This is a genomic window from Lacibacter luteus (assembly GCF_004118265.1).
GTDB lineage: Bacteria > Bacteroidota > Bacteroidia > Chitinophagales > Chitinophagaceae > Lacibacter > Lacibacter luteus.
In genome coordinates this window covers 288,358-346,028 of the sequence record NZ_SDHW01000001.1, presented here as the reverse complement: position 1 = coordinate 346,028, position 57,671 = coordinate 288,358, and the positions used below count along the sequence as shown (strand labels likewise).

General features: G+C 40.5%; 29 protein-coding genes (2 of these 29 only partly in view). 24 read left to right on the top strand and 5 right to left on the bottom strand.

Annotated elements, in window-relative coordinates; all coding sequences use genetic code 11:
• The 8 genes from ESA94_RS01280 to ESA94_RS01245 form a co-directional block, all read left to right on the top strand.
• On the top strand, positions 1-1,024 hold the 3' portion of the coding sequence (locus ESA94_RS01280; protein WP_129130221.1) for a glycoside hydrolase family 28 protein. The gene continues 545 nt to the left of window position 1, outside the view; only the last 1,024 of its 1,569 coding nucleotides appear in the window; its start codon lies beyond the left edge, outside the window; its stop codon occupies positions 1,022-1,024.
• Positions 1,025-1,037: 13 nt separating this feature from the next.
• On the top strand, positions 1,038-2,612 hold the full coding sequence (locus tag ESA94_RS01275; RefSeq protein ID WP_129129049.1) for a hypothetical protein: 1,575 nt from the start codon (positions 1,038-1,040) through the stop codon (positions 2,610-2,612).
• A gap of 34 nt (positions 2,613-2,646) precedes the next feature.
• Entirely contained in the window at positions 2,647-3,798 is a 1,152-nt protein-coding gene (locus ESA94_RS01270) for a glycoside hydrolase family 88/105 protein (protein ID WP_240670951.1), read from the top strand.
• A 123-nt stretch (positions 3,799-3,921) separates the two neighbouring features.
• Entirely contained in the window at positions 3,922-5,277 is a 1,356-nt protein-coding gene (locus ESA94_RS01265) for a Gfo/Idh/MocA family protein (protein WP_129129048.1), read from the top strand.
• An 8-nt stretch (positions 5,278-5,285) separates the two neighbouring features.
• Positions 5,286-6,326, top strand: a complete 1,041-nt coding sequence (locus ESA94_RS01260; protein WP_129129047.1) for a DUF6807 domain-containing protein — start codon at positions 5,286-5,288, stop codon at positions 6,324-6,326.
• A 25-nt stretch (positions 6,327-6,351) separates the two neighbouring features.
• The gene (locus tag ESA94_RS01255; protein ID WP_129129046.1) at positions 6,352-7,020 is read left to right on the top strand and encodes a 3-keto-disaccharide hydrolase; all 669 of its coding nucleotides are present in this window, start codon (positions 6,352-6,354) and stop codon (positions 7,018-7,020) included.
• 397 nt (positions 7,021-7,417) lie between these two features.
• A complete protein-coding gene (locus ESA94_RS01250) occupies positions 7,418-10,591 on the top strand; it encodes a SusC/RagA family TonB-linked outer membrane protein (protein ID WP_129129045.1) in 3,174 nt (1,057 codons plus the stop codon).
• An 18-nt stretch (positions 10,592-10,609) separates the two neighbouring features.
• Complete coding sequence (locus tag ESA94_RS01245; RefSeq protein ID WP_129129044.1) at positions 10,610-12,328, top strand: RagB/SusD family nutrient uptake outer membrane protein; 1,719 nt, start codon at positions 10,610-10,612, stop codon at positions 12,326-12,328.
• A 193-nt stretch (positions 12,329-12,521) separates the two neighbouring features.
• On the opposite strand, the gene ESA94_RS01240 is transcribed toward ESA94_RS01245, so the two are convergent.
• From ESA94_RS01240 to ESA94_RS01225, 4 genes are all read right to left on the bottom strand, one after another.
• On the bottom strand, positions 12,522-13,055 hold the full coding sequence (locus ESA94_RS01240) for a hypothetical protein (protein ID WP_129129043.1): 534 nt from the start codon (positions 13,053-13,055) through the stop codon (positions 12,522-12,524).
• 18 nt (positions 13,056-13,073) lie between these two features.
• The gene (locus ESA94_RS01235; RefSeq protein ID WP_129129042.1) at positions 13,074-13,580 is read right to left on the bottom strand and encodes a copper resistance protein NlpE N-terminal domain-containing protein; all 507 of its coding nucleotides are present in this window, start codon (positions 13,578-13,580) and stop codon (positions 13,074-13,076) included.
• A gap of 98 nt (positions 13,581-13,678) precedes the next feature.
• Complete coding sequence (locus ESA94_RS01230) at positions 13,679-15,361, bottom strand: glycoside hydrolase family 28 protein (protein WP_129129041.1); 1,683 nt, start codon at positions 15,359-15,361, stop codon at positions 13,679-13,681.
• Between the two features lie 58 nt (positions 15,362-15,419).
• On the bottom strand, positions 15,420-16,934 hold the full coding sequence (locus ESA94_RS01225; protein WP_129129040.1) for a hypothetical protein: 1,515 nt from the start codon (positions 16,932-16,934) through the stop codon (positions 15,420-15,422).
• Positions 16,935-17,106: 172 nt separating this feature from the next.
• Here ESA94_RS01225 and ESA94_RS01220 point away from each other — a divergent pair, with 172 nt between their 5' ends.
• Positions 17,107-19,152: a glucosidase family protein gene (locus tag ESA94_RS01220; RefSeq protein WP_129129039.1), complete on the top strand. Its 2,046-nt coding sequence runs from the start codon at positions 17,107-17,109 to the stop codon at positions 19,150-19,152.
• Positions 19,153-19,184: 32 nt separating this feature from the next.
• Here the strand turns inward: ESA94_RS01220 and ESA94_RS01215 are convergent, their stop codons facing one another.
• Positions 19,185-23,258, bottom strand: coding sequence for a hybrid sensor histidine kinase/response regulator transcription factor (locus ESA94_RS01215; protein WP_129129038.1), 4,074 nt, complete (start codon positions 23,256-23,258; stop codon positions 19,185-19,187).
• Positions 23,259-23,572: 314 nt separating this feature from the next.
• Between ESA94_RS01215 and ESA94_RS01210 the strand changes: the two genes are divergently transcribed.
• From ESA94_RS01210 to ESA94_RS01140, 15 genes are all read left to right on the top strand, one after another.
• Complete coding sequence (locus ESA94_RS01210) at positions 23,573-26,374, top strand: SusC/RagA family TonB-linked outer membrane protein (protein ID WP_129129037.1); 2,802 nt, start codon at positions 23,573-23,575, stop codon at positions 26,372-26,374.
• Positions 26,375-26,393: 19 nt separating this feature from the next.
• On the top strand, positions 26,394-28,052 hold the full coding sequence (locus ESA94_RS01205; RefSeq protein WP_129129036.1) for a RagB/SusD family nutrient uptake outer membrane protein: 1,659 nt from the start codon (positions 26,394-26,396) through the stop codon (positions 28,050-28,052).
• A 27-nt stretch (positions 28,053-28,079) separates the two neighbouring features.
• The gene (locus ESA94_RS01200) at positions 28,080-31,157 is read left to right on the top strand and encodes a SusC/RagA family TonB-linked outer membrane protein (RefSeq protein ID WP_129129035.1); all 3,078 of its coding nucleotides are present in this window, start codon (positions 28,080-28,082) and stop codon (positions 31,155-31,157) included.
• 10 nt (positions 31,158-31,167) lie between these two features.
• Entirely contained in the window at positions 31,168-32,970 is a 1,803-nt protein-coding gene (locus tag ESA94_RS01195; RefSeq protein WP_129129034.1) for a RagB/SusD family nutrient uptake outer membrane protein, read from the top strand.
• Between the two features lie 104 nt (positions 32,971-33,074).
• Entirely contained in the window at positions 33,075-37,721 is a 4,647-nt protein-coding gene (locus ESA94_RS01190; protein ID WP_129129033.1) for a CBM96 family carbohydrate-binding protein, read from the top strand.
• Between the two features lie 72 nt (positions 37,722-37,793).
• Entirely contained in the window at positions 37,794-39,248 is a 1,455-nt protein-coding gene (locus tag ESA94_RS01185; protein ID WP_129129032.1) for an alpha-L-fucosidase, read from the top strand.
• 21 nt (positions 39,249-39,269) lie between these two features.
• Positions 39,270-40,832 (top strand): beta-N-acetylhexosaminidase, encoded by a 1,563-nt coding sequence (locus ESA94_RS01180; RefSeq protein WP_129129031.1) that lies wholly within the window; start codon positions 39,270-39,272, stop codon positions 40,830-40,832.
• Positions 40,833-42,302 carry a sulfatase family protein gene (locus ESA94_RS01175; RefSeq protein ID WP_129129030.1) on the top strand — a complete coding sequence of 490 codons (1,470 nt, stop codon included), beginning with the start codon at positions 40,833-40,835 and terminating at the stop codon, positions 42,300-42,302.
• A 24-nt stretch (positions 42,303-42,326) separates the two neighbouring features.
• Positions 42,327-43,595 (top strand): DUF2264 domain-containing protein, encoded by a 1,269-nt coding sequence (locus tag ESA94_RS01170; RefSeq protein WP_129129029.1) that lies wholly within the window; start codon positions 42,327-42,329, stop codon positions 43,593-43,595.
• 142 nt (positions 43,596-43,737) lie between these two features.
• Entirely contained in the window at positions 43,738-44,772 is a 1,035-nt protein-coding gene (locus tag ESA94_RS01165) for a glycoside hydrolase family 88/105 protein (protein WP_240670950.1), read from the top strand.
• Positions 44,773-45,002: 230 nt separating this feature from the next.
• Positions 45,003-49,190 carry a two-component regulator propeller domain-containing protein gene (locus ESA94_RS01160; RefSeq protein ID WP_129129027.1) on the top strand — a complete coding sequence of 1,396 codons (4,188 nt, stop codon included), beginning with the start codon at positions 45,003-45,005 and terminating at the stop codon, positions 49,188-49,190.
• A 214-nt stretch (positions 49,191-49,404) separates the two neighbouring features.
• Entirely contained in the window at positions 49,405-50,472 is a 1,068-nt protein-coding gene (locus ESA94_RS01155; RefSeq protein WP_129129026.1) for a LacI family DNA-binding transcriptional regulator, read from the top strand.
• Positions 50,473-50,502: 30 nt separating this feature from the next.
• Positions 50,503-53,808 carry a SusC/RagA family TonB-linked outer membrane protein gene (locus ESA94_RS01150; protein WP_129129025.1) on the top strand — a complete coding sequence of 1,102 codons (3,306 nt, stop codon included), beginning with the start codon at positions 50,503-50,505 and terminating at the stop codon, positions 53,806-53,808.
• A 19-nt stretch (positions 53,809-53,827) separates the two neighbouring features.
• Positions 53,828-55,561: a RagB/SusD family nutrient uptake outer membrane protein gene (locus tag ESA94_RS01145; RefSeq protein ID WP_129129024.1), complete on the top strand. Its 1,734-nt coding sequence runs from the start codon at positions 53,828-53,830 to the stop codon at positions 55,559-55,561.
• A gap of 258 nt (positions 55,562-55,819) precedes the next feature.
• Positions 55,820-57,671, top strand: the 5' end (the start) of a protein-coding gene (locus ESA94_RS01140) for a DUF4979 domain-containing protein (protein WP_164972591.1). 2,261 nt of this gene lie beyond the right edge of the window; only the first 1,852 of its 4,113 coding nucleotides appear in the window; its start codon is at positions 55,820-55,822; the stop codon falls past the right edge of the window.

The window sequence follows — 57,671 nt, the reverse complement described above, 5'->3', positions numbered from 1 at the left end:
GCATTATTTTCAATCAAAGAACATCAGCATTGAAAATATAAAGATCGTAAGTGTGGGTGTTGCACATAATGACGGCATCGGTATTGATGGCTGCCAGGATGTAATCATTAAAAATTGTGATGTGATCAGTGGTGATGATGCATTGGTATTTAAAACTACTTCCAGCAAAATGGCTTGTAAGAATATTACAGCAACTGGCTTGCGTTTAAAAAGTTCGCAGGCAGGTATCAAGATGGGAACAGAATCAATGGCAGCATTTGAAAATATTAAGATCAGCAATTGTCATATTTACGAAACAAGGAATGGTGGTATTAAATTACTCACAGTTGATGGCGCTCATTTACGCAACGTTGAGATCTCAGATATTACTATGGATGATGTAAGAACACCGATGCTGTTCCGGTTGGGATCAAGATTAAATGTTTTCCGAAAAGGGCAGGATACAAAACAACCCACAGGAACTTTCGAAAACGTAGTGATCAGGAATGTAAAAGCAAAAGCATCGGACAGTGCACAATTAAAACCGGCTTCGGGAATTTTAATAACTGGTGTACCCGGTCATTACATCACAAATCTTAAACTGGAGAATATTGAAATAGAATTGTTGGGCACAGGTACTGCTGAAAATTCAAGACATGTTGTTCCCGAAGCAATCGATCAATACCCTGAAGTAAAAACATTCGGACCAACTATTCCGGCTTATGGTGTATGGGCAAGACATGTAAAAGGTTTGAAGCTCATTAATGTATCATTCAAACTAAAGAATAATGATCTGCGTCCGGCATTTGTTTGTGAAGATGGAAAAGAGATTGAAGTAAGCGGCTGGAAAATTCCAGCAACTGAAGGAGGTGAAGCCATCATCCGCTTAGAGAATGTAGTTGGCGCATTAATACAGAACAACGAAGTGAAAGGTACTGCCGGTTTGTTTGTAAAAGTGGAAGGAGCAGAAAGTAAGTCAGTTGTTGTAACAAAGAATCAAACAAAAGAAATCAAAAAAACAATCAGCTTACCGGGAACCAAATAACAAACCGTTTTACATGAAACAAGCATATCGATTCTTTTTTCTTTTTGTAGTGTTTGCAGCGGCAATCATGGAGCATGGTATGGCTCAGTCGGCTGCAAAAAGCGAATGGGTGTATCCTGATGCAAAAGGGAAACTGGTTTATAAAACGCTTAAGACCGGCGATAAGATCATGGATTTTTCTTTTGTAGGATATATGGGCGGTGGTGTAAAAATTCCTGATGTAGATCTAAAGATCACATTGAGCCCGGTTACAGGCGATAATTCAGCAGCTATTCAACAAGCCATTGATGAAGTATCGAAAATGAAACTGCAGAATGGATTCAGAGGCGCTGTTTTATTGAAGCCAGGTGTATATGATTGTGAAAAGCCTTTAGTGATCAATGCAAGCGGTGTGGTATTGCGTGGAAGCGGCTCAACTGAAAAGGGTACTGTGCTTAATTTAATTGGGAAGCCGCATGCTGCTGTTACTGTAAGAGGAGAAGTAAAATCAACAACAATTGGAGAAGCAACAACAATCACTGATCGTTATGTTCCTTCAGGTGCAACTTCATTTACAGTTGCCAATGCTTCAGCATTAAAAGCAGGTGATACCATTCGCATTACACGACCCATTACTGATAAATGGATTGAGTTTATGGGTATGCATCAACTGGTGCGTAGTGGTAAGAAGCAAATATGGATCAGTGGAGATATTACAACAGAAAGAACCATTGCAAAGATTGAGCAAAATAAGATCACTGTTGATGTGCCGTTGAATGATTCATACGATGCAACTTATATTTCTCCTGCGGTGGCTGTTCAGAAGATCACAACAACAGGTCTTCTCACTCAAATCGGCATTGAAAATTTCCGCATTCTTGCAGCAGCACAATCAGTCACCATTAACGAAGGCCATCACCGGGCATTTACCATGAGTGGTATTAGTGATGGTTGGGCAAGAAACATTGATGTGTTGAATACTGTTAACAGCGTAAGTGTTACAGGAAGGAGGATCACTGTTGAAAATGTCAGCATCATGCATGATGTACCTACGATTGGTGCAGCAAAGCCAGCTGATCTCAATGGAAGCGGTCAGCAGATCTTATTCAACCGTTGTTCAATCACCGGCGACAATCTTTTCTTCTTTGGCACAGGTGCAAAAGTAACTGGCCCTGTTGTTGTGTTGAATTGCACATTCCGTGGTAATGGATGGATACAACCTCATCAACGATGGGCCACAGGATTATTGATTGACGGATGTACTGTTCCTGACGGTGGAATTGATTTTATGAACCGTGGTGTAATGGGTTCGGGTCATGGTTGGACAATCGGCTGGGCTGTAGCATGGAACTGTAAAGCAAAATCATATCTCAACCAAATGCCTCCGGGTTCTGCTAACTGGGTAATTGGAAGTATTGGTGAGCAACAGAAAAGAGCCATCCCCGGTTCAAACGAATTAGGTTCTATCAGCTATACTGAAAAAATAATGCTGCCCGAAGGTATTTATGATTCTCATGGTATTCCTGTTGCACCGGCAAGTCTTTACTTATCACAGTTAAAAGAACGTTTGGGTAAACAGGCATTGATCAATATTGGATATAACAATTAGTAATCAACTACTCCATCATACACTAAATAAATCAATGATGAAAAAAGAGATAAAGAAAGCAATGTTTTTCGTTGCAACATGTTTATTGTTACTTCCCTGCATCTTACAAGCACAAACAAAAACAGAAATTGCTGAATTTAAAAACTGGCCAAAGGGAACTTCTCCAAAAGAAATAGGAGTAAGAGTTGCCAATCGTTTTATAGCAACGCCACATACCAATTTTAATCGTCCAACTCCGCCAAGAACAATTACATACCCGGAGACATGTACATGGTATGGTGCATTAACTTTTGCAAAAGCGACAAACGATAAACAATTGGTAAAACAACTTGCCCAGCGGTTTGAACCATTGTTTGGAAGCAGGGACACATTGATACCAAAACCAGATCATGTTGACTTAACAGTGTTTGGTTCTGTACCATTAGAGTTATACATGCAAACAAAAGAGCAACGTTATCTCACGTTGGGAAAACATATTGCCGATAAACAATGGGGGCCACCCGAAGGACCAAGAGTAAAAGCAGAATCGCATTACTATTATAATAAAGGGATGACTTGGCAAACACGTATGTGGATTGATGATATGTTCATGATCACAGCAGTACAATCACAGGCATACAGGGCAACAGGTGATACAGCGTATATCAACAGGGCTGCAAGAGAAATGGTTTTATATCTTGACACATTGCAAAAAGAAAACGGGCTTTTTTATCATGCACCCGATGTACCATTCTTCTGGGGTCGTGGCGATGGCTGGATGGCAGTAGGCATGAGTGAGTTGTTGCGTTCACTTCCAAAAACAAATCCAAATTATAATCGCATCATGAAAGGCTATAAACTCATGATGAGTTCTTTATTGAAATACCAGGGGAGTGATGGCATGTGGCATCAACTCATTGATGATCCAACTTCATGGGCAGAAACCTCCTGTACAGGTATGTTCACCTTTGCATTTATCACCGGTGTGAAAGAAGGCTGGCTCGATAAAAAAACTTATGCACCTGCTGCACGCAAAGCATGGTTAAAACTGATCACATACATTAATGCCGATAACGACATCACGGAAGTATGCGAGGGTACCAACAAAAAGAACGATCGTCAATATTATATCGATCGCAAACGAAATATTGGTGATCTGCATGGGCAGGCTCCTTTATTGTGGTGTGCAACAGCTTTGTTACGGTAATAACATTCGTGTTATGTTGAATTAAAATTGAACCATTCTTTTCTTTAAGCGAAGAATGGTTCAGTTATTCAAGTGGTAGTACGAAGATGCGATTGAAATCTTACATTTATAAAAACAAACATCATGTCAACAACCCGTCGCCATTTTATCAAGCAATCAGCAAAAGCCTCTGCGGCAGTATATGCAGCTGCATTTGGTTTCAGTGCTAAAAGTTATGCCAATATCATTGGAGCCAATGATCGTGTGCGTGTGGGTGTAGTTGGTTTTTCTGATCGTCATCGAAGTTCACATCTTCCTTGCTTTCTGAATCATTATAAAGAATTGAATTTTGATTTAGTAGCTGTTTCAGATATATGGAAGAAAAGAAGAGAAGAAGGCGCCGCTATCTGGAAGGAAAAAATGGGACATGATATTGTTGCCTGCCGCAACAATGAGGAGATGTATGATAAAAAACTGGTGGATGCTGTGTTTATTGGTACTGCCGATTTTCAACATGCATTGCATGCAATAGAAGCGGTAAAAGCAGGATGCGATGCATACGTTGAAAAACCTTTTGCTGAAACGATGGAAGATAACCGTGCTGCATTAAAAGTGATCAAAGCGAGTAACAGAATAATACAGATCGGTTCACAACGGAGAAGTGGTTCTAATTATCATGCGGCCAATGATTTTATCCGCTCAGGAAAATTTGGTCCTATAACAATGGTTGAGTTAACATGGAATGTAAATCAACCGGGACGTTGGCGCCGGCCTGCATTGCTTGCACAATTAAAACAGGAAGATACTGACTGGAATCGTTTTTTAATGAACAGACCAAAGGATGATTTTGATGTAAGAAAATATTTAGAGTATCGTTTGTTCTGGCCCTATTCATCAGGACTGCCCGGTCAATGGATGAGTCACCAGATTGATACGGTGCATTGGTTCAGCGGCCTTGCTCATCCACGTTCTGTTGTTGCCAATGGTGGCATTTATATGTGGAAAGATGGACGGAAAAACTGGGATACCATAACAGCAGTGTTTGACTATGGCCCTGCAAATGATCTTTCATCGGGCTTCCAGGTTACATTTGGTTCCCGCATGCACAATGGCGATGAAAAACCGGCAGAGATCTATTACTCAAACGGCGGTGAATTAAATCTGAACACCAATATGGTTTCATCGAGAGGGGGATTAACAAAACGATTTGCAGATGAAATGAAGATGCAACCGAATTTGTTACCGGATCAAACATTGTCCGTTGTTGAACCGGTGATAGCATCTGCAAATACAGGTGGTGATAAACTTACTTCCAATCATGTGCGTAATTGGATGGAATCCATCCGTAGCCGGAAACAACCAAATGCGCCGGTAGAAGCAGGCTATAATCATTCCATTGCTACCATTATGACCAATGCAGCAGCACGCACCGGAGCCAAAGTAACCTTTGATGAAAAGACACAGGAAGTAATGGCCAACGGAAAAATATTTAAATACTAAGTAGCCGCATGCTCAACTATTTTTTAGCAATAGCATTTGTAATCGTAGCTGTATCTGCGGATGCACAACGATCAACTGGTTTCAGCATCAAAGAAAATCCTGCACAAAAACAGGTGGATGTTTTATACAACAATCAATTGCTCACTGCTTATTGCTACTACGATTCAAGCAAAAAGCCGATCCTGTTTCCTGTGAATACGGTTGATGGTATCACCGTTACACGTAGTTATCCATTTAAAACTGTAGCAGGTGAGCGTACTGATCATCCGCATCATACAGGCATTTGGTTGAATTATGAATCGGTGAATGGTCTTGATTTCTGGAATAACTCAACAGCCATTGCTCCTGCTAAAAGAGATCATTACGGAACGATCCTGCATCAAAAAGTTGTTAGCAAAAATGTCAATGATAAAAATGCTTCGCTTAGTGTAACAGCAACTTGGGTGAGGCCCGATGCGAAAGTTTTACTGAATGAAAAAACGATATTCAACTTTAGTGTAAACGGAAATGATTTTATCATTGACCGTATCACAACATTAACAGCAACAGATTCGGTTGTGCTGTTTAAAGATGTGAAAGATGGAATGTTTGCTATACGTGTAGCAAGAGAATTAGAACTGCCTTCAAAAGAGAAAAGCAACTTTGTTGATGATAAAGGAAATATTACAACAGTACCACCATCAAGCTCAGCCGATGTGAGTGGTATGTATTACAGCAGCAATGGAAAAACAGGCGATTCGGTATGGAGCAGCAGGGGTAACTGGGTTATGATGACTGGGAGAAAAGAAAGAAAAGATATTACCATCGCTATCATTGATCATCCGCTGAATATTGGTTACCCGGCTTACTGGCATGCAAGAGGTTATGGTTTGTTTGCAGTTAATCCGCTTGGAGCAAAAGTCTTCAGCAATGGAAAAGAAGAATTGAATTTTTCCCTTCAACCCAAACAATCAGTAACATTCAGGTACAGGATCATTATTCATTCAGGCGAGATCATAACAACGGATGCAATGAATAAGCTGGCTGCTGATTTTGCGAAAATAAAATGAACCGCAACAACGTAACAAAATGTTTATGAAAAGAACGCCCTACTTTATTTTGCTGGTTCTCTTTTCAGGACTTTCGATAACTCAGTCGGCTGCGCAGAAATTCAAACCCTTATTTAACGGCAAAAATCTCAACGGCTGGTATTCTTTTTTGAAGAACAAAGGAAAGGACAATGATTCTAACCAGGTGTTTACCGTGAATGATGGTTTGCTGAAGATCACTGGCCAGGACTTTGGCTATATTGTTACAGAAAAATCATTTACAGATTTTCATCTGGTCGTTGAATTTAAATGGGGCGAGAAAAAATATCCACCAAGAGAAAATGCAGTGAGGGACAACGGTATTTGTTATTATGTTGTTGCAACAGATAAAGTATGGCCACGATCAGTAGAGTGCCAGATACAGGAAGGTGATTGTGGTGATTTCTGGTTAATTGATAGTGTTACTGCAATGATCGATGGCGTGCAGCAAGGCCCTACAAAAAATACAAGAGTTAAAAAGAAAACAGATAATGAAAAACCAACCGGTGAATGGAACCGTGTTGAAGTGATAGCCATCAAAGGAAAGTGTACCCACATCGTAAACGGCGTTGTTGTTAATGAAGCAACTGATGTCAGTCTTCGTGCCGGACGAATACTCATTCAATCAGAAGGAGCAGAAACATACTATCGAAAAATTGAAATAAAGGAGTTGTGAAAACACTATTTACACTTGACTTATTCATGTAAAAATTTCTTCCAGCTATTCAACATACTTATTAAGTTTACTTTTTTGCATATACAGTTTACACAACTATTTTCTTGTCATTTTACAGTTAAAATTGTTGAATGCTTTGCTAACACGCAAAACGAAATCCCGTATAATTTTTATTTACTTGTGTAATCATTTTTTATAACGATTAATTCCGGCGCTTGACAGCGTTACGATTGATGCCAGCTTGATGCCAAACATCATGTGTTATTGTATTGCCTTTTCTTTCCTGTTTTCTTTTATGATGTTATGTACTGCTTTCTCAATCTGAATGTCTATTAAGCATGGATTTAAATCTCAATGAATGATTCTATCTGCTTGTTTAAAACTAAAACTACTAATTATGAGATGCTTTTTGGGAATCTTAGCCACCCAACCAAATCATGATGCTATCTTTTCCAGGAAAAAAAGGATAGCATTACTTACAATCTTTTTTCTTTGTTTTCTTTCCTATCTACCGGCACAGGATGCCAAAACAATAACGGCTAAAGGTGTTATTACCAGCCAGGCCGGCGAACCATTAGGAGGAGTTAACGTTACCGTAAAAGGTTCAACCAAAGGAGTGATTACAGAAACAGATGGCTCTTATCAACTCGAAGCTTCACCCAATGCTGTTCTTGTTATCTCTTATGTAGGTTATTTAACAAGAGAAATAAAATTAGGCAATACAAGTGCTGTGAATGTCAACATTCAATTACTTCCGAATAAGAATGAGATGAACGAAGTGGTGGTAGTTGGTTATGGCACCAGGAAAAAATCAGATGTAACAGGTGCTATTGTTTCAATCAGTGAACAATCGATCAAAGATATTCCTGCTGCAAATCTTACGCAAGCATTGCAAGGGCAGGGAGCTGGTATTGATATTCAGAAGAACGGAGGTAACAGCAAGCCGGGTGCTACGCCATCAATACTTATTCGTGGATCAAGATCTGTTCGTGCAGGTAACGATCCATTGATTGTAGTTGATAATATTCCTTTCAATGGAAACATCAATGATCTCAACCAGGATGATGTTGCATCAGTAGAAATATTAAAAGATGCATCATCAACAGCTATCTATGGTTCAAGAGGTGCAAACGGTGTTATTCTTGTTACAACCAAGCGTGGCAAATCAGGAAGACCTGTAATTACTTATAATTCCTATGTAGGGCAAGTGAGGGTGTTGAAAGAATTTCCGGTGATGAATACACAGGAGTTTGCTGCGTTCAAAAAATGGGCCTTATACAATGGACGTTTCAGTGGTAACAACAGAACCTATAGCAGCCCTGATGATCCATTGTTGATCTCACAAAACTTTTCTGCTGAAGAAATTGAAAGTATGAATACAGGTCGCAGTACCAATTGGCAGAAGCTGATGTACAAACCCGGTATCATCACCAATCATCAACTGGGATATACAGGCGGAAATGAATCAACACAATATGCTTTATCGGGAGGTTACTTTAAAGAAACGGGAATTTATTATGGACAGGGCTTTGAGCGTTATTCATTAAAGGCAAGTGTTGATCAGCAGTTTGGAAAACGGGTAAAGATTGGCATAAGCACACTGAATACATTTACTGTTACAGATGGTGAAGGTGCAAACCCGATGGGACAAGCATTAAGGGCCAGCCCAATGGTTTCTCCTTATAATCCTGATGGAACACTGTTGAATGATTTTGTACCCGGCAGTGCAAGCCAGGTATGGAATCCTTTGGCAAATTTTGAAGTAGAAGGAGCATCTATACAAAAAAGAAAACGCTTCGGCACATTCACAACTGCATTTGCAGATGTTAATATTATAAAGGGATTGAAGTATCGTTTCAATGCCGGTGTTGAATTACGCAATGATATTTATGGCGATTTCTTTGCGAGCAAAACAACCAATAACCTCGGTGGTTTATCTACTTCACAAAACCGAACAAGCTTCCGCACCAACTATACACTGGAGAATATTATCACTTACGATAAAACAATTGCGAAAAAGCATTCTGTTTTATTTACAGGATTGTTCAGTTTACAGGAGCAGGTAACACAGGGAAATGAATTCAGGAACAACACCATTCTTTCGGATGATCTGGAATATTTCAATCCAACTTATGGAGCTAATCTTGTTGGAGAAGGTAGCCATGAGAAGTGGGATATTCTTTCCTATATGGGAAGATTGAATTACAGTTATAATGATCGCTACCTGCTTACATTAACAATGAGGGTTGATGGTTCATCACGCTTGGCTCCGGGTAACCAATTCAAAACATTTCCTTCAGCTGCTGTTGCATGGAATATCTGGAAAGAATCTTTCATGGACAATGTAAGTGCATTTTCAAATCTGAAACTGCGTGCCAGTTATGGAAGAGTAGGTAACACCGCCATCAACGCTTATCAAACACTCGGTTCATTATCACCCGTTGTGTACAATTTTGGTGATATTACAACAACAGGATTATATCTAAGCAATGTATCAAACCCCGATCTTACCTGGGAATATACTTCAACAGTAAATGTTGGATTGGATTTTGGAATGTTGAAGAACCGCTTGTCAGGTTCAATTGAGATCTATAAGCAGTTTACAGATAATTTATTGTTGCCGCAAAATCTTCCTTCCACAACAGGCATACCGAATGCTATCGTTACAAATATTGGTAAAACAGAAAACAAAGGGATTGAGTTGCAATTAAGCTCAGTTAATTTCCAGGGAAAAGGAAGAAAAGATTTTAGCTGGACAACTGACCTGAATGTGTTTATCAATCGTGGTAAAATTACACAGTTGGCAAATGGCGTAACGAAGGATGTTGCAAATAACTGGTTTGTTGGCCATCCCATCGGCGTTTTTTATGATTGGAAAAAGGTTGGTATCTGGCAGGCAACTGCTGCCGATACAGCCGCAGCACTTGCATTGGGGCAAACAGTAAACGGTGTAGGTTCAGTAATTGGAAATATAAGAAGGGCCGACATCAGTGGACCAGAAGGAAAACCTGATGGTAAGTTAACGGATACGTATGATCGTATGATACTGGGATCAAGTCAACCCAAATGGGAGGGTGGTATAACCAATCGTTTTTCTTATCGTGGTTTTGATCTTACCGTTGTTGCTTTTGCACGTTGGGGACATATGATCAGAAGCAATCTGCATGGTGGTGGTTTTGCCAATACTTTCCAGGGAACATATAACAATATTAAAACCCCTTACTGGACACCAACCAACGGTGAAAATGAATATCCAAAACCAAATGCAAATAATACCAACACACCTAACAATTCATTGCTTGGATTTTTTGATGGTTCGTTTGTAAAGATCAGAACATTAAGCCTCGGCTATAACCTTCCACCTTCATACATCAAAAGATTACGGGCAAGAGCGGTTCGCATTTATACAACAGTAGAAGATCCGTTTATTCTCTTTTCACCATTCGTTAATAAATATGGTGGAATCGATCCGGAAGCTGCAGGCAGTTCAACCAGTCCGTCAAATGCAACATTAAATCTCGATACTCCATCAAATTGGTCACTGATACTTGGTATCAATATTTCGTTGTAAAAAAATCAAAGGAATAACATGAAACATACAAATAGCATACTATATACAATCATACTTGCAACATGCTTCTTAATCAGTTGTAAAAAGAAGTTGATTGAAGATCCGAAATCGATACTTACACCTGCATTCTTTTCCACTACACAGGGGTTTCAACAGGGATTGGATGCTGCTTATGCCGGTACACGTTTGATCTGGGGTAACCAGGATTATTTTACCATCACAGTAATAGGTACTGACGAATTCAGAAGAGGTATTGATGGCAACAGCGACATCAATGTTTACAGTAGTGGTTACACGCCATCAACCGGCGTAATCAATGCGAACTGGCGCAATGCATACACATTCATTAACACCTGCAATGGTGTAATTGACAATGCTGCGAATGTTGATGTGCCGGCTGCAAAAAAGAAAACGATGGTTGCTGAAGCAAAATTTCTACGGGCCAATTATTATTTTTTACTCGTTCAGTTTTGGGGTGATGTAACATTGAATAAAAATTTTGTTTCAACTCCAAGCACTGCTGCCACACGACAGCCGATGGCAGAAGTGTATGATTTTATTGTGCAGGATTTGAAAGATGCTATTGCTGATCTGCCTGCGGGATTGATCAAAGATGTGTTGCCCGGTAAAGCTACACGTGCTGCAGCAAAGCATTTGCTGGCGAAAGTTTATCTCACACGTGGCGGATCATCAGCTGCTAAAGCAACCGACTATGCTGATGCACTTGTCACCGCAAAAGATCTGATAGATACAAGAGCAACACATGGATTAAATCTGTTGCAGGATTTTGGAAAAGTATTTGAAGAAGGCAATGAAGCAAACAGCGAAGTGATCTGGTCTGTACAACATACATCCAACCTCGCATTCAACGGGCCAAACAACAGCGGTGTTTCAAACTTTAGTGCAGACAATGTACTCAATCACATGTGGGTGCCGCAATACGAACGTCAACCTGCGATGATACGCAGCACATTATACGGACGTCCGTACATACGTTGTATACCTACACGATGGACAACAGATACTGTGTTTACAAACAAAGCGAATGATACACGTTACGGTAAAACATTTCAAACTGTTTGGCTGGCAAACAATCCTGACCCGGCAAGTTATCCCAAGTGGCCAACGCCTTTACCTGCTGGCGCACCGGCAGGCGCTGTATCAGGTCAACCAAAATTTGCGTTTGGTGATACGGCTATTTTTATGCCTGGTGTTGATCGTACCAATGCACAGATAGCTGCCAGTAAACCATTGGTAATACCACCACGTAATTACAATAGTTCTTTATCGCCTTACATGATGAAGTATAACGATACAAAAAGAGCGAACCTGAATTTCCCTTCTATTCGTCCTGTGATTGCTTATCGTCTTGCAGAAACTTATCTCATCGCAGCAGAAGCAGCATTCAGAACAGGAAATATGGGCGACGCTGTGACTTACATTAATACCATACGTACAAGGGCCGCTTTCCCAACAGGTGATCCATTAACGTTGCAGATAACAGCAGCTGATATCAATATTGATTTTATCCTGGATGAGCGAACAAGAGAGCTATGCGGTGAATTAACAAGATGGTTGGATCTTGTACGAACCGGTAAACTATTAGAAAGAGTAAAGCTGCATAATTCAGAAGCAGCACCAAACATTCTGAGTAAACATATACTCAGACCAATACCGCAAGCGCAGATCGATGCCGTTGTAACAGGGCCAAAATATCCACAGAATCTTGATTGGTAAATGAACACAAGTTTTTCTCATATAGCAACGTCGACAGTTTAGGTTATCAGGTAAACAACAACCGGCAATGTTCTCATTGCTGGTTGTTCTTACAAACAGTTTCAACTGGACAACTAAACAAGTCGGCGAAACGAACTACCATACAGCAGGTAGTTTTCGAGTACAGGTGCATCACGTAAAGTGGTGCACTTTTTTATTCCGAGCTGCCTTTGTTTTCTAAGTAGATCATTTGTTCCCAGGGAATTCTATTTCTTTCCCGATTCAGAGTATAACTATGGCTTTCATTGCCGACCAAAAAATCCTTTTTCTTATCGAGGATAAAAAGAACATTCTCATCACCCTTTAATAAAAATAAAAATGTATTTGCATCAAGTTGAAGCTGAAAAACGATTGCGTTCGGATCGCTTGCTGTTCCTTTTACAATATTCCAGTTGCCTTTTCCGGTCCATTTCCCCATGCCCCATGTTTCGTACACAGTTGGTTGAAGTGTAACAGCGTCCTGGTAAAGTATAACACCCATCTTTCTTTTTGCACATGCTGCGTTTTCACCGAGGTTGTATTCGTTAAGAAATTCCTGGCAAGGAGTTCTGCCAGCAAACACACCTAAAACTGTATTGTTTACTGTTTTAGGTGATTGTATTTTCTTTACAGACCGATCTGATAGCTTTAATGCACTTGTTGCTGATATGCAACTGCAAATCAATAAAGCAAAAGAAATAATTTTCATAAACATTATTTAAGAAAGTTAGTTTGCAACACGGTTTAATGTATAACTAAACGATTCATTACCGATCATCAGTTTCCCGTCGCTGTCTAATAAATGGATCAGATTATCGCTTAGTTTAAGAAAGCGAATGGATCTTTCAGTCTTATCCGATCCCAACTGGTAGGTTACGGCATTGGGATTTGTTTTAGTGCCCTGCACAATTGTCCATTTTCCTTCTGTTTCCATTTTTGTACCCGGCTCGGAATACATATTTGTTCCCTTTACAATAAACCTGTTGACAGATGATAGCTTGTAAGTTGTGGGCTTGCGGGAAACAGGATCTCTGTACAAAATCAATTTCCATTGCACCATTGCGCAATCGGCCTCCGCTGACACTTTGTGTAATGGTCGTATAAACTGACCACAAGGAGTAGTACCTGCAAATATTCCCAGTATGGACGAATCATTTAAGTTTCTTTGCAGTTTTCCAACTGACAAACATGCAACCAATGTCATCAGTGTAAAAGCAGATTGTATCGGTTTCATTAACGATTATTTCTATCAAAAATAAAACACAATAAGCAGCGTGTTTGGAATTTTAGATATGAAGTGAGATTTGCTTGACGAAAAGGTTATTAGCAGTTCTATGAAAACATTGTTGATTCCTTGGATGCTCCGAGGTCAAAGGTTGCCTGCTGTTTCACTTTCTTCAGATCGCCACCATTCACAATTATGTTTTGACTTAATTCTCCTGCTACATGAAGAAATGTAGCAGCAGTTGTCAATACTTTGGTTGCGCTAAGCAAAATGTCTTGTGAGTTTACAAATCGTAGCAACTCATTTCCGGGACTTCCCATTGCTGTTAATCCATTAACAGATGCATCCTGCACATGATCAAAAATAATTGCAGGTCTTTTATCTGGTTGATCATATTCAAACCGTACGTTATTCAGCGTAAGACCTTTTACATTGCGGGCATACATACCATAAGCAGGAGGGCCGCCGGGTAGGGGATCCCACACGCCGAAATACTCCGCCGCAATTTTAGGGATAACCTTCGCCGGCTGTTCTGCAGTTCCGCCACCTGCATACTTCACATGAACATCATTGAAACTGATATCTTCAAGATAATATTCACCCATTGCGTTTAAGGTAATGCATGAATTCTTTTCGCCTTCTCTTACTGTTACACCAAAATGAATATCGGGGTGATCGATTGGTTTTTCAATTACACTTGCACGGATATTGTTAAACGAGATGTTGCGGATAAATGGTTTTGTGATTGATGCATTATTGCTGTTGCCGCCCGTTGATGGGCCACTGAATCCAATACCGATTGGCCCGGTTACATTTCGCATAATGATATTTGAAAAACTAAGATTTTCAATTGATGCTCTGCCTGCACTGATCTTGATGGGGCAACCATAAGTATCATAGATCAAACAATTGCTGACAGTGATGTTCTGCGATTCACCACCACCAAAACGAAAAACAGACCAGCGTGTACTGAAGCTGCAATTACTGATGGTTACAAATTTGTTGCTGCCAAACAAGGCGCATGCATCATCCTGGCACTGCACATCACAATTAATGATGTGTACATACTCGCTGTTATTAAAATGAAAGCCATCGTTATTCCTGTTTACACGATTGTAGATCCTTACGCCATCGATATGCACATGCTTACAACTCAAAATGCGGAAACAATGGTAGGCACTTGCTGTACAAAAAACATCATCCATCCGCAGGTTGCTGCATTGAAAAAAAATAGCAAGATGAGGGCGATCAAAATTTCCGCCTACACCATTCTGCCCCGGCCCTGTATTATCTCCTTTACCATTATAAAAGGCAAGACCATTTCCATCAATGGTTCCTTTCCCTTCAATTGAGAGATGATGTGCATTCACCGCAAAAAGAAAAACAATATTTCCGTTACCGGACGGTACGCCTTTACCTGCTGTATAATCTTCCCGTTTTGGACTACCTAACAATTTACCCGAAGCAGCAATATGAAGTGTAACATTCGACTTTAATTCTAATGTGCCGGAAAGAAAATCACCTGCCGGGATCAACACAGTACCGCCTTTATCGGCATAACATTGATCGATGGCCGCCTGAATGCTTTTTGTGTTTAATGTTTTACCATCGCCCTTAGCACCAAAATCTCTCACGTTGTAAATTTTTGCACCTTGCAGATGATCTTCTTTTTCTTCAGCAACAGGAGATGCGTTTGCATTTGCTGCAAGCAGAGTGGCACCTGCTGCAATTGCAGGAACAGTTACTTTACCTAGCCACTCACGGCGGGAAAGAGAATGATTATCTTCCATAAAATTCATTTTTGCTTTTTTGAACTGTATATGGCTTAAGCGATGCCTAAATGCCTCGTTACTTCTTCCTTGCATTTAATTGCGCCATGTATAACGAGGTTGGTTGCAATCCGTCTTTATTTTGTCCTTCCCACAACGCATCCGGTCTGCCTTTTAAACGACCATCATATTTTTCTCCTTTAAGGCCAATACAATAATTATTACCCGATACCCATGGGTTTTGCACCGCTGCACGTTTTACAGTACAGTTCCAAACAACCTGTGTAACACCAACCCATCCATGACCGCTTCCCCAATTACCACGGTCCTGGATATTGATCTCGCCATCGGTTACAATGTTATCATACAATGTACCTGTTGACCAACGATGATGCGGTCCGATGTCTGCATGTGTTTTGGTGGAAGTGCAATTGTAAAAAACATTGGGCCCATTTGTTCGGGCACCTGTTACATAATCATGTCTTCCATCAGAAGTTTGACAGTTCATGAATAAATTCAACTGACCATTATTGCTGAACGAATACCTGCGGCTGCCTGTTATAACTGATTTATGATCGAAACATTTGCTGTTAAGCACAGAAATGCTTTTTGCAAGCGCTCCAAGATTTACACAACTGAAGCCAAAATGTTTTGCTGTAACATTTCGAACCCAGCTGTTTTCTATTTTATTCATTTTAATGGCGTCCCATGCATGATTTTCAGAAGTGTCGGTTTCAAATGAACTTTCAAACGAAAGATGCTCAATGCCTACATGGTTAATGCGATTTGCAAAACTGTATTTATAAATTTCAGCACCACCATATTTCTGTTCCATCGGCATTACGATCGGGTTATCGATGCTGATCTTATTGCCTTCAATCTTAGTGATCACACGTTCAAATTCAAGATCGTATTCTTTCGGCTGCCATTGGCGTGTGCCACCACGGTCTTCGATCTGATCCATCTTTAAATCCTTTATCCATTGATTGGTTCCGGGTCGTAACACAATGATCTTATCGCCCACAGAAAAACTTTTAGTCGATGAAACGCTGAACGTAAATGAACCCGTGGGCACATACTCGTTTATGATCTTTGTTCTGCTGCCTTTTACTTCCGTTATAGTTCCATCGCCCGACACATCAACTACTGCCACTTGTTTTTTTGATGTGGACAGCAATTTTGTATCATCACCTTCACCTCTTAAAACAATACCACTTGCTTTGATACGGATACTGTTGGGAATGATATAGCTTCCTTTTTTTAATAATATCGCTCCTCTGAATCCATCTTTTTTCAAAGGCAATTTTGCAACTTCGTCAATAGCTTGCTGAATCACGGTTTCATCATTATCAGAACCTGTTGCTGAAATGGTTTTAACAACTGGTATCTCCGGAATGTTTTTATCTCCGCTGTAATAACCAACTCTGCTGAAGTCGGGAATGATATTTCCTTTTTCATCGGGAATATATTCCAGCGAGCCGTTCTTATTTAGTTTGATAAACTTCGATACCCATTTATCGGTATGCGATTGAAATGAAAGAACGACAATGGCAGACAGGATGAAAATTGTTTTTTGAAAACTGATTCTTGACATAGCAATACAATAAGAATGAACAAATAAAATCGAACATAATATTCCGGCTTTTTTTACAGAAACGAACCGTTTGCCAGAATAGTTGAATAGTTGGTTAATTGTATAAAACAGCGGTTGGCTTAACTTTCTCTCCTTTGTTTCACTAAAAGAAACCAAGCTTATAAACCGGGTTATGAAAGTAAAAAAAATCAGTTCCACTTTAATGCTGCTGCTGTTTACAGCAGCTTCTTTTGCACAGGAAACAAAACTCACTGAGCAACAGGACAGATGGGTCATTCAACCAGACGGCAGTATTCAGTGGACAATTGATGGACGTCTTCCACATCATGATCATATAGAAATGAGTGGCGAAAAAATCTCCATGTGGATGCAATATTCTGTTGACAGCACGGCTAAACCAAAACTGTCACGTACATTGGTTTTTCCTTCGTTCCGGTTATTGCCACAACGCACCATTGCACACATGACTTATAATGTGGAAGACAACGATCTCCCCAGAATTTATATCAACGATAGGTTGTTGAAAGCCGGTGTGCACAATGCAGCCATCATGAATGATATGCCTGAAAAAGTAATTAGCATTACACATAATGGCATTATGCAGATAAACAGCGAGATCGGCAAAGATGGTTTAAAGCTGAAGCGTATTTATTTTCCATCTGTTGATAAAGCAATGGCTGTTGAAAAACTGGTGTTTATCAATGCTGGAAAACAAGCTGTGAAAATTGATATGGAGTATCTTAAACGGGATGTAAGTCCATCAGCAGAAAGAACCAGTAACGGTCCACATCATTTTATTATTTCTACAATTGGTGAAGGTTTAAAAACCATTCAACCGGGCGATAGTGCTGTGTTTGCAATAACCTACCAGGCAACAAGAGCGAATGAACCAATGATAAAAGCATCCGTTAATGAAGAAGAAGTTACAAGGCAGTACCGTGTAAAACAGATGACTGAAAATTTAATTCTGGAAACACCCGACAGGATATTGAACACAATGTTTGCGTTTGCAAAGATCCGCAGCACTGAAAGTATCTATAACACCAGGGGCGGTTATATGCATGGGCCGGGGGGCTTACGATATTATGCAGCCATCTGGGCAAATGATCAGGCAGAATATGTAAATCCCTTTTTTGCTTTTCTTGGTGATGATGTCGGAAATAAATCGGCTATGAATTCCTTCCGCATGTTTGCGAAATATATGAACCCGGAATACAAACCAATCCCAAGTTCAATTATTGCAGAAGGTGCAGGTGTTTGGCAGGGCGCAAAGGATAGGGGCGACATGGCGATGATTGCTTATGGTGCCGGTCGTTATGCATTGGCATATGGTAATATTGATTCAGCAAAAGTTTTGTGGCCATTGATCGAATGGTGTCTCGAATATTTGAAACGAAAATTAACAGCAGATGGCGTTGTATATTCTGACAGTGATGAACTGGAAGGACGTTTCCCGGCAGGCAAAGCAAATCTTAATACCAGTTCATTGTATTATGATGCGTTGCTTTCTGCGGCCTATCTTGGAAAACGATTGGGCATTGCAGAACAGCAACTCAAAACGTATAAGCAAGAAGCAATAAAACTTCGTGCAAACATTGAAAAATATTTTGGTGCCACGATAGATGGGTTCCAGACTTACCGTTATTACAAAGGCAATGATACGTTACGTGCATGGATCACCACTCCGTTAACAGTTGATATTTTTGACCGGAAAGAAGGTACAGTGGCTGCTTTATTTTCCCCACGCTTATGGACGGAAGATGGGCTCGCTTCATTGGCAGGTAATAAAACATTCTGGGATCGTTCTACTTTATATGGATTGCGTGGAGCTTTTGCTGCAGGTGAACCAGAAAAGGCATTGACATTTCTGAAATATTTTTCAAGACGAAGATTATTAGGCGAACATGTTCCTTATGCAGTGGAAGCATACCCCGAAGGAAATCAACGGCATCTGTCTGCTGAAAGCGGTTTGTATTGCCGCATTTATACCGAAGGCGTCTTTGGAATACGCCCCGTTGATATAAACAGTTTTAATTGTACACCACGGTTGCCAAAAGAATGGAATAAAATGGCGCTGCGGAATATTCATTCATTCGGGCATGTGTTTGATTTGGAAGTTGAGCGTGTTAATACAAATCTCATTATTGTGGTTAAATCAGGAGATAAAGTGAAGCGATATAAAATTGCAGAAGGAAAATCGCAATTGATAACGTTGTGATTAGGTTTATAAAGATGGGTTAAATAAAAAGTTTATTCTTCCCCCTGCATAAACTCACTCGGCGTTTTACCAAACTGCTTTTTAAATTCTTTGCTGAAGTATTTCCGGTCGCTGAAGCCAACCATATAGCCTACTTCAAAAACACTGTACTGCTGCATGCGTAAAAGTTGTGCTGCACGTTTTAAACGGATGGACTTAATAAAGTCATTCACCGACATATCGGTGAGTGCTTTTAATTTTTTGTACAACACTGATTGACTCATCGCAATTTTCTGCGCCAGCATGTCAACACCAAAATCAGGATGATCGAGATGCTCTTCAATGATCAGAATGAGCTTGGTTAAAAACTGCTCTTCCGTATTGTCGATGGTAACATTCTTCGGCTGCAGGAAGAACTGCTTGCTGTAACGTTTCGATAAAACATCTCTTGCTGCAAGCAAATTACGAACGGTGAGTTCCAATACCTGCGTGCTGAAAGGTTTTGTGAGATAACTGTCGGCTCCTTTGGTTAATCCGCTCACATGATCGGATTGAGCAGTTTTAGCCGTTAATAATACAACAGGAATATGACTGGTACGTTCATCGGTTTTTAAACGACTGCACAATTCAAACCCATCCATTTCCGGCATCATCACATCGCTCACCACAAGATCAGGAATTTCTTCCGTTGAAAACTGCCAGCCTGTTGCACCATTCTCCGCTTCAATGATCTTATAACTGTGCTGCAACGTTTCTTTTATCAGTTCACGCAACTCGGCATTGTCTTCTACAATAAGAACGGTTCTTTGTGTTGCTTCAGGTAATTGTTCTGCTTCGGGAAGTTCTGTTGCTTCTGAAATAGCAGCAGGAGTGTGCATGCTTTCCAATTCGCTTTGGAGCGATAGCTCTTCGTTTGAAAAATGCGCATTGCCTTTCAGCAACGTTACTGTAAAACAGGTGCGGTTGTTGGCTGCTGTTTCGCTTGTTTCACTTTCAACTGTTAGGGTGCCTTTGTGCAGCTCCGTAATATTTTTCGACAATGCTAATCCAATTCCATACCCTGTATTTTGTGTAGTATGATCATTTACCTGGAAAAAATTGGTGAACAGTTTATCAATGTACTCAGGAGCAATACCACGACCATTGTCAGTTACTTTAATCAACACCTGTTTATCCTGCTCTTCAACATGCAGCAATACTTGTCCGCCTTCTGCAGTAAACTTAAAGGCATTGGTGAGCAGGTTAAAGATCACTTTCTCCATTTGTTCTTTATCAAACCAAACAGGTATTGATGGTTTGTTGTGCACAAACGAAAGACGGATATTTTTTGAAAGTGATAATTCTTCAAACGAACTGTAAATAGAATGAAGGAATGCAACCAGATCATGCTTTGCTACATACAATTTTAAATGATTGGTTTCTGCTTTGCGAAAATCCATCAACTCGCTTACAAGTTTAAGCAGGCGATCAGCATTTGTACGCACATTCGACAATTGCTGCGATAAAATGTTGTTGGCTTTGTTTTCCTGCTGCATCTTTTCAACAGGCGTCATAATGAGTGTAAGATGCGTACGTATCTCGTGCGAAATATTGGTAAAGAAATTAAGCTTCACCTGGTGCAACTCCTGATCCCGGCGTAGCAATGCCTGCAGGTAAAAATAACGGACGATAAAAAACAGCACAGTAGCAAGCAGCAACAAGTAAATGAAAAAGGCCCACCACGATTTCCAGAAAGGAGGAAGAATAGTGATCTGCATTTGAACCGGCTTTCCCCAAACACCATCGTTGTTCGATCCTTTTACCCATAACGTATAACTGCCTTCAGCCAGGTTGGTAAATGTTGCAGAAGGTTGATTAATCTCTGTCCATTCTTTTCCTGCACCTTCTAGTTTATAAGCGTATTTGTTTTTTGATGGCTTGATAAAATTCAGCAATGCAAATTCAATGGTGAATGTGTGTTGATTATAACCAAACTCCAGTTTATGTGTGTAACTGATATCTTTTTTCAACAGATCAGTTGCATCATTGATGTCAACTTTAGTATTGAACAACTTCAAGCCGGTAAAAACGAGTGGTGCAGATACTTCATTCGTTTCAATTTCATTCGGATAAAAACCGGTAAATCCATTAATGCCGCCAAAGAACATTTCACCATTACTGTCTTTATAAAATGCATTGTAATTAAATTCATTTCCGGCAAGTCCATCACCCGCAGTGTAGGTATGAAAACTGGTATCGGCTGTTGTAAATTTTACTAATCCATTACCCGTACTCAGCCACAGGTTTTCATTGTTATCTTCCAGTATACCTACTACATTATCGTTCGGCAAACCATCTTTGGTTGTAAAACTGCTGTATGCTTTTGTAGCTGGTTGATATTTTATTAATCCGCCGTAATGAATACCGATCCAGATATTCCCATCACTGTCTTCTTTTATACAGTTGATGTTTACAACAGGGTTGTTTGTTTTCAGTTGAACAGGTTGCAGTGTTTTCTTAAGCAGGTTAAACACATACAAACCATTGAGTGTACCGATCCAGATATTTTTGTTACGGTCTTCAATAAGATAACTGATACTTGCTGATGATAGTGTTTTTAAATACGACTGTTGCGGAGCGTCGGTTAAAACAGTACCCGTTCGTTTAAATACATACAATCCTGAATGTTTGCCTACCCAGAAGTTATGCTCACTGTCTTCCATAATAGCCACAACTTCCGATTGCTTTCTGCTGTTTTCTGTTTCGTTAATATAAAAACTCTGAAACTGTTGTGTTTGTTTGTTGAAGAGTGCAAGACCTGCACCATGTGTACCAACCCACAATTGTTTATCACGATCAATAAAAACTGTTTTTACAAGATTGGAACCAATGCTTCCTGCATGGCCCGGTTGATTCCTGTAAGTGCTCACATTTCCTGTACTGCGGTTCACATAATTTAAACCACCACCTTCAGTACCGATCCATAAATTCTTTTCTTCATCAGCAACAATTGAACTCACTACATTATTACTGATGCCCGATGCAGGGCCTTTATTACGCCAGGTAGTAAAAATTGTTTTGTCTTTATACGTAAGATTTACACCGCCAAAAAAAGTACCCACCCAAACAGAACCATTTGCATCTTCAAAAATGCTGTGTACCGAATTCTGACTTAAACTCTTTTCATCTGCTGCATTGTTTTGATACGAGGTAAAAGTTTTTGTTTGCGGCTCTACAATGCTTACACCTTCCTGAGTGCCTATCCAGAGTTTACCTTCCTTATCGCAAAGCAGTGTGCGGATATTATTATTGATGATACTGTTTGCCTGTGCTGAATAGAAACGGGTGAAGCTTTCCGTAGCTCTGTTGAAAAGGTTTAATCCATTAATTGTTCCAACCCACAAATTGCCAGCTTTATCTTCTGTAACTGATGTAACATAATTATCAGAGAGACTGTTGCTGTTAGCGGCTTCGTTCACAAACTTCTTCTCAGTATAACCACCGCTTGTTTTTTGCAACCTTACCAAGCCAGTTGTTGTGGCTACCCAAATAAATCCTGCATGATCTCTGTACACCCGCTTGATGCTTGTATAATAAAAAGGAGTGCCGCCGGCCGACACAACGATCTTAAACTCATCGCTGCCGGTTGCTGCGCTGAACAGGCGACCAAATGTTCCCACCCAAAGCATTCCATCCTTTGTTTCATCAATACAGGAAATAACCTGGTCTTTTCGTTTATCGGGAAAGGGGAGTGAATAATGGTTGAAAGAGTTTGTTTCAGATTCAAAGCGGTTCAATCCGTTTTCGGTTCCGATCCACAGATTTTTCTTTGAATCGCTGTACACACAATTAATATAGTTGTTGGAGATCGATCGGGGATCGTTTGGATTGTTCTGGTAATTAATAAAGGAGTGCCCATCAAACCTGTTCAGTCCGTAACGGGTACCCATCCACATAAAACCCCTTGCATCCTGCGCAATTGAAAGCACCGTGTTTTGCGAAAGCCCTTGCTCAACAGTTAAATGATGAAAGCTGAGTTTTTGTGCAGAAAGACCTGCACTGATAAAAAGAAGAGCAGCAACAAAACATTCCTTGCACATATTGTACAGGTAACGAAAACCGGTAAAAGACAATTGGTTCGTGGGCATAAGCTGGCGCACAAATTAGTGAAATCGGGTGTTGTGCAGGTTGGCAACATCTTACACAGCAGTTTTCATTCTTAAGCACCGATACCTGCGAAAAAGCAGGGGGTGCAATCCTGTTTACACAGGGTAATAATCTGCTTTATTATGCAAATGTTAGGGAATAATTAATTGATTGTCAATTTTCTTACAGAAAAACAGGATTACACCCCCACATCAACAGAATTTTCATCCCTGTGCTTTTTGCGGCTGAAGGAGATTTATAGCGAAGCAGAAATGCTATGCCATAAACAAACTACTAAACCAAAACTTACGCAGAAATGAAAAAACAACGCCCAACATTTTACGGGCAGCAGCAATTGCTGAAACAGGCAATGCTTTTTGCGGGCATCGTGTTTTTGTGCCGGGTGCTACCTGCACAAACAACAGATTCAACGCAGCAGAAGCAGGCCGGGCAAACAGAAAAATTGCCGGTTGCATTTGGAGAGCAAACACGTAGTGCGTTACTCCAGGCACAGGGCAGAATTCAGGGCAGTCAACTGGAATCTGTTCCGGTAACGCAGATCGAAGGAGCGTTATACGGCAAACTCGCCGGGTTGTATCTTGTTCAGGCATCCGGCAAACCCGGAAGCGATCAACCTTCTATTTCCTTACGTGGTTTTTCCCCTCTGGTGGTGATTGATGGTGTACCCCGCACATTCACCAGCATCGATCCGCAACAGATCGAATCGGTGACCGTATTAAAAGATGGATTGGCAACAGCCATGTACGGTCAGCGTGGTTCGGATGGGGTATTGCTGATAAAAACAAAACGTGGCAGCATTGCACCACGCAAAATTTCATTTACTGCACAATCGGCTATTCAGCAACAATTAAATCGTCCGGAGTTTTTAAATTCTTTCGACTATGCTTCCTTATTCAATGAAGCATTGATGAATGATGGTAAAGCACCGGTGTATTCTGCAGATGATTTGAATAAGTATAAAGATCATTCAAGTCCATATACACATCCTGATGTTGATTGGTACAATTCTATCTTGAACAAACAGGCAACCATGCAGCGCTATAACCTGAACATTTCAGGTGGTGGCAAACTGTCCCGTTACTTTGTTGATCTTGATTATCTCAACCAGCAAGGATTCTTTATTACCGATAACAAGTTAAACACGTATCCTACCAATAATTTCTACAAGCGTTATGTTTTCAGAAGCAATATTGATGTTGATTTAACCAAAAGCACATTGCTTTCGCTGAATATATTCGGTCGCTTACGTAACGGCAACGAGCCGGGTGCAGGTACAGATGCTATTTACGATAACATACTTGCAACGCCCAACAATGCTTACCCTGTGTTTAATCACAACCAATCGCTTGGTGGTAATGTACAATACAGCAATAATATTTACGGACAGGTTCTTCGTTCGGGCTACCGGCCAACCTATAACCGCAATTTGGGTGTAGATGTAGCACTTCGTCAGAATCTCGATTTCATCAAAGGTTTGTATGTACGTGGCTTCACCTCATTCAATTCTTATTATGATGAATCGATCAACCGTAGTAAAACATTTGCGGTGTATGATTTCCAGTTAAATCCATTAACCGGCGACACCACATTGCAGAAGATCGGTACCGATGCATCGCAAAGCAACAGCTCAAGTGTAAACTCACAAAACCGCCAGATCTATAATGAGTTTTCATTAGGTTATGATACAGAAAAAGGAAAGCATGCATTTCAAAGTGCCTTGTTGTTCAACAGCGATAATTATGTAACGGGTTACGATCTGCCATTGAACAATTATGGTTTTGCTGCAAGAGCACAATACAATTACGATGAAACCTATTTTGCAGAAGTTGCAGGTTCTTACATGGCCATGAACCGTTATCCACAAAACAAACAGTGGGGTTTCTTTCCTGCAGTTGGTTTAGGCTGGAACATGAGTAAAGAAAAATGGTTTCATGTGCCTGTGATCAGTAATTTAAAATGGCGTGCAACCTATGGCAAAACAGGTGACAACAGCGGTGCAGGTTATTATGTGTACCAGCAGTTTTATAATTCCGGTTCTACTTATTATTTCCAGAATCCATCAACAGGCAACAGTACACTCAGCGAAGCATCGCTTGCTAACCCGAATATTACCTGGGAGAAAGCACGCAAGTTCAATGCGGGTGCCGATATCAGTTTCTTCAACAACAAACTGGAGCTGAGTGTTGATTATTACGATCACCTGTTTTATGATCTGTTGCAGCAACGTGGCACTAATGCAAGTGCCATCATTGGCAGTACTCTTCCTTCCGAAAATATGGGCGAACGCCGTTACAAAGGTTTTGAAGCGGCGATCAACTACAATGATCATGCAGGCGATTTTTATTGGTATGTAAATGCCAATGCATCCGTCAGCAAAAGCAAGATCATTTGGATGGATGAAGTGATTCGTCCTTATGCCTACCAACGCCGCACAGGTTTACCGGTTGGTCAGCCGTTTGGTTTAACTGCTATTGGTTTTTATCAATCACAAACAGATATTAATAACAGCCCGGTTGTTGAAGGGTACAATCCTGTGCCCGGTGATATTAAATTTAAAGACACAAATGGCGATGGTATTATTAATGTGTTTGATGAAACAGCTATCGGCTCAACAAAGCCATTATTCTTTTACGGTTTAACTGCGGGCTTCAACTGGAAGGGTCTTGATTTTTCTATGTTGCTGAATGGCGTAAGCAATCGCAACATATGGACGAATAACAGCAACACACTTGAGTTTCAGCAAAACAGCAACGGTGGTTATGGGCAGGCATTTGCACATCATCTTGATCGCTGGACGCCTGCAACTGCGGCTACAGCAACTTATCCACGTTTGAGTTTAGATGATAATCCAAACAATCACCGCAACTCTTCATTTTGGTTAAAAGATGGCAGCTACCTGCGTTTACGCAATGTAGAGTTGGGTTATACTTTACCAACCAAGTGGACAGGCATTGTACGCATTACCAAAGCAAGAGCATTTGTAAATGCACTCAACCTGCTTACGTTTTCGAAACTGGAGCGTGTTGATCCCGAAGTACTCAACTGGGATTATCCCAATCAACGTGTGATCAATTTCGGTATCAACATTCAATTCTAAAACGATTAAAGATTATAAAATGAAGATCATTACCAATTATATTTTCCTGCTGTTATGTACAGGTGTGCTTGCATCCTGTAGTAAATCGCTGGAGCGTGAACCACTGGAACGCATCACCGATGAAATGGCATTCGATCAAATGGATAAGAATGCTGATTATGCCAAACAGTTTTTGTATGGTACTTACTTGCAATTGCCTGATGGTTATAACCGTTTATCGAATGCATTTCTTGATGCAGGTACTGATGATGCGGTGCATTCGCAAGACGGCATCAGCATTGAAAGTTTCCGTAACGGACGTATCACTGCATTGAATGTAGTGGATAACCAATGGAGCCGTAACTATACCGGCATACGAAAAGTAAATCTATTCTTATCAAAGATCGATGCAGTTCCTGCGCCACAAAATTTGCGCACACAATGGAAAGCTGAGGCCCGTTTTCTCCGTGCTTATTTTTATTTCGAATTAATAAAACGTTGGGGTGGAGTACCGCTTATTGGCGATAAAGTATTTGGCCTGGAAGATAATATCAATCTCAGCCGTAATTCATTGGATGAATGTCTTGCATACATCCTCAGCGAAATTGATGCAGTAAAAGATCAACTCATCAACCATATTACTCTTACTCCCGCAGCAGAAGCCGATAAATACATTGCTGTTGCAACGAAAGGATCTGCATTGGCTTTAAAATCGAGAGTGTTGTTGTATGCAGCAAGTCCGTTGATGAATACAACAAACAACGCACAAAAATGGACGGATGCGGCCAATGCAGCAAAAGAAGTGATGCAGATGAATGCATACTCGCTCTCAACTGATTTTATTGCGTTGTTCAATGCAGTAAAAAATGCTGAGATCATTTTTATGGTGCAGAAAGCACAAAGCCAGAATGTGGAAACCAACAATGGTCCTGTTGGTTATTTGGTTGGTTCAGGTCGCACCAGTCCTTCTCAAAATTTAGTTGATGCATTTTTAATGAAGAATGGCAAACGTATTACCGATGCAGGTTCGGGTTATAGTGCAACTGCTCCATATACCAACAGGGATAATCGTTTTGATGCAAGCATCATGTACAATGGAAAAAACTGGTTAGGCCGTGCAGTAGAAACATTTGAAGGTGGGTTGGATAAACCCGGCGGCAACCGTGTGCAAACAAAAACAGGTTATTACCTGCGCAAGTTCATGGGCAAGTTTGAAAGCTCTGCCAGCTACAGCAATCAAAATCATCATGTGATTCTGTTCCGTTATGCAGAAATTTTATTGAATTATGCAGAGGCGCTGAATGAAGCAAGTGGTCCTGTTGCTGATGTGTACACAGCTATGAAAGATATACGCAAGCGTGCAGGTGTTACTGCCGGTGCAGATAATCTCTATGGTTTACCTGCTGCTGCAACAAAAGAACAAATGCGTGACTTGATCCGTAACGAACGTCGTATTGAACTCGCATTTGAAGAACATCGTTTCTGGGATATACGCCGCTGGAAAATTGCTGAACAGGTAATGAACCAGCCGGTAAAAGGAATGAACATTGTGAAAAACACAGGCGGAACATTTACATACAATGTTGTTGATGTAGCACCATCTGTTTTTGATGCAACAAAAATGCATTGGTTGCCCATTCCATTCTCCGAAATACAAACCAATCCTAACATGACCCAAAACCCCGGTTGGTCATACTAATTCTAACAAGACTAAACTGACAATACAATGAGAAAATTCATTACTGTCTTCTTACTGCTGTTTACTGCCACGCTTGCGTTTGCTCAGCAACGTACTGTTCGTGGACGTGTAACAGATGCTACCGGCGAACCTCTTGCCGGCGCTACCATACAAGAATACAAAAAAGAAAAAAACACAGTTGCCGCCAATACCGAAGGACGTTTTACAATTACTGTAAACGGCAACAATGTACAACTGGTTGTTACTGCAGTAGGCCATAAACCAAAAACAATTGCTGTAAGCAATGATGCAGAGTTAACTGTGCAGCTGGAAAAAGATGATGCTGATATGGATGAAGTGGTGATCGTTGGTTTTGCCAAGCAAAAAAAGATCACCAATGTGGGATCGGTGAGTTCTGTATCAGGTAAAGAGTTGCGTCAAAGTCCTGCAGCAAGTATTCAAAACTCATTAGCAGGTCGTTTACCCGGTTTGTTTCAGCAACAGGGTAGTGGACAACCCGGAAGAGATGCGGCGAATATTTTTATTCGTGGTGTAAGTTCTTATACCGGCAGTAATACGCCCCTGGTAATTGTTGATGATGTGGAAGCAAGTATTTCGCAGCTTACACAAATGGATCCAAACGAAGTGGAGAATATCTCTATTTTAAAAGATGCATCGTCTACTTCTATTTATGGTGTGAAGGGTGCCAACGGTGTAATCATTGTTACAACACGTCGTGGTAAAACAGGTCCTGCACGCATTACTTTCCGTACAGAAGCAGGCTTGCAAATGCCAACTGTAAAACGTAAACCATTGGGTGCTTACGATGCATTGACATTGCTGAAAGAACAACTCATCAACTCTGGTACACCTAATCCTGAAATTGATTTCCCCAATTTATATTCTGCCGATGCACTTGAACATTTCCGCAAAGGCGATCTTCCTTATCAATACCCCAATGTAAACTGGTATGATGAAGTGATGCGTAAAGCAACGTTACAGCAACGTAACAATTTAGACATCTCCGGTGGTACAAGTAATGTGCGTTACTTTGTTTCGCTTGGTTATATTTTTCAGAACGGTATTTTAAAAGATATTTCGAAAGAAGAAGACTTCAACAGTAACTATTATCTGAAACGTTACAACATCCGTTCAAACCTTGATGTGGAAGTGTACAAAGGCTTGTCTTTAAAGCTTGATCTGTCTGCACGTTTCAGCGATGTAAATTCTCCCAACTTACCCGATGTTACACCAGGTGGTGCATGGCCTTTCTGGCGTCGCATTACCAGTGGTTTATTAACACCGTGGAAATATCCTGTAAAAAATGCAGATGGTTCTTACGCAGGAAAGAAAGGCGAAACATTAAATCCTGTTGGCATTTTGCAATATGCAGGTTACAGCCGTAGTTACAGTAACGATCTCAATGCAAACTTATCAGCTATTCACAAACTCGATTTTATTACAAAAGGTCTTTCGCTGAGAGGTACATTGGCGTATACAAATAATTTCGGTTTTACCCGCACATTAACACGTGGACGTTTTCCTGTATTTGATTACAATGCAACAGCCGGTATTTACGATCCTGTGTTTCCTGAATTATCACGCATTGAACCGCTGGTGCGTAGTGGCAATATAAACACATCTTTACCTTTCCGCAGATTGAATACGCAAGTTATTCTTGACTATAACAGAAACATCAAAGGACATAATGTATATGGTCTTGCATTGTTCAATCGTTCAACTGATATAACCACTTCAGCAGCGCCTGCTAACTTCCAGGGTTTTGCGGGTAGACTCGGCTATATCTTCAAATCGAAGTACATGGTTGAACTGAATGCAGGTTACAATGGTTCCGATCGTTTTAAAGCAAAAAAGCGTTATGGATTTTTCCCGGCAGTATCTGCAGGCTGGAACATCAGCGAAGAAAAATTCTTTAAAGACAATATCAGCTTTATCAATTTCTTTAAACTGAAAGGTTCGTACGGTATTGTTGGTAGTGATGATGTAGGTGGCAACCGTTATATCTATGAAGAGGTTTATACACGAAATAATCCCAACCGCCCTTATTACTTTGGTGAAAATCCAACAGCTCAATCAACTATTTTGCCAGGCACACTGGCCAATGCAGATGTGCGTTGGGAAATTGAACGCAAAGCAAATGTTGCAGCAGAGATCAAACTGTTCAAAAACAAATTAGAGATCAATGCCGAATATTTTGATAACTATCGTTACGATATCCTTACAACCCGTGAAAGTGTTCCGTTGTACACAGGTCTTAATCTTCCTGTTGTAAATATTGGTGAAGTAAGTAATAAAGGCTGGGAGTTTGAATTGGTTCACCGCAATACCATTGGGAAAGATTTTCAGTATTTCGTAAAAGGAAATTTCTCTTACGCAAAAAACAAGATCCTGTTTCGTGATGAACCTGCAAATGCAGCGAACCCGATGTTGAGAAGAACAGGTCGGCCGATCGGACAATTGTATGGTTATATAGCTGAAGGTTTTTATTACGATGATGCTGATGTAGCAAAAAGCCCTGTAACAGTTGGAAGAACAGTAAAACCCGGCGATATTAAATTCAAAGATGTAAATGGAGATGGCAAGATCGATCAGAGCGATATCGGTCCAATTGGTCATCCCAATCTTCCACAGATCACTTATGGCTTCTCAACAGGTTTCAGCTACAAAGGATTTGATCTGTCTGCTTTATTTCAAGGTGCAGCACGTGGTAGTTTAATGGCTTCAACATTATTGCAGATCGGTAATGCAAATGGTTTGCCTTCTGCCATTCACATGAAACGCTGGACGCCTGAAACACGTGATGTTGCAGAGTATCCACGTTTAGGTGGAGTAAACTTCGATGCATCTACTTTCTGGTTACGCCCAACCGATTACCTGCGTTTGAAAAACGTTGAGTTGGGTTATCGTTTACCCAACCGTTTCATTAAATCACTTAAACTAACCGATTTCAGGGTTTATGCAAATGCATTAAATCTTGTTACATGGTTTAAGCTGAAGATCTATGATGTGGATCCTGAATCGATTAATGGCGACGGTACAACTTCTGCTTACTCCGATTATCCGCAACAGAAGATCGTAAACTTCGGTGTACAAATCACTTTCTAAAAAAAGAAAAATGAAACAACTCACACATATACTTATTGGTACTTCTCTTGCGGTTGCAACTTTATGCACAAGCAGCTGTAAAAAAGTAAGCGATAAAAACTTTTTGGATAAGACCGATGTTGGTCAGTTAAATGAAACAACAGTATTTGCAGACAGTGCTTTAACGCATGAATTCCTGAACAGTGTGTACAGAGATCTTTCGTATAACTATTATATGGATAATGGTATCTATGGCGGTGGTGTATGGTCTTATAGTGATGGTAGTGATGATAGTGAGTGTCGATGGACAAATCCGGCTACCCAGGCATCTCCGGGATTTAACACTGCACAATTTCCGGGTAATGCAGATTATACACGATTCAGAAATGTATGGTCAACCTGTTATGGTGCTATTCGCAGGGTGAATGTATTTATCGGAAATGTTGAAAGGGCACCGCTTTCTGCAACGAGAAAAACAAGGCTGGTTGCAGAAGCAAAATTTTTAAGAGCCTACTTTTATTATCATCTGTTACGTAATTACAGCGGTGTTCCTTTGCTTGGTGATAAATTGTTTACACTGGACGAAGATTTTAATATGCCACGCAACAGTTTTGCCGAAACAGTTGATTACATCAAAAGTGAAATGGATGCAGTGGCGGGTATTTTGCCAACCGAGCATTTGCCTGAAGATTTCGGTCGCCCTACAAAAGGAGCAGCATTGGGTATGAAGGCGAAACTATTATTACTGGCTGCAAGCCCTTTATTCAATGGCGAAAACCCGGCAGCAACAAATGATCTGAAAAAACTCACAGGCTATGAAGCTTACGATGCCAATCGCTGGAAGCTGGCTGCTGATGCTGCAAAAGCAGTGATGGATATGAATCTTTATTCACTGATTGAAGATAACACAACTGCACCCGGATATGGTTTTTACAAAATGCAGATCGATCGTAAGAATACCGAACAGGTATTCCAGATTATGATGAATACAGGAAGGTGGCATGAAAATCTGCTGCTTCCGCTTTCAAGAGGTGGCCAGGCATATTCTTATCCAACACAACAATTGGTTGATGCATTTACGATGGCAAATGGTAAATCCATTACAGAATCGGGTTCGGGTTATAGCGAAACGACTCCTTATCAAAACCGTGACCCACGTTTTTATTATACCATTGTTTACAACCAGGCGTTGTGGCTCGACCGTACAAGCAACACGAAGAAAGTGGTTGATCTTTACTGGCAGGCCCCGGGTGATGGATTAGGTACAAGTAATAATACACGTACGGGTTATCTCTTTCGGAAATTCTGTAACGAAAACGCAGGCGGAAATTTTGGCGTAACCACACAGGTTGGTTTAGTTGTAGTGCGTTATGCTGAAATATTACTCAACTATGCAGAAGCATTAAATGAATTTCAAGGCGCAACACCTGAGGTGTACCAGGCTGTAGAAGCTATTCGCAGAAGAGCAGGATTGAATCCTTACCAGTTAGCTGCCGGTCTTACAAAAGAACAGATGCGTACCATCATCCGTAACGAACGTCGTGTTGAATTTGCGTTTGAAGAAGCACATCGTTTTTATGATATCAAACGCTGGAAAATTGCTGAAAGAGTGATTAGCGGTGATATGATTGGGATGCGTTGGAACAGGATCGGAACAACCGGAGCCGTATTTTCCAATGTAACTATTCCAGCCACGCCCAGCACTTCCGAGATCCCAGGTGGCCGCTTTACGTTTGAGAAACGCACATTCATCGGCCCGCAAATGTATTATTATCCTATTCCACAATCTGAAATTAACAGAGCCGGTTTGCTGGTGCAAAACCCAGGCTGGTGATAAGATGCTTTCAAAAGCAGTTAGTTAGGTTTATGACCTAAATCCGCCCTGCCGCTTCTGCGGCCGGGGCCTTTTTTGAAATTTCTACAGCATAAATTTTATAAATGAAAAAGAATAAATTCTACACATACTTTTTTGTTGTGCTGATTGCGATTTGTTTGTCAAATAGTTTAAAAGCACAATCAAACAACGATACTGTTTATACGCCCGATTACCGGTATAACCTGAATGTTTATCTCTTTGTTGCAAGTGATCAAACACTTGATTCTGCTTATCATCAACGGGTGAGTAAATATTTGCTTGATGGGCAGGCCTTCTATCGCCAGTGGATGAATCATTGGGGTTATGGCGACAGAACATACGGGTTGATCAAAGACAGTGCCCATCAACTTGTAAAACTCATTGTTATCAGAGGTGCAAAAACATTGGCAGAATATCCTTACAGTACAACTTCTGCAGATGCAATGAAAGCAGAGATCAACAGTTACCTGAATGCAAACCCATCCGATCGTACAGACAGCAGGATGAATCTTGTGATCACTTACTGTAAAGATCATGCAAGTGCAGATGTTCCGTTTTATGGTTACGGTTTAGGTTGGTGCTTTGCAGTGGATTATCCCGGTATGGATCTGCAAGCAGCAGCGAAACAAACAACCTATGTTGGTGGTATGATGCATGAACTTGGACATGGATTAAGTTTGCCACATAATGGCGGAATAAAATCAGTGAACACATTATTCGGCACTTCCTTGATGGGAAGTGGCAATTCAACCTATCAAAGAACGCCAACCTATCTTACCAAAGCAGATTGTGCAATCCTTAACAACAACCAGGTGTTTGCACAATCTGTCCGCAACGATTGGTATGCTTCGGTGCAGGATACCATCAAAGGACTTCGGGCTTACTACAGCAATGGCAACATCATTGTGTCGGGCCGTTATACAAGCAACTCTTCTGCGCCTGTGAACTATGTAAGTTTTTATCATCAGAAAAATGAAACAGGCGGCGATTATCGGTCTACAGTCTGGACAACGCCCATCATCGGTACAGATAGTTTTTATTTAAGTATGGCTTATAGTGAGTTTACAAATCCGGGTGATAATGCCTATGTGATGACAATACGTTTACTGCATGAAAACGGTTCGATCTTTTCACGGAGCTATGCATACAATGTTGTGGATGGCATTCCGCAAATAGATATTTTCCCGGCGCCAAAAGTAAAATTAACAGAACTGACAAACGGTGCTGCGTTTGCAAAACGTGATGAGTTGTTGATCTCAGCAACTGCTTCGGATGAAATTGCGGTGACCGATGTGCAGTTTATTATCAACGGACAACAAAAAGCAGTGTTGGTTGATTCCCCATACCAATGGACATGGAACAATGTAACGCCGGGTCGCTATACCGTTATTGCAAAGGCAACGAACACACAGGGATTTGTTGCGTTAGATTCTGCTGTTATTACTGTAGTAGAAGATAGCACAACATTGTTAGCGCCATCAGCAGATGCTTTTGTGCGTGATGGTTCGTTTGCATCGTCGAATTATGGTACACTCGGTCAGCTTACTGTAAAGAAAGATGCCAATACAGGATTCAGTCGCATCAGTTATTTAAAATTTGATCTGAGTAATTATACAGGCAGCCTGCACAATGTTAAACTGCAGTTGAGTTTATTGGGTGGTGTTAATGGCACACAATGGCAATTATGGAAATGCGATAACGATAACTGGACTGAAACAGGTGTTAACTGGAATAATAAACCAGCCGCAATTACTTTAGCAGGTTCGCAAACCAGTAAATTGAGTGGAGTAGTGGAATGGGATATTACAAACCTTGTGAACACAGAGATCAACGGCGATAAAATTCTCACCGTCGCTGTAATGTCTGCTGTTGCAGGACAAACGTTAGGTGCTGATTTTTATTCAAAAGAAGCAACAGCAACATTGGTTCGTCCGAAATTACTGATCAATGTTTATCCGGGAATAGCAATTGCTCAGCCTGTAAATGCAGATGTGTTTGAGATCGGCTCTTCCACAACCGTTAAAGCAAATGTTGGTTCAGTAAATGATGTACCTGTTGTAACATTTATGTTGAATGGACAAAGTATGTCAACAAATACGCAAGCGCCTTACGAATGGAACTGGAATAACCTGCAACCCGGCACTTATGGTATCAGGGCGAAAGCAACCAATAGTTTAGGATTAACAACGTTGTCTGATTCAATTACGGTACGTGTAAAAGATACATCGGGTATGATCGAGCCCATTGCTGATTCGTACGTACGTGATGGAAGCGCCAACGTTAACACAAACTTTGGTACACAAACAGGTTTGGTAGTAAAGAAAGACGGAAGCGGTTTCAATCGTATCACTTACCTGAAGTTTGACGTAAGTGATTACACAAAGGTTGATACAGCGAAGCTGCGGTTAACCATTCAAAGCGGCAATACCAATGCAACCGTTACTCAATGGCAATTGTGGAAATGTGATAATGATAACTGGACAGAAACAGGGCTTAACTGGAATAACAAACCCGCAACCACAACTTTGTTGGGAACAATTCCCGGCAAACGTAGTGGGGTTGCAGAGTGGAATATCAGCAACATTGTACAAGCAGAAGCAAACGGAGATAAAATATTAACGCTTTGCATTGTTGGAACAGTGGTGAATGGTACTTCTGATGTAACATTTTATTCAAAAGAAACAGCAAATGCGGCTGTTCGTCCAAAACTCATCATTGAAGCGCCACCGGTTATTAGCTTGTTGCAACCGCTTAATAACGATTCGCTGATCGAAAAGAGTACCGTTCTTATCAAAGCAAAAGCAACTGATGATAAAAAAATAGCAAACGTTTCATTCTTCATCAATGGAGAACAGAAAGCAATCGTTACACAAGCGCCATACGAATGGAACTGGACAAACACTGCTCCGGGCAGCTATGGTATCCGTGTAAAAGCAACCGATAATTCAGGCATTAGTGCATGGAGCGATTCTGTTACAGTGATTGTAAAAGATACCACGGCACCAGTTGTTACCTGTGCTGCTGATATAGTTGCAGTATATGATCCTACAGTTTGCGGTGCAACCATCAATTACAGTGTAACTGCAACCGATAATTTCAGCACGCCTGTTGTAAATATTACGAATGGCCTGGCAAGTGGATCAGTATTCCCGTTAGGTACAACAACTGTTACAGCTGTTGCAACCGATGCAGCAGGCAATACATCTACCTGTTCGTTTACTGTTACAGTGAATGCAATTACAACCTATTCATCACTCAACATTAGTACAAGCAAAGTGCAGTATAGTGATAAGCCTGTGTTTGCAGCACGCATTACAAACGGTGGAAGTAATTGTGGCAGCAGTGCAGCTGCAACTGCAACCTTTAAACTGGGTACAGAAGTGTTGGCAACTGTTCCTATGCAGGTAAATGGTAACGATCTGGTAGCAGTCTATAACGATAGAACATTTACAGATGCTCCGGGCACAAACAAAACGGTATCGGTTGAATTTACCAGCATCAATGAAGCGTATGTTGTAACAAATCCTGCGGCAGTAAACTTCAGTATTGTAAAAGAAGATGCGGCTGCACATTACAGCGGTGCATTATTTGTTTCAACCGCAGCTGCCAATAACGGATCGGCAACCATTCATCTGAAAGCAACCATTCGTGATATAACTGCTGAAACAGGTAGTGCATTGTACGATGCATTTGAAGGCGACATTCGTAATGCAACAGCCACCTTCATCAACAGGGAAAATAATACAGTGATTGCAGCAAATGTGCCGTTGGTACTTGTTACAAACGGTGACACAAAAACTGCTATTGCTTCGTACAACTGGAATGTAGATATCGGTACTGCCAACTCGCAGAGTTACACCATTGGTATTGTTGTCAATAATTTCTATACACGTAACAGTTCTGCTGATAATGCCATTGTTACGGTATCGAAACCGCTGGATGATTTTATTGCCGGTGGAGGCAACCTGTTACTGACTAATTCATCAGGAACAGTGGCAGGCGATGCAGGTACTTTGAATGATCTTGGCTTTAGTTTGAAATGGAATAAATCGAAGAGTAACCTGCAAGGCTATCTCAATACCATCATCCGAAGAATGGAAAACGGTGTACTGCATGTGTACCAGGTAAAAGCCAACTCGATGACATCGATGGTTGTTGATGGAAACATCAGTGCAACGCATCCTTATCCAACTGCATCTTTTGGTGCAAAAGCCAATATCCAGGATATTACTGATCCGTTGAATCCAATTGCTATCGATGGTAATGCTACCTTGCAGGTGAGTATGACGGATGGCAGTAATTATAACGCAACAGATAAGATCGCCATTACTGTTTGGAACAAGAACGGAAGCATGTGGTATTCGAGCAACTGGACAGGCGTTACTGCAGAACAAACAATTAATGCAGGTGATATTGTTATCAGCAATGCTGTAAGCAGTAACAGAACCATGATGACTGCTGCTGATGTTTCGGTTACAAATGCAGGAAATAAATTGTCGGTGCAGGCATATCCAAATCCATCGGCACAGGAATTTAAACTGAATGTACAAACAGGCAGCGATGAAAAAGTAAATGTAAAAGTAATGGATCTGCAAGGCCGCATCATTCGTGAAATGCAGGTAGTTGCGGGACAAAACTTCCGGTTTGGTTCGGAATTAAAAGCAGGTATTTATTTTGTAGAAGTAACACAAGGCAAGCAAAGCGAACTCATCAAGTTAATCAAGCTATAATCAATATAAGAAAGCATGCAGCCTGTTTCTTTCAGGCTGCATGCTTTCTCTTTAAAACAAGTATAAAAAAGGATGAACAGGACGAAACAAAGCAAAGTTGCAAAGCTGTTTACAGTTATTGCAGTTTGCAGTCTTTTCTCACTAAATACAACAGCACAATCAACTGTTAAGAAAGAACCTATACCATTACAACACGGTGCACATCGTACAGGTAAACGTATGGATGCTGATATGGCTAAATGGCGTGGTTATGGTTTAGGACAGTTTATTCATTGGGGACTGTATTCCATTTTAGAAGGGAAGTACAAGGGTAAGTATTACAACGGCGCTGCTGAATGGATACGCTCCTGGAAAGAAGTGCCGAATGCAGAGTACGATGTATTGAACAAACAATTCAATCCGGCGACCTTTAATGCTACGGCATGGGCTAAAATGGCAAAGCAGATGGGTGTGAAATATTTAACCTTCACCACCAAACATCATGATGGTTTTTGTTTGTGGCCCAGCAAATACACTGATTATACAATTGAAAGTTCACCGTACAAAAAAGATATTGTAAAAGAAGTGGTGGATGCTTATACCAAAGAAGGGATAGATGTGTATCTCTACTTCTCCATTATGGATTGGCATCATCCCGATTGGCGATATGATCTGAAAACAAAAGAAGACAGCATTGCCTTTGATCGCTTTAAACTGTTTACAAAAAATCAGTTAACGGAATTGTTGCAACGTTATCCGCAAACAAAAGGACTTTGGTTTGATGGCACCTGGGATAATAGTTGGAAGAAGAGTGGAGCATTTACCGATTCACTCGAACAATATTTAAAATCACTTGTGCCCGGTTTGATCATTGGCAGCCGTTTGCGTGCCGATGAAAAAGGCAACAGGCATGTGGATGCCAATGGTGTATTGATGGGCGATTATGAACAGGGTTGGGAACGAAAAATTCCAAAGACCTATGCCGATGTGCATGGTAATGATTGGGATTGCGTAATGACCATTCCGGAAAACGGATGGGGTTATGCAGAAAAATGGATGGGCCATTGGAAAACAACTAATGAACTGATCGAGATGACGGCACAATGCGTTTCACTCGGCGGCAACTTTGTTGTCAACTTTGGGCCTAAGGCCGATGGCAGTTTCCGCAAAGAAGAAATAGCCAATGCAAAAGAGATCGGCGAATGGATGAAGATCAACAGCGATGCGATTTATAATTGTGAATATGCCGGTTGGGAAAAACAGGATTGGGGTTACTACACAAAGAAACGTGGAGAGGATAAAGTGTACATGATTGTATTCAATGTTCCGTTATCGGGCTCATTGAAAATAAAGCCATCTGCAAATTATGTTGTTGAAAAAGCAACCCTCTTAGAAGGTAAACAACAGTTATCGACAGAGAAACTTGATTACGGTGCTTCATTTATTCAATTACCCAAAGGCAAAACATTTGTAAAGCCATTTGTAATTGTGTTGGATATAAAGCCGGTTAAACAACAGGAAGAGGCAGGCCCGAAAGCAAAAACATAAACAGAGAACGAATTATTCAGCATGTCTTTATTCAAACAATTATCAATCGTCTTAATTTTTCTTGCTGTAACGAATCAGTTGGCAGCACAATGCCCTGTTATTCCACAACCACAAACAGCGGCAAAACAAACGGCAATCTTTCAGCTGTCAAATAAAACAGCTTTTGTTGTTACGGATAAAAAGTTTAAAGATGCAGCTTATTACTTGCAGCAAAAACTACTGGAACAATTTCATATTGCTGTAAGTATGCAACAAACTTCACAGCATACGGTTATTCGCTGGCAGGAAGCAAAGCAGAAAGATTTGAAAGCAGAAGGCTACAACATTAATATGTCGGCCAATGAAATCGTTATTACTGCCAATGATGAGCAAGGTGCTTTTTATGCAGCTGTTTCGTTATTGCAATTGTTTAACAGCAGTAAACAACAGCATGAAAACCTGTTGGTAGATTGCTGGAACATAACCGATGCTCCTTTGTATGGCTGGCGTGGATTGATGCTGGATGAATCTAGACATTTCTATGGAAAAGAAAAAGTAAAGTCTATTCTCGACTGGATGGCGTTTTATAAACTCAATCGCTTTCACTGGCATTTAACCGATGAACCCGGCTGGCGATTAGAGATAAAAAAATATCCGTTGCTGACATTGGTAGGAGGCATCGGCAATTATACCAATGCATTTGCAACAGCAACATTTTATACGCAGGAAGATGTACGGGAGATTGTTCGTTATGCAGCTGAACGAAATATTGTGGTGATACCGGAAATTGATATGCCAGGTCATGCAACCGCAGCCAATAAAGCTTATCCGCAATACAGCGGTGGCGGTTCCGATAAACATCCTGACTTCACCTTTCATCCTGCAAAAGAAGAAACCTATAGTTATCTCACAACGATCTTAAGAGAAACAAATGCATTGTTTCCATCCGGCATGTTGCATCTCGGTGGCGATGAAGTTAGTTTTGGTAATGAAAAATGGGCTGCCGATCCATTGGTGCAGGCATTGATGAAAAAACAAAACCTTGCAACTGTAAATAAGGTAGAGCAATATTTTATGCAACGCATAGCCGATTCTGTTTTCAGCATGCATGCAAAAGTGCTGGCTTGGGATGAAGTGGCAGAAAGCGGATTGCCTGTTGATAAAACCATTCTATTCTGGTGGCGCCACGATCAGCCTAAACAATTGCAAACGGCATTGAGCAAAGGATACGATGTTGTGCTTTGCCCACGCCTGCCTTTGTATTTCGATTTTGTGCAGGACAGCACACATACTGTTGGCCGTAAATGGGGAGGAAAATTATTTAACCCGTTAAAGAACGTGTATGATTTCGCTGTTACAAATTTATCGCCTGTAAGTTCTTCAAACAGCAAACAAGTCCTCGGCATACAGGCCAATGTGTGGACAGAAGCAATGCAGGATGAACAACGTCTCGATTATATGTTGTTTCCACGCATTGCAGCATTGGCAGAAGCAGCATGGACAAGCAGGAAAAATTTCGATGTATTCTCACAAAATCTTACAAAGCATTTTGTGTTATACAGGAAAGCCGGTATCAATTATTATCATCCCGTTCAAACAAAATAAATGTTGCCAATAAAAAAATATCTGTTGTGTTTCTGTTTAACTGTTTTTGCTTTTCATGTAAATGCACAGCAGGGAAAACAACAGCAGCCAAATATCATTCTTATAAATATGGATGATATGGGTTATGGTGATACAGAACCCTTTGGCGCAACCGGTTATACCACTCCAAACTTTAACAGGCTGGCGAAGGAAGGCATGCGGTTCACACATTTTTATGCAGCTCAGGCTGTTTGTTCTCCTTCAAGAGCAGCATTGCTTACAGGTTGTTATCCTAATCGTATCGGCATGAGTGGTGGTGCTTTAATGCCGTGGAGCACAAAAGCATTAAACCCGAATGAAGAAACAATCACATCGTTATTAAAGAAAGCAGGTTATGCAACAGCGATGTTTGGCAAATGGCATTTAGGTGCAACGGCACCGCATCTTCCAATACATTATGGTTTCGATCAGTTTTATGGTATTCCTTATTCGCATGATATGTGGCCGATCGATTATGAAGGAAAACCAATTACAGATACAAGTAACTGGCGAATGAAATTTCCTCCACTGCCGGTATATGATGGAGATAAACAGGTTGATACAATTCTGAGTTTACAGGAACAAGCATTCTTAACATCAACCTTCACAAAAAAAGCAGAAGCATTTATAACTGCACAAAAGCAAAAACCATTCTTTCTCTATTTAGCGCATCCAATGCCGCATGTGCCATTGGCTGCATCGCCGGCATTTGCCGGAAAAACAGGAGCTGGCTTGTTTGCTGATGTGATCGCTGAAATTGATTGGTCGATCGGCCGCATTATTGATCTGCTTGATAAAACAGGATTATCAAAAAACACATTGCTAATTGTAACAAGCGATAATGGCCCGTGGTTATCCTTCGGCAATCATGCAGGATCATCGGGTGGTTTGCGTGAAGGAAAAGGTACAGCATGGGATGGCGGTACAAGAGTGCCTTGCTTTGTACGCTGGCCAGGCAATGTGGAAGCAGGGACTGTCTGCAACCAGTTGTTGACGAATATGGATCTACTTCCAACAATTGTTGCAGCAGCAGGAGCCACATCACCCAAACAAAAAATTGATGGTTTAAATTTTCTGCCGTTGCTAACCGGCAAAACAAATCAATCGCCACGTGATCTGTTCTATGTGTATTACGATGCAAACAATCTTAAACTCATCCGTTATAAAAACTGGGAGCTGGTATTGCCACATTCATCGCAGGCATATTCAGCAGGAGAGCCGGGTAAAGATGGAAAGCCGGGGCCAACACCAATAAAGTCTGTGCCAATGGCTTTGTATGATCTTACACATGATCCCGGAACGGTGTATGATGTACAAAAAAACTATCCTGAAATTGTACAGCTGATACTTGGTTTTGCAGAGCAGGCAAGAGAAGATCTCGGTGATGATTTGACCAAACGCAAAGGAAAAAATACACGTGCTGCTGCAACAGTAACACTAAAAACTAATTAATAACGGAAGCATTAACGAAGAGATATGCAAAGAAGAAACTTTTTACGATGGTCATCTTTACTTGGTGTTGCAGGTTTGCTGCCGGGCAAAGCTGCGCTTGCAGAAGATGCCGTTTTGTTCAGCGATAAAACATTGCCCGGCAAAAGCGACCGTGATTATTGGGTTACGTTACTTGATAAGATCGCTACACCTGTGTTGAGTAATATGAGTAAGGGTGAGTTGCGGAAGAACATGAAAATGGAATACAGTCCTACATGGGATGGCAGAAATGCGCAAGTTGGTTATATGGAAGCATTCGGTCGTTTAATTGCAGGTATTGCACCTTTTCTTGCATTGCCTGATGATGCAACTGCTGAAAGTAAAATACGGCAACGTCTTCGTACGCAAACATTACAAAGTCTTGCGCATTCAGTAGAACCTACCAGTGCAGATTATTTATTTTGGGGCGATGGTAAAACAGCACAGCTATTAGTTGATGCCGCACATATTGCACAGGCTTTCCTGTATGCACCAGATGCGTTGTGGAAACCACTTAGTGAAAAAACAAAACAACAGTTCATTCATGAATTTAAAAATATACGCCGCATAAAACCATTTAAAAGTAACTGGTTATTGTTTGCGGCAATGATTGAAAGTTTTCTGCTGAGTATTGGTGAAGAAATTGATGCTGCAAGAATTGATAATGCCATTGACCAGATCACCAAATGGTATGTAGGCGATGGTTGGTACAGCGATGGCGATAAGTTTCATTTTGATCACTACAATGGTTTTGTAATGCATCCTATGCTGGTAGATGTGTTACGCATTAACGTAGCAAAGGGCAGAAGAGAGGCCAAAGAATTTGAAACAGCTTATAAACGTATGCAGCGTTATGGTTCGTTCCAGGAACGCTATATTTCTCCCGAAGGAACGTATCTGGTTGTTGGTCGTTCTTCAACTTATCGTGTGGGTGCTTTTCAGCCATTGGTGAAACTCGCATTAGAAAATAAATTGCCTTCAACCATTGAGCCTGCACAAGTGCGTTGTGCATTAACTGCAGTTATGAAACGCATGTTCATTCCTTCCACCTTTACAAAAGAAGGATGGTTAACATTGGGTTTATTAGGTAACAATCAAAAAGACCTTGCAGATTATTACTCCAACACAGGCAGCATGTATGTTACCTCGCTTGTGTTTCTTTCATTAGGCTTACCTGCAGATCATAAATTCTGGTCAGATCCATTTACAGAATGGACGCAACGCAAAGCATGGAGCGGAAAACCATTTGCAAAAGATTATGCAGTGGATTATTAATTACTCAATCAATACAGATTAAATACGAATGATGATGAAGAGATTTCTTTTGCCTTTAGTGCTTGTTTCTTTTTTGCATACTAACCTGGAAGCACAAGTGAAGAGTGATTCTTTTTTTAAACCTGCCTTTATAAAAGCCAAGATGGAAAAGGTTGCCGGCTGGCAGATCAATGAATTTGAAAAAGGCCGTAACCGCTGGCCAAAATGGGACTGGACAAACGGCGCATTTTATACAGGTGTGATGGAGCTTGCCACAATCAGCAACACAAAAACCTATCATGATTTTTTGATAAAGATTGGTACGGCTAATAACTGGAATACAGGCCCACGTCGTTTTTTTGGTGATGATTATTGTGTAGCACAAACTTATTCGCAGCTCTATTTGATTTATAAGAAGCCGGAAATGATCGCTAAGTTCAAGCCACTGGCCGACAGCATTGTTGCGAAACAACACAACGAATCACTTGAATGGAAGAACAGTATTCAGTTGCGTGAATGGGCATGGTGCGATGCATTGTTTATGGCGCCGCCTGCATTGGCGTATTTAACAACAGCAACAGGAGATATGAAGTATCTGCAAAAAGCAGATCAGCTCTGGTGGAAAACAACAGCATTCTTATTCGATAGTACAGAGAATCTATATTTCCGTGATGGCCGTTATATCAATCAGCTTGAAGCCAATGGAAAGAAAATGTTTTGGGCACGTGGCAACGGTTGGGTTATGGGTGGTTTGGTGCGTATGATCAACAATATGCCCGACTCATATGCCAACAAAGAAAAATTTGTGCAACTGTTTAAAAAAATGTCTGCACGTATTGCAGCACTGCAACAACCTGATGGCACCTGGCATACTGCTTTACTTGATCCGGAAAGCTATCAATCAAAAGAAACAAGTGGTACAGGATTTTATGCGTATGCTTTAGCCTGGGGCATCCGCAAAGGTTATTTGTCGTACGATGACTATTTTCCTGTGTTGCAAAAAGCATGGGTGGCGTTGGTAACATCGGTTCATCCTGATGGTAAACTTGGTTATGTTCAAAAAATAGGAGAGAAGCCCGGTGTAGTTGATTATAACAGTACAGAAGTATACGGGCCGGGAGCATTCTTACTTACAGGAACTGAGTTGATGCAGTTGGTAGATCGAAAACCAGTGAAGCGGAAAAGCAAGAAAAAGTAATGCAATAAAAAAGCAGTTCATTTGAACTGCTTTTTTATTTCGTGCACAGTGGTAACCATGTTCAAAAATTTTGATTGAAGATGTACAGAATTTAATAAGCTTCTATTCCCAATAAAAAATCAAAACTCAAAACACGGGCATTTACATTGTCGATGCAGAACAAAGCGCCACATGCTTTTCTACAGCTTTTCAGCGATCAATCATTGTACTTTACATAATTTTGAAAGACCATGATCTCTGTTATCAGAAAGCGGCAGCTTCATTTTTTATTGATCGGTATTATCATCACTGTTATACCGCTTAATGCCCAAATCCCGGTTGCTTACCTGGGTATCAATCAGGGACTTTCAAATAATTCTGTTCGATGCATATTGCGTGACCATAAAGGGTTTATGTGGTTTGGCACCTATGATGGTCTAAATCGATACGACGGGTATTCTTTTCGGATATTTCGAAGTAAGGTAAACGATAGCACTTCTTTAATCAATCCATTTATCAACACTTTAAGCGAGGATAAAAATGGTCATTTATGGATCGGGACGAGAGGAGGTGTTAGTATATACAATAGTCTTACCGATAAATTTAATCGCCTATCGGTTAAAGCTGATAAGAAGAATAGCATCCTTAACGATGTAATTAGAGCAATTGGAACAGACAGTTCAAATAACGTATTTGTTGGAGCAGAAAACTCAGGCTTATTCTTTTGTAAAAATGGTTCTCCAGTTTCTACTTCTGTTGCACTTACTGTTCCCGGTGGAACTACAACACGCTTTGGCGTTCAGGCGATAAAAATCAGTAAGGATAACAAAGTGTGGGTGTTTGTTCAAAATCGTGGTCTGTGTTTATTTGACTATGCTTCAATGAAACTTCAATTGATCGATTCAACAGCACAAACAGCCTCTGCAATCGATATTGATGGAAATGATATCTGGATCGGAGGGTTACTGGGATTGTATCATTATGATATCGCTCAGGGAAAAGGCAGACCAGCTCTGGAGATTCCCGTGAATTCTGAAAAGATCTGGAGTGTTACAGTTGACAGAGAGCATAACTTATGGATCGGCACTGTAGATAAAGGCGTCAATATTTGGAATACCAGGTCAAATAGCATGGAATTCCTGAACGCAGGAGATTCAAAATTTTCTTTGCTGTCGGGCTATGTTTACGCAATTTATGAGGATCCGAATGGAAGAATATGGATAGGTACGCTTAAAGGCGGAGTGAATATTATCGATCCTCAAAAGAAAAAGTTTCGCTTAATTGCTCATGATGCCGGAATACCAGGAGGGCTTTCTGGTAATTCTGTGTCTTGTTTTTTTGAAGCAAATGATGGCAGCTTATGGATTGGTACTGATGATGCTGGCTTAAGCATTTGGGATCGAAAGAAAAATAAGTTTACAAACCTTCAGTCAAAGCCGGGTAATGAAAATTCTTTGCCTTCTGATGCAATTGAAACAATTACATCAGATGCTGATAACAATATTTGGGTGGGCACATTTAATGCCGGTTTGTGTCGTCTATATCCGGACGGTAAAATATCCAAACGCTATAAATGTATAAATCCTTTATCTGGTCTGGAAAACCCTGTAATATCAATATTATATTCAGACAGTAAGAAGACATTATGGGCATCTACTCTTCGACAAGGCTTGCGATACGGAGCCTTATATTATTACAATAGACTGAACGATCGTTTTGAGGCATTTGATACAGGATTGTCAGATCTTTTTTGCTTAACCGAAGATAAATCCGGAAACTTCTGGGGTGGCAATTTAAATCAGTTAGTTAAGATCGACCGGGTTACTAAAAGGCATGAGTTTTTTACATTGGGCCAGCCGGTAAAGGCAATTTATGAAGATCGTAAAGGTAATTTTTGGATAGGTACAGAAGGAGGTGGGCTTATTTTGTTTGATCGCCAACAGAAAAAAATAAAAGCCCGATTTACAGTTGATGAAGGATTATGTAGTGATGCTGTATTGAATATATTGGAGGATGCTGCAGGTCACTTATGGATAAGTACCCTCAATGGTCTTTCCAGGTTTGATCCAGCTTCAAAAGTTTTTAAGAATTACTATTATAATGATGGGTTACAAAGCAACCAGTTTAATTATAACTCTGCTTTAATACTTCGTTCCGGAGAATTTTTATTTGGAGGTATAAAAGGATTTAATCTGTTTCATCCTGAACAAATTACTTCAGTTACAACTTTCCCTCCACTTGTTGTAACAAGTATCAAGGTTAACAATAGCGCCATTAATGCAGACAATGCATATGTAATGAAGACAAGCCAGGATGAAATTACGGAATTGAAAATGCCCTATAACCAGGCTGTTATTTCAGTTGAATTTGCAGCACTTGAATATTCGATCCCTGAAAAAATATCCTATGCATACTATCTCGAGGGTTGGGATCGAAATTGGAATTATTCAGGAAAAACGAGAATCGCTAACTATACACATTTATCCGAAGGCACTTATACACTTCGGATAAAAGTCACTGATGTTGAGGGAAACTGGAGTAAAAGCGAACGAACTATTCGAATTGTCATTCTTCCACCATGGTTTCGTACATGGTGGGCATATACATCTTATCTATTAATTGTGGCGTCGTTGATATATGTATTTTGGTTGTATCGTCACCGTCAAACTAAGTTGAAATATGAAATAGCTTTTGCAAATATTAGTATTGAAAAAGAAAAAGCAGAGGCTGAAAAACATCGTGCTGAGTATGAAAAGGAAAAAGCAATACACGAAGCTGATCGGATCGTAAGTGAAAAGGAAAAAGAATTGAATACGAAACGACTCGATTTTTTTACCAGTATCACACATGAGTTTCGTACACCATTGACATTGATCATAAATCCTGTAAAAGACTTCTTACAAAATAAACGGGAGGTTAATGATAAGAAGGGAGATATGACAATTGTGTATCGGAATGCACGCCGTTTGCTTAGCCTGGTTGATCAGTTACTTTTTTTCCGGAAGACGGATGCAGGAATTGATAAGATAAAGCCTGCAAAACTTAATTTCTACACACTTTCCCATGAAGTTTTTTTATGTTTTGTACAACAGGCAAGGCTTCGTAACATTCAATATGAATTTATAGCTGATAATCCGGAACTTGAATTATACGCTGACCGGGAAAAGATGGAGATCGTTTTGTACAACCTTCTTTCAAATGCAATAAAATATACGCCTGACAAAGGCCGCATCATTTTTCAAATAGTTGAAACAGATTCGGAAGTAGAAGTAATTGTTAAGGACACAGGTGCCGGCATACCTAAAGAAGCCGGTGAAAAACTTTTTGACAAATTCTACCAGGCGAAAGGCCCGGGTGTTCAAACAAAACCGGGCTTTGGCATAGGACTATACCTCGTAAAGCAACTGGTTGAAATGCACAACGGAAGTGTTTCATATGAAAGCATATTAGAAAAAGGCACAACCTTTAAAATAGCGTTGAAAAAAGATAAAGACCATTTTAAAGATGTAGAGGTGTTTGAAAGCAAAAATATAGAGACGAGTTTTTTGAATGAATTGAATGAAAGTGATGAGCTGCTTAGCGAGGAGACTGAAAAGGAAAATACGGAGGAGGGGCAACTGCAATCTGTTTTTTCAGCAAAACAGATCATGCTTGTTGTTGATGATGATAAAGAAATACGAAGCTATGTATCGGGAATGTTCAGAGATCAATTCAACGTTTATGAAGCACAAAGCGGGAAAGAGGGACTTAAAATGGCTGAAAAGCACCAGCCGGATATCATTATCAGTGATATTAAAATGGAGGATGGAGATGGTATTGATTTTTGCAGGAAAATAAAATCGCACAATTCGCTCAGTCATATCCCTGTTATTCTACTCACCGGAACGCACACTTCAGATCTGAAGCTGGAAGGGGTTGAGGGTGGAGCTGATGATTATATTACCAAGCCCTTTGAAAAGGAACTATTGTTAGCAAGGGTAAATAATCTCCAGAAAAGCAGGATCAACCTGCAACGTTACTTCTTTAATGAGATTACGCTGAAGAAACACGATCTGAAAATTTCTGAAGAAGACAAGGAGTTTCTTGAAAGATGCATCGCTATTGTGGAGGAGCATCTTGAGGACGATGAATTCACGATAACACAGCTTGCCACTCAAATGGGAAGAAGTTATTCAAGTGTATACAAACGAATACGGATGATCTCCGGGCAGTCTTTACAAGGCTTTGTTCGTTTTGTAAGGCTGCGGAAAGCTGCCGAGCTGTTTATCAATACAAATCAAAATGTGGGAGAGGTAGCCTTCAAAGTAGGAATCTACGACGCTAAATTTTTCAGGGAGCAGTTCCACAAGCTGTTTGGACTAAAGCCATCAGAATACATTAAAAAATACCGCAAGCCTTTCCAGGATCAATTCCTGATAAATCCGGAAAGTGGCCTTTGATGCAAATCGAACCAAAAGTCAAATGAATTTATCGGTGACTTTATTCTATGGCTAAAAAAGATGCCTGTTTCAGGTAAAATTCAGCAAAAATCATACTCCGCCCCCCTTTTTATCAATCTGCCACCCTCCCGGTTTCGGGGTAATCCACTCTAATTTTGAATGGTAAACCGATTTACTAATCGAGTTTATCATTTTAAACAGGAATTGCCCCATATTGAAAAAGAAACTCTCCATACATGATATTGCCCGGGAATTAGGGGTGTCAGCCACCACTATTTCGTTCGTATTAAAAGGCGGCGAACGTGGTAAAAAGGTAAGTGAGCCTGTTAAACAGCGGATACTTAGTTATATCGAAAGCATCGGGTACAAACCCAATCCGATTGCCCAAAACCTCCGGACAGGTAAATCAAAAATTATAGGAATGTTGGTGGAGGATATTTCGGATCCTTTCTTTTCAGCCATTGGTAGAATTGTTGAAGACAGTCTTTATAAATCGGGTTACAAGATATTTCACGCAAGCACCGACAACGACACAGAAAAAGCAAGAAACCTGCTTCATTTATTCCGTGAACGCCAGGTAGATGGGTACATCGTTGCACCAACCCCCGGCATTCAAAAGGAAATTCTTGAACTACTACACGAAGCCAAGCCTGTCATCGTTTTTGACCGTTACTTCCCCGAAATAGCAACAACAAACGTAGTGATTGATAATGCAGGTGGCGCTTATACAGCGACAATGCATTTAATTGAAAATGGCTTCACGAAGATCGCTTTTGTAACGCTGGACTCTGATCAAATTCAAATGAGTGAGCGCCTAGCCGGTTTCAACAAGGCCATTGCTGAAGCAAACCTGGAAAGCCGCTGTTTAAAAGTCAGGTACAAAACATCTGTACAAAACCTGTCTGCAGAAATCAAAGAATTCATCAGTGGATATGCCGGCGTTGATGGGATATTATTTGGTACAAATTACCTCGCCGTAAGTGGTTTAAAAGCTATTCAGGATTTGCAGATGATCATTCCAAACGATATTGGAATTGTTGGGTTTGATGATAACAGTCATTTTGAACTATTCACCCCGTCAATCACTGCTGTTGCTCAACCGGTAGAACAAATATCAAAGAAAATAGTGCAGCTCTTAATAAAAGCATTGTCTGAAAACGATACTGTACTGACAGCAAAAACCTATGCATTACCAACCGAGCTAATTGTACGGGAATCATCAGTCAGGAATGCAACATTCGCTGTAAAAACAAACATGTCCAAAAGTGAAACCAAACTATAACCAAACATTTTAATTACTTAAAACAAGTGTATGAGAACGTTTAAACGATTGCTGAAAATAGAGCCGGTTTATAAAATAATACTGGTTCTTGTTCTATCCATTCTTGCAAATGCTGCTTCATCTCAATCAATTACTGTAACTGGTTCTGTAGTTGATTCAAAAACAATGGAGCCAATATCCTCAGTAACAGTTTCTGTAAAAGGAACAAAGACTTCAACAACTACCGATGCTGCGGGAAAATTTTCAATAACAGCATCAGGCAATTCTGTTTTAGTATTTACAAGCGTTGGATACGAAAGCCTGGAAGCTAAACCTGATGCTTCGGGAATACTGAACATTCAGTTGGTAAATACCAATCAACAATTAAGCGATGTGGTAGTTGTGGGTTACGGTACGAAGAAGAAAGGATCTGTAACAGGATCTGTTTCAACAGTAGATGCTAAAACTTTTTCAAACAGAGGTCCCTTGTCAAGTCCTATTGCAGCATTGCAAGGACAGGTGCCTGGCGTAACGATCACAAGAAGTTCGTCACAACCGGGAAGAGAAGGATGGAATTTTTTGATAAGAGGTAACTCTTCTGTAAATGGTGGCGAACCTTTGGTTATTGTTGATGGATTAACGTTACCTAATTCAAGTGCGCTAAATTCTTTTAACCCTGCAGATATTGAAAATATTTCGTTCCTGAAAGATGCGGCAGCAACCTCTATTTACGGAGCAAGAGCTGCAGGTGGTGTCGTGATCATTACTACCAAAAGAGCAAAATCAGGAAAAGCAGTGATTGAATACAATGGATCTGTTTCACGAAAAGTGATCGGCTTACAACCAAAGCTTGTTGACATTAAAGGATGGGGCCCAATGATAGAAGAAGCCCGTATTACAGATGGGTTTACCAATTCTGATCTTTGGTATCGTTATGCAAAACTTGCACAATATGCAGTTACAAATAACATCCAGTATATGAAAGCTGCTGATGCTGCAACAGCCCTTACAGGCATGGGGCTTACAACCGGCGGTTTCTTTACCGATGTAAAAGATTTTGTTTTCTTTCCCGGAACGATGCAGGAGTATATGTACAACGATGCAACATCGACAGAGCATCAGTTAAGTATTTCATCAAAAAATGATAAGTCAGGTTACAGAATTTCGCTGGGCTATCTTGATGATGGCAGTTTGTTGCGTGTAGGTAATAACTCAAACAAACGCTACAATGTTCGTTTAACACACGATTACCAGTTTTCATCAAAACTGAAACTGGAAAGTAATATATCTCTTGAAAGGAATGACATCATCCAACCTTCAAACATTGGTGCAGTGTTAAACAATGGTATTCAGCCGGGCTTACCTGCAAGTGGTATGGGTTTAACAGGTAAACCATATGTTTGGGGTTCAGGTATTGCGAACGCTTCAACAGTTGCTATTGCAAACTACGGTGGCGATGCAAAAGAACTCAATACAAGAATCAACACCAATTTTAATCTCACTTATAACATCGCAAAAAACCTGAAAGCAGTCGGTGCAGCAGGTTACTATTTTCATAATGCCGATTACAGAACGCTGGAGAATTTAATTACATGGTATGATTATGCAGGTGAGAATGTGATCTCTTCTTTATCTCCTTCCGGTCAAGGACGTAGTTTCTATCAAAGAGCAAACAGTAAGGATGCTTACTTCAACTTTAACGCCTATCTCGAATATGCAAAGAGCATTGGTTCGATGCACGATATAAAAACCATGATCGGTACACAATATGAGCGCCAGGAATACAACAGGTTCTTTGCAAGAGCATTGGATATTGTTCCCGGTGTTTCACCTTCACTCAGTTTGAGCTATGGCGATCCAACTTCTAAAACAGTAGCAGAAGCACAATACCATTCAGCACTTGCAGGTTATTTTGGAAGAGTGGATTACACCTATGCAGGTAAATACTTGTTTGAATTCAATGCACGTTACGATGGTACATCACGCTTCCTTCAAGATGACCGTTGGAAATTCTTTTATGGATTTTCTGCAGGTTGGAAAATATCGCAGGAAAAATTCATGCAGAATGTTAAGTTCATTAATGATCTGAAGTTAAGAGCTTCATGGGGTAATGTCGGTAATCAGGGCGGTATCAGTTTGTATGAATATATACAACTGCTCAACATGAACTTTACATCAGGCGCTACTAATTCCGGTTTTCCTATTCTTGGTACCAGTCCTGTTGTGCGGGTATCACCGGGTGGTCTTGTTGCATTGGACAGAACATGGGAACGTGTTACAACCAGCAATATTGGTCTTGATTTCTCAGCATTAAGAAATCGTTTAAGCGGAAGCTTTGAAGTTTATCAAAAGAATAATAACAATATGCTGATTGCACGCACTTATCCTTCTGTGTTGGGAGTAGGTGCACCTGCAGGTAATAACGGTAAATTAGAAACAAAGGGATGGGAACTTGCATTGAACTGGAGAGATAATGTTGGTAAGCTAACATACAGAATTGGAGGTAATGTTTCAGGTTATTCAACAAACCTGGTAAACTTTGGCGGACAAAAAATCATCAGCTCAGCAAACAGAGGTTTAAATGGAGCAGTAGAAGGCTATCCAATCAACTCTTATTTTGGATTGGTGTATGCAGGCCGCATTCAAACGCAGAAGCAGTTGGATGATTATCGCCTTCTTATTCCCGGAAACAATATTGGAATGCCATCTGGTGCAACCACTGCACAAGCAAACTCACGGTTAGCAATGGGCGATAACATGTATAAAGATGTGAATGGTGATGGAAAGATCACATTCCCGGAAGATGCAGTTTATCTAGGAACAGATGATCCACGTTTTATCTATTCTGTTAATGGTGGTATTGAATGGAAAGGCTTTGATGTCAATGTAATTTTTCAAGGGGTAGGAAAGCGCACCATTATTCGTGACGGTAACTGGAGAATTCCAACAGCGGTGATCTTCCAGGCGCAAAACAAAGCATTTGAAAACGAATGGTGGACTTCAACAAGAACAGATGCCTATTATCCACGTATTTCTACAACAGGAACAATCAACAATTATAACTACTTCCCATCTGATTGGGTGAAGGAGAATGGCGATTACTTACGATTAAAAAATCTTGTTGTTGGTTATACATTACCACAAGCAGTTACACAACGGTTAAAAATTCAGAAACTCCGTGTTTATTTCTCAGGCAACGATTTATGGGAAACAACAAAGATCAGAGATGGCTGGGATCCTGAAGCGTCTCGAAGTGTGGTGAATAATGGAGATGGAAACAACAACAATCAAAGCACGTTCAGCCAAAGGTTTCCTTTCTACCGCTACATAACATTTGGTGTTAACGTTACATTCTAATCTTAAAACTGAATTAAAAATGAAAAAGCTATATAATAAACAAATTCTCCTTTTTGTTAGCCTGTTGTTGTTTACCCAATACAGTTGCAACAAGATGCTCGACTTAAAACCAATTAACGAAATATCGGATGCAGACTATTGGAAAACTGCTGATCAGTTTAAGCTTGCAGCCAACGAATTCTACAACTACATGATTACTTTCGGCACTGTGTTGTATGATGCTCCGCACGCCGACATGCGTGGCGATTTTGTTGCAGCACGTAACACATTTAGCAATGGTACCAATACATTATCTGCTACTGATGGTAGTTGGAACGGAGCCTATACACGATTGAGAGCAATCAATTATCTGCTGGACAAAGCAAAATCATATTCTACTCCGGCAGACATTGCACAATACGTAGCAGAAGCAAAGTTTTTCCGTGCATATGTTTATTTCGATTTGTTACAATTGTTCGGCGGCGTTCCGATTGTTGACAAACCGCTTTCAACAACTTCTGCAGAACTGCAGGCAGCACGCAATTCAAGAGATGAAGTAGTTGACTTTATCATAAAAGATCTGGAAGAAGCGATTGCAGTTTTACCATTGGAATCGGCTATTGCAGCTGCTAACAAAGGCCGTGTGAGCAAAGGTGCAGCACAAGCTTTTTTAGGAAGGGTTGGCTTATACGAAGGAACCTGGCAAAAGTTCAGAGCAGGTAATGCTACACGCTACAATGCATTATTAGATAAATCCATTGCAGCAAGTGATGCTGTTATAACCAGCACGCAATACCAGTTGTTTGCACCTGCAATACTTGGCGACTCTGCACTTAAATATTTATTTATTCTTGAAGACGAGAAATCTAATCCGGCAAGCATTGCTAAATCAGCAAATAAAGAATACATCCTTGCAAACCGTTATTCTTTCACACAACGTCAAATTCGTAACAATGTAACGCATACAGGTGCTGGTGCAGTTTCAAAAAAGTTTGCCGACTTGTTTCTGAGCGAAGATGGATTACCGATTGATAAATCGCCATTGTTTAAAGGTTATGCCATGACACGATCAGAATACCTGAACCGGGATCACCGTATGCAATACACAATGGTCATCGACTCAAACTATTATTGGGATAATGAAAACCCAGGTTCAAGAGTTAACTGGCTTGGCGATGCAATTGATATAGCCAACTCAAGAGGAAGGGCAAATAATGCAGGTGGTACAGGTTACGGTTTACAAAAATGGCAAACAGAAAGAAGATTGAATGATAATGAAGAAGGATATGACTGGCCGGTGATTCGTTTAGCTGAAGTTTACCTGAATTATGCCGAAGCAAAATTTGAACGTAATGGAGCGATATCAGATGCAGATCTAGACAAATCATTAAACCTGGTACGTAATCGTGTTAACAAAACAATGCCAAAATTGAGCAATGCTTTTGTAACTGCCAATGCGTTGGATATGCAAACTGAAATAAGAAGAGAACGAAATATTGAATTGGTAGCAGAAGGTTTTCGGGTAGATGACTTGAAGCGTTGGAAAACTGCAGAAGTAGAAATGCCCATGAATGTTGTTGGAATTAAATGGACGGGCACACGTTGGCAAACAAGATGGCAAACAGGTGGTAATCCTCCTTATCCTGTAGATGCCAATGGTAATATCATTTTTGAAAGCGGTCGTAAATGGGAAGCTAAAAATTACTTATTACCAATTCCAACACAGCAAAGAGCATTAAATCCAAACCTGGAACAAAATCCTGGTTGGCAATAATTGTATAACGATTTATATGGCAGCAAATCTCTTTGAAAACGGCGGTGAAACTCTTTTCACCGCCAATTCAAGAGTTCTGCATCATCAACTGAAGTAGTATGCTGAGTAATATACTGAACGGTTTTTCCCGAAGGGGAGAACTATGCGCAGCTGTTATGGAATAGTGTACCGCAAATCAATTTAATCAAAACTACTAACGATTTTGTCATGACTTTTTTTAATCAACATACACGAAATAAATCCGGCAAACGTAACCGGATGAGCCGCATTTTTTTTGCGATCGCTTTTTTAACAATGCTCTTTACAGAGCAAAACCTGCTGGCACAAGATGGATTGTTGAATGATGATTTTTCTACCGCCAATACTTATAACTGGCAAACAAATACAACAGGAGCTTCGGGCCAAATTGTAAATAACAGGTTTGTCATTACATCTTCCTTGCAAGGCAACGGAAAATACAGGGGTGATTTTCAGAAAGCAGGTGGTGTAACATTTCATGCAGGTAATTACCCGATCGTTGCTATCAAAATAAACAAACCACCAAGGTGTAACTGGTTCTTCGATACAAACCTGGGTGCATACAACAATACCAATAACAATTCAACCAAGATCGAAACATCCAATGGTAATGTATACTATTGGGATCTGTCTACAGGAAAACTGGGCAGTACAGTACTTTCAACTACACAACCAACAACACTGAGTTTATTTCAATTTAAAATTGCAGACATTGTTTTTTCTTCAACTGAGATTGCTGCCAATGATTTTTCGTATGAAATTGATTGGGTAAAAACATTCCGTTCCGTAGATGAATTGAGAACGTTTGTAAATCCATCCGGCACAACCAATCCTGTTTTTGAATACAGTGGTGCATTTGCACACCCGGGGTTGCTACACAACACTGCAGATCTTGCAAGGATCAAAGATTTAATAACAAGACAGGTAACCCGACCAAACAAAAGTTATCAATTGTTACTTGCATCAAGTCGCTCATCTTACAATTATACAAAAGCCGGACCTTTTAAATATCTCACACGTGATGCTTCGTTAACAATAGCTACGCCAACAGGAACAGCATCAGGCGGTGCAGTAAAGAATGGTGTTGAAAGCGATTTTCTTGCAGCATATTACAATGCATTGATGTGGAATATTACCGGAAATGAAGCGCATGCGTTGAAGTCGATCGAGATATTAGATGCCTACGCAGGTTTTACAGAAGGAATTATTGGAGCGGATGCCGAACTGAACGGGCTCTATGGATTTATGCTGGCAAATGCAGCAGAGTTGATGCGTTATACTTATTCAGGTTGGGCACCGGAGAAAGTGCTGCAATGTCAGAACATGTTGAAGAATGTATTCTACCCAACGTTGCAAAACTTCCGGCCATGTGCACATGGCAACTGGGATATTATTTGCATGAAAGCATTAATGGCCATTGCTGTCTTTAGTAACGACAATGCGATGTTCAACAAAGTGGTGAACTATTTTTATTATGGAGAAGGTAATGGCAGCATTGGTAAATATGTATTAACCGATGCAGGTCAGTTACAGGAGAGCAATCGGGATCAACCACATACCATGCTTGCAATGGGTTCGCTTGCTGAACTTGCAGAGATCGCATTAAAGCAGGGCTTTGATTTATATGCAGCGAATAACAACGCAATCATGCGTGGTTATGAATATACAGCCAAGTACAATCTTGGTTATGATGTACCGTATCAAACAAGTTATGATTTCTGCGAAAAGAATTACCAGGATTATACACCCGAATCTATTTCATCGAATGGGCGTGGAAGCTTTAGAGCTGTTTTTGAAATTGCTTACAATCACTATGTATTCCGCAAAAACAAAACGATGCCAAATACATTGGAGGCATTAGCAACAGTCATTGGCGCAGAAGGTGCTCCTTTCGGTGCCGATAATCCGGGTTATGGTTCGTTGTTCTTTTATTTAAACCCCGAAGCTGATTATACTTTTTCTGGCACAGGAAATACTTCAGCAGGTTTAATCAATGATAATTTTAATGGTTATGCTGATGGCTGGATAACAGCCACCACCGGTGCGGTTGCAACTCCGGGTACACAGGAAATAACTGTTGTAATGAAGAAGC

Coding starts and splice junctions, on each gene's coding strand:
- ESA94_RS01225 (WP_129129040.1), bottom strand. CDS start 16,934: ATGTCAAGAATCAGTTTTCAAAAAACAATTTTCATCCTGTCTGCCATT.
- ESA94_RS01230 (WP_129129041.1), bottom strand. CDS start 15,361: ATGGAAGATAATCATTCTCTTTCCCGCCGTGAGTGGCTAGGTAAAGTA.
- ESA94_RS01215 (WP_129129038.1), bottom strand. CDS start 23,258: ATGCCCACGAACCAATTGTCTTTTACCGGTTTTCGTTACCTGTACAAT.
- ESA94_RS01255 (WP_129129046.1), top strand. CDS start 6,352: ATGAAAAGAACGCCCTACTTTATTTTGCTGGTTCTCTTTTCAGGACTT.
- ESA94_RS01240 (WP_129129043.1), bottom strand. CDS start 13,055: ATGAAAATTATTTCTTTTGCTTTATTGATTTGCAGTTGCATATCAGCA.
- ESA94_RS01265 (WP_129129048.1), top strand. CDS start 3,922: ATGTCAACAACCCGTCGCCATTTTATCAAGCAATCAGCAAAAGCCTCT.
- ESA94_RS01160 (WP_129129027.1), top strand. CDS start 45,003: ATGATCTCTGTTATCAGAAAGCGGCAGCTTCATTTTTTATTGATCGGT.
- ESA94_RS01145 (WP_129129024.1), top strand. CDS start 53,828: ATGAAAAAGCTATATAATAAACAAATTCTCCTTTTTGTTAGCCTGTTG.
- ESA94_RS01220 (WP_129129039.1), top strand. CDS start 17,107: ATGAAAGTAAAAAAAATCAGTTCCACTTTAATGCTGCTGCTGTTTACA.
- ESA94_RS01185 (WP_129129032.1), top strand. CDS start 37,794: ATGAACAGGACGAAACAAAGCAAAGTTGCAAAGCTGTTTACAGTTATT.
- ESA94_RS01260 (WP_129129047.1), top strand. CDS start 5,286: ATGCTCAACTATTTTTTAGCAATAGCATTTGTAATCGTAGCTGTATCT.
- ESA94_RS01235 (WP_129129042.1), bottom strand. CDS start 13,580: ATGAAACCGATACAATCTGCTTTTACACTGATGACATTGGTTGCATGT.
- ESA94_RS01275 (WP_129129049.1), top strand. CDS start 1,038: ATGAAACAAGCATATCGATTCTTTTTTCTTTTTGTAGTGTTTGCAGCG.
- ESA94_RS01170 (WP_129129029.1), top strand. CDS start 42,327: ATGCAAAGAAGAAACTTTTTACGATGGTCATCTTTACTTGGTGTTGCA.
- ESA94_RS01205 (WP_129129036.1), top strand. CDS start 26,394: ATGAAGATCATTACCAATTATATTTTCCTGCTGTTATGTACAGGTGTG.
- ESA94_RS01200 (WP_129129035.1), top strand. CDS start 28,080: ATGAGAAAATTCATTACTGTCTTCTTACTGCTGTTTACTGCCACGCTT.
- ESA94_RS01150 (WP_129129025.1), top strand. CDS start 50,503: ATGAGAACGTTTAAACGATTGCTGAAAATAGAGCCGGTTTATAAAATA.
- ESA94_RS01180 (WP_129129031.1), top strand. CDS start 39,270: ATGTCTTTATTCAAACAATTATCAATCGTCTTAATTTTTCTTGCTGTA.
- ESA94_RS01165 (WP_240670950.1), top strand. CDS start 43,738: ATGGAAAAGGTTGCCGGCTGGCAGATCAATGAATTTGAAAAAGGCCGT.
- ESA94_RS01175 (WP_129129030.1), top strand. CDS start 40,833: ATGTTGCCAATAAAAAAATATCTGTTGTGTTTCTGTTTAACTGTTTTT.
- ESA94_RS01270 (WP_240670951.1), top strand. CDS start 2,647: ATGATGAAAAAAGAGATAAAGAAAGCAATGTTTTTCGTTGCAACATGT.
- ESA94_RS01195 (WP_129129034.1), top strand. CDS start 31,168: ATGAAACAACTCACACATATACTTATTGGTACTTCTCTTGCGGTTGCA.
- ESA94_RS01190 (WP_129129033.1), top strand. CDS start 33,075: ATGAAAAAGAATAAATTCTACACATACTTTTTTGTTGTGCTGATTGCG.
- ESA94_RS01210 (WP_129129037.1), top strand. CDS start 23,573: ATGAAAAAACAACGCCCAACATTTTACGGGCAGCAGCAATTGCTGAAA.
- ESA94_RS01245 (WP_129129044.1), top strand. CDS start 10,610: ATGAAACATACAAATAGCATACTATATACAATCATACTTGCAACATGC.
- ESA94_RS01250 (WP_129129045.1), top strand. CDS start 7,418: ATGAGATGCTTTTTGGGAATCTTAGCCACCCAACCAAATCATGATGCT.